Annotated in this window: 41 protein-coding genes and 1 tRNA gene (1 of these 42 running past the window's edge); 24 read left to right on the plus strand and 18 right to left on the minus strand. The window is 35.5% G+C overall.

Features of this window, described 5'->3' with window-relative positions; translation table 11 throughout:
• From BUA03_RS09740 to BUA03_RS09750, 3 genes are all read left to right on the plus strand, one after another.
• A protein-coding gene (locus tag BUA03_RS09740) for a DEAD/DEAH box helicase (RefSeq protein ID WP_066081118.1) crosses the window boundary here: on the plus strand, positions 1 to 3,227 show its 3' portion. Its footprint begins 442 nt before the window's first position; 3,227 of the gene's 3,669 nt are visible here — the last part of the coding sequence; its start codon lies beyond the left edge, outside the window; its stop codon occupies positions 3,225 to 3,227.
• Between the two features lie 269 nt (positions 3,228 to 3,496).
• Entirely contained in the window at positions 3,497 to 4,204 is a 708-nt protein-coding gene (locus tag BUA03_RS09745; RefSeq protein WP_066081121.1) for a YqjF family protein, read from the plus strand.
• Positions 4,205 to 4,209: 5 nt separating this feature from the next.
• On the plus strand, positions 4,210 to 4,662 hold the full coding sequence (locus BUA03_RS09750) for an SRPBCC family protein (RefSeq protein ID WP_066081124.1): 453 nt from the start codon (positions 4,210 to 4,212) through the stop codon (positions 4,660 to 4,662).
• A gap of 104 nt (positions 4,663 to 4,766) precedes the next feature.
• Here the strand turns inward: BUA03_RS09750 and BUA03_RS09755 are convergent, their stop codons facing one another.
• Positions 4,767 to 5,579 carry a hypothetical protein gene (locus BUA03_RS09755; protein WP_066081127.1) on the minus strand — a complete coding sequence of 271 codons (813 nt, stop codon included), beginning with the start codon at positions 5,577 to 5,579 and terminating at the stop codon, positions 4,767 to 4,769.
• A 147-nt stretch (positions 5,580 to 5,726) separates the two neighbouring features.
• On the opposite strand from BUA03_RS09755, the gene gcvP reads away from it, so the two are divergent.
• The 6 genes from gcvP to BUA03_RS09785 all read left to right on the plus strand — a co-directional run bounded on the left by gcvP (position 5,727) and on the right by BUA03_RS09785 (position 13,205).
• Positions 5,727 to 8,576, plus strand: coding sequence for an aminomethyl-transferring glycine dehydrogenase (gene gcvP / locus BUA03_RS09760; RefSeq protein WP_066081131.1), 2,850 nt, complete (start codon positions 5,727 to 5,729; stop codon positions 8,574 to 8,576).
• Positions 8,577 to 8,858: 282 nt separating this feature from the next.
• Entirely contained in the window at positions 8,859 to 9,917 is a 1,059-nt protein-coding gene (locus BUA03_RS09765; protein ID WP_066081136.1) for a 3-oxoacyl-ACP synthase III family protein, read from the plus strand.
• A 231-nt stretch (positions 9,918 to 10,148) separates the two neighbouring features.
• Positions 10,149 to 10,691: a methyltransferase gene (locus BUA03_RS09770; RefSeq protein WP_066081138.1), complete on the plus strand. Its 543-nt coding sequence runs from the start codon at positions 10,149 to 10,151 to the stop codon at positions 10,689 to 10,691.
• 26 nt (positions 10,692 to 10,717) lie between these two features.
• On the plus strand, positions 10,718 to 11,617 hold the full coding sequence (locus tag BUA03_RS09775; protein WP_066081141.1) for a glycosyltransferase family 2 protein: 900 nt from the start codon (positions 10,718 to 10,720) through the stop codon (positions 11,615 to 11,617).
• 80 nt (positions 11,618 to 11,697) lie between these two features.
• Positions 11,698 to 12,447 (plus strand): MlaE family ABC transporter permease, encoded by a 750-nt coding sequence (locus BUA03_RS09780; protein WP_066081144.1) that lies wholly within the window; start codon positions 11,698 to 11,700, stop codon positions 12,445 to 12,447.
• Positions 12,444 to 13,205: an ABC transporter ATP-binding protein gene (locus tag BUA03_RS09785; RefSeq protein WP_066081148.1), complete on the plus strand. Its 762-nt coding sequence runs from the start codon at positions 12,444 to 12,446 to the stop codon at positions 13,203 to 13,205. Before BUA03_RS09780 ends, BUA03_RS09785 begins: the two co-directional genes overlap by 4 nt.
• Positions 13,206 to 13,209: 4 nt before the next feature.
• Here BUA03_RS09785 and BUA03_RS09790 read toward each other — a convergent pair whose 3' ends face one another.
• The 3 genes from BUA03_RS09790 to BUA03_RS09800 all read right to left on the minus strand — a co-directional run bounded on the left by BUA03_RS09790 (position 13,210) and on the right by BUA03_RS09800 (position 14,899).
• Entirely contained in the window at positions 13,210 to 13,812 is a 603-nt protein-coding gene (locus tag BUA03_RS09790; RefSeq protein WP_066081151.1) for a SprT-like domain-containing protein, read from the minus strand.
• Positions 13,813 to 13,871: 59 nt separating this feature from the next.
• Positions 13,872 to 14,096, minus strand: a complete 225-nt coding sequence (locus tag BUA03_RS09795; RefSeq protein WP_066081154.1) for a four helix bundle protein — start codon at positions 14,094 to 14,096, stop codon at positions 13,872 to 13,874.
• 125 nt (positions 14,097 to 14,221) lie between these two features.
• Positions 14,222 to 14,899 carry an SDR family NAD(P)-dependent oxidoreductase gene (locus BUA03_RS09800; RefSeq protein ID WP_066081157.1) on the minus strand — a complete coding sequence of 226 codons (678 nt, stop codon included), beginning with the start codon at positions 14,897 to 14,899 and terminating at the stop codon, positions 14,222 to 14,224.
• A 130-nt stretch (positions 14,900 to 15,029) separates the two neighbouring features.
• On the opposite strand from BUA03_RS09800, the gene BUA03_RS09805 reads away from it, so the two are divergent.
• On the plus strand, positions 15,030 to 15,608 hold the full coding sequence (locus BUA03_RS09805; protein WP_066081159.1) for a GNAT family acetyltransferase: 579 nt from the start codon (positions 15,030 to 15,032) through the stop codon (positions 15,606 to 15,608).
• On the opposite strand, the gene BUA03_RS09810 is transcribed toward BUA03_RS09805, so the two are convergent.
• From BUA03_RS09810 to BUA03_RS09835, 6 genes are all read right to left on the minus strand, one after another.
• Positions 15,601 to 16,572, minus strand: a complete 972-nt coding sequence (locus BUA03_RS09810; protein WP_066081163.1) for a M20/M25/M40 family metallo-hydrolase — start codon at positions 16,570 to 16,572, stop codon at positions 15,601 to 15,603. The genes BUA03_RS09805 and BUA03_RS09810 overlap by 8 nt on opposite strands.
• 52 nt (positions 16,573 to 16,624) lie before the next feature.
• Complete coding sequence (locus tag BUA03_RS09815) at positions 16,625 to 17,278, minus strand: LysE family transporter (protein WP_066081165.1); 654 nt, start codon at positions 17,276 to 17,278, stop codon at positions 16,625 to 16,627.
• 4 nt (positions 17,279 to 17,282) lie between these two features.
• On the minus strand, positions 17,283 to 18,317 hold the full coding sequence (locus BUA03_RS09820) for an ATP-grasp domain-containing protein (protein ID WP_066081168.1): 1,035 nt from the start codon (positions 18,315 to 18,317) through the stop codon (positions 17,283 to 17,285).
• Positions 18,318 to 18,327: 10 nt separating this feature from the next.
• Complete coding sequence (locus BUA03_RS09825) at positions 18,328 to 19,038, minus strand: NRDE family protein (RefSeq protein ID WP_066081170.1); 711 nt, start codon at positions 19,036 to 19,038, stop codon at positions 18,328 to 18,330.
• Positions 19,026 to 19,514 carry a hypothetical protein gene (locus tag BUA03_RS09830; RefSeq protein ID WP_066081173.1) on the minus strand — a complete coding sequence of 163 codons (489 nt, stop codon included), beginning with the start codon at positions 19,512 to 19,514 and terminating at the stop codon, positions 19,026 to 19,028. Before BUA03_RS09830 ends, BUA03_RS09825 begins: the two co-directional genes overlap by 13 nt.
• A gap of 480 nt (positions 19,515 to 19,994) precedes the next feature.
• Positions 19,995 to 21,131 carry an acyl-CoA dehydrogenase family protein gene (locus BUA03_RS09835; protein ID WP_066081176.1) on the minus strand — a complete coding sequence of 379 codons (1,137 nt, stop codon included), beginning with the start codon at positions 21,129 to 21,131 and terminating at the stop codon, positions 19,995 to 19,997.
• Positions 21,132 to 21,219: 88 nt separating this feature from the next.
• Between BUA03_RS09835 and BUA03_RS09840 the strand changes: the two genes are divergently transcribed.
• From BUA03_RS09840 to BUA03_RS09870, 7 genes are all read left to right on the plus strand, one after another.
• Positions 21,220 to 22,290, plus strand: a complete 1,071-nt coding sequence (locus BUA03_RS09840; protein WP_066081179.1) for an anhydro-N-acetylmuramic acid kinase — start codon at positions 21,220 to 21,222, stop codon at positions 22,288 to 22,290.
• A gap of 67 nt (positions 22,291 to 22,357) precedes the next feature.
• A complete protein-coding gene (locus BUA03_RS09845; protein WP_066081182.1) occupies positions 22,358 to 23,584 on the plus strand; it encodes a Glu/Leu/Phe/Val dehydrogenase dimerization domain-containing protein in 1,227 nt (408 codons plus the stop codon).
• Between the two features lie 228 nt (positions 23,585 to 23,812).
• Positions 23,813 to 24,517, plus strand: a complete 705-nt coding sequence (locus BUA03_RS09850) for a MotA/TolQ/ExbB proton channel family protein (RefSeq protein ID WP_066081185.1) — start codon at positions 23,813 to 23,815, stop codon at positions 24,515 to 24,517.
• 2 nt (positions 24,518 to 24,519) lie between these two features.
• Complete coding sequence (locus BUA03_RS09855) at positions 24,520 to 24,912, plus strand: ExbD/TolR family protein (RefSeq protein WP_066081188.1); 393 nt, start codon at positions 24,520 to 24,522, stop codon at positions 24,910 to 24,912.
• 35 nt (positions 24,913 to 24,947) lie between these two features.
• Entirely contained in the window at positions 24,948 to 25,745 is a 798-nt protein-coding gene (locus BUA03_RS09860; RefSeq protein ID WP_066081191.1) for an energy transducer TonB, read from the plus strand.
• 59 nt (positions 25,746 to 25,804) lie between these two features.
• A complete protein-coding gene (locus BUA03_RS09865; protein ID WP_066081193.1) occupies positions 25,805 to 27,025 on the plus strand; it encodes a bifunctional folylpolyglutamate synthase/dihydrofolate synthase in 1,221 nt (406 codons plus the stop codon).
• A gap of 85 nt (positions 27,026 to 27,110) precedes the next feature.
• Positions 27,111 to 27,185: transfer RNA gene (locus tag BUA03_RS09870), tRNA-Val, on the plus strand.
• A gap of 272 nt (positions 27,186 to 27,457) precedes the next feature.
• Here BUA03_RS09870 and BUA03_RS09875 read toward each other — a convergent pair.
• The 4 genes from BUA03_RS09875 to gldJ form a co-directional block, all read right to left on the minus strand.
• Complete coding sequence (locus BUA03_RS09875) at positions 27,458 to 28,213, minus strand: NUDIX hydrolase (RefSeq protein ID WP_066081197.1); 756 nt, start codon at positions 28,211 to 28,213, stop codon at positions 27,458 to 27,460.
• Between the two features lie 304 nt (positions 28,214 to 28,517).
• Complete coding sequence (locus BUA03_RS16690; RefSeq protein ID WP_157492204.1) at positions 28,518 to 28,655, minus strand: hypothetical protein; 138 nt, start codon at positions 28,653 to 28,655, stop codon at positions 28,518 to 28,520.
• 25 nt (positions 28,656 to 28,680) lie between these two features.
• On the minus strand, positions 28,681 to 29,964 hold the full coding sequence (locus BUA03_RS09880) for a UDP-N-acetylmuramoyl-tripeptide--D-alanyl-D-alanine ligase (RefSeq protein WP_066081200.1): 1,284 nt from the start codon (positions 29,962 to 29,964) through the stop codon (positions 28,681 to 28,683).
• A gap of 69 nt (positions 29,965 to 30,033) precedes the next feature.
• Positions 30,034 to 31,719 (minus strand): gliding motility lipoprotein GldJ, encoded by a 1,686-nt coding sequence (gene gldJ / locus BUA03_RS09885; protein WP_066081203.1) that lies wholly within the window; start codon positions 31,717 to 31,719, stop codon positions 30,034 to 30,036.
• A gap of 208 nt (positions 31,720 to 31,927) precedes the next feature.
• On the opposite strand from gldJ, the gene porU reads away from it, so the two are divergent.
• The 6 genes from porU (at position 31,928) to BUA03_RS09915 (ending at position 41,363) form a co-directional block, all read left to right on the plus strand.
• Positions 31,928 to 35,758 (plus strand): type IX secretion system sortase PorU, encoded by a 3,831-nt coding sequence (gene porU / locus BUA03_RS09890; protein ID WP_066081206.1) that lies wholly within the window; start codon positions 31,928 to 31,930, stop codon positions 35,756 to 35,758.
• 38 nt (positions 35,759 to 35,796) lie between these two features.
• The gene (porV, locus tag BUA03_RS09895; protein WP_066081211.1) at positions 35,797 to 36,966 is read left to right on the plus strand and encodes a type IX secretion system outer membrane channel protein PorV; all 1,170 of its coding nucleotides are present in this window, start codon (positions 35,797 to 35,799) and stop codon (positions 36,964 to 36,966) included.
• An 83-nt stretch (positions 36,967 to 37,049) separates the two neighbouring features.
• Positions 37,050 to 37,532: a cytidine deaminase gene (cdd, locus tag BUA03_RS09900; RefSeq protein WP_066081214.1), complete on the plus strand. Its 483-nt coding sequence runs from the start codon at positions 37,050 to 37,052 to the stop codon at positions 37,530 to 37,532.
• A 156-nt stretch (positions 37,533 to 37,688) separates the two neighbouring features.
• Positions 37,689 to 38,687 (plus strand): pyruvate dehydrogenase (acetyl-transferring) E1 component subunit alpha, encoded by a 999-nt coding sequence (gene pdhA, locus BUA03_RS09905; protein ID WP_066081217.1) that lies wholly within the window; start codon positions 37,689 to 37,691, stop codon positions 38,685 to 38,687.
• Between the two features lie 7 nt (positions 38,688 to 38,694).
• Positions 38,695 to 40,371, plus strand: coding sequence for a pyruvate dehydrogenase complex dihydrolipoamide acetyltransferase (locus tag BUA03_RS09910; protein ID WP_066081220.1), 1,677 nt, complete (start codon positions 38,695 to 38,697; stop codon positions 40,369 to 40,371).
• Between the two features lie 620 nt (positions 40,372 to 40,991).
• Positions 40,992 to 41,363, plus strand: coding sequence for a RidA family protein (locus BUA03_RS09915; RefSeq protein WP_066081223.1), 372 nt, complete (start codon positions 40,992 to 40,994; stop codon positions 41,361 to 41,363).
• 64 nt (positions 41,364 to 41,427) lie between these two features.
• On the opposite strand, the gene BUA03_RS09920 is transcribed toward BUA03_RS09915, so the two are convergent.
• Entirely contained in the window at positions 41,428 to 42,663 is a 1,236-nt protein-coding gene (locus BUA03_RS09920; RefSeq protein ID WP_245792605.1) for a glycosyltransferase, read from the minus strand.
• Positions 42,664 to 43,009: 346 nt separating this feature from the next.
• Here BUA03_RS09920 and miaE point away from each other — a divergent pair, with 346 nt between their 5' ends.
• Positions 43,010 to 43,591, plus strand: a complete 582-nt coding sequence (gene miaE / locus BUA03_RS09925; RefSeq protein WP_066081228.1) for a MiaE family protein — start codon at positions 43,010 to 43,012, stop codon at positions 43,589 to 43,591.
• Positions 43,592 to 43,684: 93 nt separating this feature from the next.
• Here the strand turns inward: miaE and BUA03_RS09930 are convergent, their stop codons facing one another.
• The 3 genes from BUA03_RS09930 to BUA03_RS09940 form a co-directional block, all read right to left on the minus strand.
• Positions 43,685 to 45,547, minus strand: a complete 1,863-nt coding sequence (locus tag BUA03_RS09930; RefSeq protein ID WP_066081230.1) for an OmpA family protein — start codon at positions 45,545 to 45,547, stop codon at positions 43,685 to 43,687.
• A 19-nt stretch (positions 45,548 to 45,566) separates the two neighbouring features.
• Positions 45,567 to 46,484: a PorP/SprF family type IX secretion system membrane protein gene (locus BUA03_RS09935; RefSeq protein ID WP_066081233.1), complete on the minus strand. Its 918-nt coding sequence runs from the start codon at positions 46,482 to 46,484 to the stop codon at positions 45,567 to 45,569.
• Between the two features lie 60 nt (positions 46,485 to 46,544).
• On the minus strand, positions 46,545 to 48,642 hold a 2,098-nt coding region (locus tag BUA03_RS09940), incomplete at its 5' end, for a T9SS type B sorting domain-containing protein (protein WP_139255645.1).

The following is a 48,642-nucleotide window of genomic DNA, read 5'->3' on the forward strand; positions in this document are numbered from 1 at the left end:
ATGCGTCACAATCGGAGGTAAAAACACTGTTTTTAGATTGGGGAAACCATGAACAAACCATAAGCTATGATAGCGAAACTAAAAATTTAAAAACGCGTTGTACTTGTTCTAAAGCAGAAAAACCATGCGATCACATTGGTATTAGTTTGCGGATTATAAAAAATAAATTGGGCGAAAATTTTTTTAGTATAAGTTATTTACCGCAAAAAATTGAAGCATTTTTAAAACCATATCAGATAACCGATAATGCGGAAATTGGAAAAATATTCGATTTTCAAATTACAAAAAAAGGATTTGAAGCAACTTCAAAATATAAAAATATCCAACAAGGATTTCAAGATCTTTCTAATATTTACGCGAATGAAGCGGTTGAGCTAAGCGCTAAATTACCCATGCCAGATCATTTTGATCATGATTTTGGACTGGGAATATATTTTAGATTTAGAGCAAAAAAATTTCATGGCATCTTTCCTTTTCAGGCAAAGTACAACAAGGCTAAAACCGATTTTGCATCGAGCATTTCCGACCTTAACTATTACAGTATCGGAGAATCTATGCACTTATTTCTTAATGAAAATAATGATGCGGTAATCATAAAATCGCTACAGCTAAACGATCTAATTTCCAGCTATGAATCAAAAAGAGAAATTGGTTACTTAACAAAAGCATTTGAACATTTAGAACTTTTATTACCATTATGGAAAACGCTCTTGATATATAAACATGAAGACAAAGCCAGTCTGACAAGGAAAAATCTGGTGTCCACAAAAATAGAGGATATCAAAATAAGATTGTTTTTTACTCTTAGCGAAAATGAATATTTTTACACACTAAAAGCAAAAATAGCAATTGGAGATAAAGATTTTAACCTCAACAGTACAGCAATAATTGTGAGTTCGTTGTTTGTATTTTTTCAGGGTAATGCTTATCCCATTCCAAATGCCAATGTTTCTGCACATTTAAATAGTTTTGCTAATCATTCTGAAATTAATTACTTCAAAAAAGATGTGCCCAATTTTATTGAAAAAGTAATTTTACCGTTATCTAAAAAATTTGAAATTCAAACTACCATTTTCAAGAAATCTAAAGCCAAAATAGAAAATGAAAGTATTGAAAAACAAATCTACATGTCGGATTTAGAAGGACATTATATTGTTTTTAAGCCTGTAATTCAGTATAGCAAAACGCTCGTACCAGTATTTTCAAACGAACTGTTATTAGAAGCCACCGAAGATTCAAAAATCACATATCAAGACCGTAATCAGTCTTTTGAGGATAATTTTATAGAAGAATTCAGAAGTCTGCATCCAAAGTTTGAAACTCAAGAAAGTATGTTTTTCCTCACACCCGAAGAACTTTTCGAGAATTACTGGATGTTACACGCCACAGAAAGAATGAAGCAATTAGGCATCACTGTTTTTGGAGCCAATGAATTGAAATCATTCAAATTTAATTTGAACAAACCCGTAATCCGCGTCAATTTAAAATCGGATATTGATTGGTTTGATATTGAAATCGACATTAGTTTTGGCAATCAAAAAGTAAACATTAAGGAGTTACAGAAGGCCTTTTTGAAAAAATCAAATTATGTTGCGCTTGGTGATGGAACACTAGGAATTCTTCCAGAGGAATGGATGAAAAAATTTGCTAACTATTTCAAGACTGGTGAAGTCAAGAAAAACGGCATACAAATGTCGAATTATCAGTTCGGAATCATTGAAGAACTGTATGAGGAAATGGATACCAAACCTGCATTTCTTGAAGAGCTGTATAACAAGAAAATGCGTTTACAAAACATTTCTGAAATTGAAACTATTCCAATTCCAAAAGGGATAAAAGCAAAACTCCGAGATTACCAACACCACGGACTAAACTGGCTCGCTTTTTTAGATAAAAACCAATTGGGCGGTTGCTTGGCAGACGATATGGGATTAGGGAAGACCTTGCAAACTATTGCATTTTTACAACATTTGAAAGTGACAAATCCTAAGAATCAACCTTCGTTGATTATTGCACCAACCTCACTAATTTTTAACTGGAGAAATGAAATAGAAAAGTTTTGCCCAACCCTGAAGATGCTTACTTTTACGGGTGGAAACAGACTTGAAAATAAAGATAATTTCAACAAGTACGATTTAATTATTTCCACTTATGGCTCTTTGCTGAACGACATTGCGTTTTTGAAAGATTTTAAATTTAATTATATTGTTTTAGACGAAAGTCAGGCGATAAAAAACCCAAATTCAAAGCGTTATAAAGCCGTTCGATTGTTGAATTCGTATAACAGAATTGCACTTACGGGAACACCTATAGAAAATAACACTTTTGATTTGTATGCACAACTTAACTTTTTAAATCCTGGATTACTGGGTAATATGACGCATTTTAAAAATAATTTTTCGGATGCCATAGACAAAGAAAAAGATGTTGACGCTTCGCAAATTTTGAGTAAAATTATCACGCCTTTTATGTTGCGAAGAACCAAAGAACAAGTTGCCACCGAATTGCCAGAAAAAACAGAAAGCATCATTTTTTGTGAAATGGAAAAGGAGCAACGTGCGGTTTATAACACCTTCAAAAATAAATACCGTGATTATTTAATGAATAAAATTGATGAAAATGGCGTCGAAAAATCACAAATGTACATCTTAGAAGGTTTAACTAAACTGCGACAAATTTGCAATTCGACCGCGCTAATTCCGACTGACGAGGACTTTGGAAATTATTCGGTAAAGCTCGAGGCATTAATGGAAAACATCAAAGAAAAGACGGGAAATCATAAAATTTTAGTTTTTTCGCAGTTTGTCAAAATGCTTCAAATCGTAAAAACGAGACTAGAAGAAGACCACATTCATTATGAATATTTAGACGGAAAAACGTCCAACAGACAAGAGCGAGTCGAGAATTTTCAAAATAATGCCGATGTTCGGGTCTTTCTGATTAGCCTTAAAGCTGGTGGAACCGGACTAAATCTAACCGAAGCAGATTATGTTTTCATTATAGATCCTTGGTGGAATCCTGCTGTCGAAAACCAAGCCATTGATCGCTGTTATCGCATTGGACAAACCAAAAAAGTAATGGCATACCGCATGATTTGTAAAGATACAATCGAAGAAAAAATTGTTTCGTTGCAACAAAAAAAGAAAAATGTAGCTTCGAGTATTATTTCGATCGACGACGAGAAAAAATCGTTTGATATTAATGAGGTAAAGGAATTGTTTCGGTAGTTCCGATTCCTAAAATACTTTGCTTATTTTTCGAAAAAAGGTACTTATAATAAAGAAGTAACACTAAAAGTAACGAAATGTACTTTTCTAAGCGAAAATAAAATTGACGATAGGGCTGTACGAACCCTTTAAAGAACAAAAACCAAAACTGGAAGCTTTATTGAAAAAAGTGAAAGTGTTTTAATCATAAATTTCTGAAAACCAAAGTACAATGGTTCGGATTCTTTGATAAATTTTAGAATAATTAAAAAAATAAAACCTACAATAAAATGAGTTTTTTAAAAGCAGAGTGGAATAATTTAGCCATGATTAATTATGAGGTTGATCCTCAAATTTTACAAAAATATGTCCCAAAAGGAACCGAACTCGATTTTTGGAACGGCAAATGCTACGTCAGTTTTATTGGGTTTCTTTTTGAAAAGGTGCGTGTTCTAGGAATCAAAATCCCCTTCCATAGTGATTTTGAGGAAGTCAATCTTCGGTTTTATGTGAGGCGTTTTGAAAATGGAGTATGGAAAAGAGGGGCCGTTTTTATAAGCGAAATTGTTCCGAAATACGCCATTTCATTTATTGCCAATACGTTTTATAATGAGCACTACAGCACGTTACCCATGAAACACACTTTAACAGTCAATGAAAAGTCAAGAGAATTTATATACCAATGGAAAGTAAATAACAATTGGAATACCATTCATGTGACAACTGACAAGACTCCCATTGCAATTGAACCGGATTCAGAGGCTGAATTTATTACCGAACACTATTTTGGTTATACCAAAATCAATGAAAATGAAACTTTTGAGTACCAAGTCACGCATCCAAGATGGCAACAATTTGAAGTAACCAAGAACAACTCTAAAATAGATTTTGAAGGTGTATACGGCAAAGAATTTGCGTTTATTGCCAATTTAGAACCAACTTCCGTATTTCTAGCTATTGGCTCTAAAATCACAATTGAAGACAAACGAAAATTATAATTTTAATGACCAGAATAAAAATTAGGACTAAAATAAATGCCCCGATACAAATTGTTTTTGATATTTCCAGAGACATCGATGTGCATCAAAAATCTGCCAGTCCTACAAAGGAAATAGCAATAGACGGCATCACTTCTGGCTTGATCAACTATAACGAAACGGTGACTTGGCGTGGAAAACATTTTGGTTTTTACCTGACTCACAAAAGCCGAATAACCGCCATGAACTTATACGATTATTTTGTAGATGAGATGGAGGACGGGAAATTCAAATCATTCCGACATGAACATCTTTTTACAGAGAAGAATGGACTGACAGTAATGAAAGATAAAATACACTATGAAGTTCCTTATGGTGCCCTCGGCGAATTATTCGATTTTTTGTTTCTAAAAAACCACCTGATCAATTTCGTATTGGCAAGGAACAAGGTGCTGAAGCAATTAGCCGAAAGTACCTAATTTACCAAAAGTGCAGTGTAAAAACAACTTAGCGTACTAGAGAAAAGATCCTATTCCCCAATTTTATAGTGCTGTTGATGAACGAATTCACCAATAGTAACTTTTTATATTATAAGCAGCAACAACCACCAGACGAGTGGAATACTTTCTACCCAAAAAGAGGTGTAATATTTCGATCGTTTTTCATTCGCAAAAAGTAGAAATAATGAAATCATAATAACTAGCAGCAAGTTGACTACTAATTGGCTTTCATCAAAATTACTTTTTAAAAATTCCAAAAGATAAAAAGGAAGCAAAAGCAATAATCCCAGTAGCTTGGTTCGCCTCACACCTATTTGCTGCGGAACCGTTTTTAAATGCGGATCATCGTTTGCCAAATCAATGATTTCAAAAACAAGCACTAAAACAAAAACAAGAAGGAACCTTTGTAAACATTTTAAATAAAAATCTGCTATTATTGGTATCTCCGCATTTAATACGGGCAAACCTAAAGTAACTCCCACCCAACACAAAGCCACAATATAAATTTTTACCCCAGCCCAATTTCTAGCATTCCTTTTATTAGGAAAAAAAGGAAGTGTATATAGTAATGTGATACTTAAAAAAGCAACAGCTACAATTTGAGTAACTCGTTGCAATTGAAAAAAATAATAACCGACTAGAATAAAACAACAGAAACTAAACACTGCAATTGCTTTTAGTTCCTTCCGCATTTGAATTTTCTTTGCTCGGGCTAATGCATCGTATTTAACAAAATTGTATCCAACGATAGTACCAAAAAAAGCGAAGTGTGCAAGGGAGTCCTCATAAGAAATGTGGAACATGTGTTGGGTCATTCTAACTAAGGCATAGCACGATAAACCCACGTGAATACTGCCCTTAATATAAAAATCGACTATTAGTTTAAAAACCCTCATTAGACAAAATTAATCAAAGTGTTAATAAGAACGGCTTTTAGTTGAAAAATTCACAGAAAATCACATTAAAAAAGGCTATTAATAGCATATTAATATTTAATTTTACAGCCTTTTAAAACAAGAAACACACAACACATTTTATATACAATGAAAACAGACGCTTTTGCATTAAGACACATTGGCCCAAGAGAAAATGATTTAGAACACATGTTGAAGACAATTGGCGCAGCAACTCTGAATCAATTAATTGATGAAACTATCCCAAGTGACATTCGTTTAAAATCGGATTTAGATTTAGAACCGGCAATGACCGAATATGAGTTTGCAAATCACATTCAAAAATTAGGAAATAAAAATAAAGTTTTTCAATCTTACATAGGCTTAGGATACAACGCAGCAATTATTCCTGCAGTAATCCAAAGAAATGTTTTTGAAAACCCAGGTTGGTACACTGCTTACACACCGTATCAAGCAGAAATAGCCCAAGGTCGTCTCGAAGCGATTTTGAATTTTCAAACCATGGTTATCGAATTAACTGGAATGGAAATTGCTAACGCTTCTTTATTAGACGAGGGAACTGCTGCTGCTGAAGCTATGGCGCTCCTTTTTGATGTGCGTTCACGTGATCAAAAGAAAAACAAAACGAATAAATTCTTCGTTTCCGAAGAAATATTGCCTCAAACTTTATCGGTTTTACAAACGCGTTCCACTCCAATTGGCGTTGAATTAGTAATTGGAAACCATGAAGAATTTGATTTTTCATCGGAATATTTTGGAGCAATCCTTCAATATCCTGGAAAATTTGGACAAGTTAACGACTACACCGCTTTTATCGCAAAAGCTGCTGAAAACGAAATTAAAGTAGCCGTTGCCGCTGATATTTTGAGTTTAGTAAAATTAACTCCTCCGGGAGAAATGGGCGCTGCAGTAGTTCTTGGAACGACACAACGTTTCGGAATTCCATTAGGATACGGCGGTCCACACGCTGCTTTTTTTGCTACAAAAGCGGAATATAAAAGAAGTATGCCTGGAAGAATCATCGGTGTTACGGTAGATACGGATGGAAATCGTGCCTTACGTATGGCGTTACAAACCCGTGAACAACATATTAAGCGTGATAAAGCCACTTCAAATATTTGTACAGCCCAAGTCTTATTATCCGTTATGGCTGGAATGTATTCCGTGTATCACGGACCAAAAGGATTGCAGTATATTGCCGATAAAGTACATGCATCTGCAGCAACTTTAGCAAATGCATTAGAGCAATCAGGTTATCAACAAACGAATACCGCTTTCTTTGATACCATTGTTATTAAGGCTGATGCTAAAAAAGTTAAGTCGATTGCCGAAGAAAACGAAATTAATTTCTATTACATCGACGAAAATACGATTTCAATTTCTTTGAATGAAACGACAAGCATCACTGATTTAAATAAAATAGTCGCTATTTTCGCTGCCGCGAATGATAAACAAGCAATTACAATTGAAAATTTATCAGAAACGAATCATTTTCCAGAAAACGTAAACAGAACATCTACTTTTTTAACGCACGATGTTTTCAACAAATACCATTCTGAAACCGCTTTGATGCGCTACATCAAAATGTTAGAAAGAAAAGATTTAGCCTTGAATCACTCCATGATTTCTTTGGGTTCATGTACCATGAAACTGAATGCAGCTTCAGAAATGTTGCCTTTAAGTATGCCGCAATGGAATAACATTCATCCATTTGCACCACTGGATCAAGCACAAGGATATCAAGAAATGTTAGCTAAACTAGAACAACAGTTAAATGTAATTACTGGTTTTGCTGGAACAACATTACAACCTAACTCAGGTGCGCAAGGAGAATATGCCGGATTAATGGTGATTCGTGCGTACCACCTTTCAAGAGGAGACCATCATAGAAACATTGCTTTAATCCCATCATCGGCGCACGGAACAAATCCTGCATCTGCAACTATGGCTGGAATGAAAGTGGTCGTGACTAAAACATTAGAAAACGGAAACATCGACGTAGAGGATTTACGTGAAAAAGCTCTTTTACATAAGGACAACCTCGCATGTTTAATGGTAACCTATCCTTCGACTCACGGTGTTTTTGAAAGTGCCATTAGAGAAATTACACAATTAATTCACGATAACGGTGGACAAGTCTATATGGATGGCGCTAATATGAATGCCCAAGTTGGATTAACAAATCCTGCAACGATAGGTGCTGACGTATGTCACTTGAATTTACATAAAACATTTGCTATTCCTCATGGCGGTGGCGGACCAGGCGTAGGTCCTATATGTGTTGCACCACAATTAGTTCCTTTCTTACCTACAAATCCAGTGATACCAACAGGCGGAGAAAATGCAATTACTGCAATATCTGCTGCTCCTTGGGGTTCTGCATTAGTTTGTCTGATATCTTATGGTTACATCTGTATGTTAGGAGCCGAAGGTTTGAGACAATCTACGGAATATGCGATTTTAAATGCAAACTATATTAAGGAAAAATTAAACGGTCACTATGACACGTTATATTCAGGAGAAATGGGTCGCGCAGCACATGAAATGATTATTGAATGCCGTCCATTTAAAGAAAAAGGAATTGAAGTAACTGATATTGCGAAACGTTTGATGGATTATGGTTTCCATGCGCCTACCGTTTCCTTTCCTGTTGCTGGAACAATGATGATTGAACCAACAGAGAGTGAAAACTTAGAAGAATTAGACCGTTTTTGTGACGCGATGATTGCCATAAGAAAAGAAATTGAAGTCGCTACTTTAGACAATCCAAACAATATCTTAAAAAATGCACCGCACACTTTAACGATGGCAACAACGGACAACTGGATTTTTCCTTACAGTCGTGAAGCCGCAGCCTTCCCATTAGAATACATTGCCGAAAATAAATTCTGGCCTACCGTCCGTAGAGTCGACGAAGCGTATGGAGATAGAAATTTAAATTGTTCCTGTGCGCCAATTGAAGCGTATATAGAAAGTTAAATTACAATTTAAAATGTCTCGAGAAATCGGGACATTTTTTTTGACTTTAAAAAATAACTGAATTGAAATACTTTTAATTCAGAATTCAAAAAAAAATCACTTTTTTTTCGATTAAAAGATATAAGAAATAAATATCACACAAAAACTTTGATTTAATAATAAAATAATAAAATTTTTTGCCAATAAATTGTTATTTCGTAATTATATGCATGCATAGTAAATTTTGTGGCTGTAATTATTTATTAATGATTAAATTAGCCTAAAATTTGGAAAATTAACGCAATGAAAATAAAAATAGCTGGAATAGGAAGCTATATTCCTGAGAAAAAAGTAAGCAATACAGATTTTAGCGAACATGTTTTTTTAAACGAGGATGGAACGGCTTTTGGCTATCCAAATGAAATAGTCATAAATAAATTTAAAGGCATAACCGGAATCGAGCATAGGCGCTATGCTGAAGATCATTTAAACTCCTCTGATCTAGCTTTTTTAGCTTCTCAAAAAGCAATTGAAAATGCTGGAATTGATCCCGAAACAATCGATTATATCATCTTCGCTCATAACTTTGGTGATGTAAAATACGGCACAACCCAATCGGATATGCTTCCAAGTTTGGCTACCCGCGTTAAAAATAAATTACAAATAAAAAATCCAAAATGCGTCGCGTATGACATTCTTTTTGGATGTCCAGGATGGATTGAAGGCGTACTTCAGGCCAATGCATTCATTAAATCTGGAATGGCAAAGCGCTGTTTAGTTATAGGCTCAGAAACGTTATCCAGAGTAGTTGATGCTCATGATAGAGACTCCATGATCTATTCTGATGGTGCAGGAGCATCTATCATCGAAGCTTCAGATGACGAAACTGGATTATTGGCCTATGAAAGTGCCACCTACGCAAACGACGAAGCTGGCTATTTGTTTTTTGGCAAGTCTTACAATCCTGATTTAGACCCAGACACCCGCTATATAAAAATGTACGGTCGCAAAATATATGAATTCGCTTTAAATAATGTTCCTGCCGCTATGAAAAGCTGTTTAGACAAAAGCGGATTAGGCATTGACGATGTGAAAAAAATTCTCATTCACCAAGCCAATGAAAAAATGGACGAAGCCATAATCCACCGTTTTTACAAACTTTACGACAAGACGGTTCCTAAAGACATTATGCCTATGAGCATTCATGAACTCGGAAATAGCAGTGTGGCCACCGTCCCTACTCTTTTTGATTTGCTTATTCGCGGCGAAATCCAGAATCAAGAAATACACAAAGGGGATGTTATGATTTTTGCCTCTGTTGGCGCAGGAATGAACATCAACGCATTTATTTATAGATACTAAATTGTAATTGGAGCTATTCCTACTGTGCATTACAATTCCTCACTACAAAACTTGTTTTTCTAAGGTGCAAGAAAGCTTCTTTTAGTCGCTTTTTGCACCCTGAAAAACTACCTGTTGCAGCTCCGGGATTTTCATTTCCATCAGGGCTAAAAAACAATACCAAAAAACACTTTTATTACTATATTTGTGGCTTCGTTCCCGAGACTTGGGGATTGCGCAAAATAAAAAAACATGTACGAGAAAACGTTTCCCAACAAAAGGTTCAAACATACTTTAGAATTTCTAAAAAAACACGTATCAACTTCAGATACCATATTAGATTTAGGTGTTGAAAACCCTTTTTCTAAAATCATGAAGGCAGAAGGTTTCAATGTTAAAAACACAACTGGTGAAGATTTAGACCTAGATCAATCCGTATTCCACTCTGAAGAAACGGCTGTTGTAACGGCTTTCGAGATCTTTGAACACCTTTTAAATCCTTTCACTATTTTAAAAGAAATAAAATCCGATAAACTATTTATATCCATCCCCATGCGTCTTTGGTTTTCCCCAGCCTATAAAAGCAAAACAGATTTATGGGACAGACATTATCATGAATTTGAAGATTGGCAACTCGATTGGCTTTTGGAAAAAACCGGTTGGAAAATAATAGATCGAGAAAAATGGACAAATCCGGTAAAGAAATTTGGTCTACGTCCTTTATTGAGAAACTTTACCAACCGCTACTATATTGTTTACGCTGAAAAAATTCCCCTAACCGCAAAGGGAGAATAGAATAATTGTGAAAAAAGTAATTTAAAATGAATACTTCTAAATTAGAAAACGCATTAAACCCCTCCATCGGGGATTGGGGGACTTATTACATTGTTATACCAGCTCATAACGAAGAAGCGTTTATCGCATTAACGCTGCAATCCTTGCTTGCCCAAACTGTATTACCAAAAAAAGTAGTTGTTGTCAATGATAATTCCACGGATAAAACTGCTGAAATTGTAACAGCCTTAGCTAAAAACCATCCCTTTATTACATTGGTCAATAAAACTTCTGAAGCGCTACATTTGCCAGGAAGCAAAGTCATTCAGGCTTTCCAAAAAGGTTTTGAAACATTGGATGCGCATTACGATGTCATTGTAAAACTAGATGCCGACTTAATTCTACCCAACAATTATTTTGAAACTATTTTAAACACTTTCGCAAAAGATCCCACAATAGGAATGGCTGGCGGATTTGCGTATATTGAGAAAAATGGCTCTTGGATTTTAGAAAATCTAACTGATAAAGATCACATTCGCGGCGCTTTCAAGGCCTACAGAAAAGAATGTTTTATACAAATAGGCAATTTAAAGCCAGCAATGGGCTGGGATACCGTCGATGAATTACTCTCGAAATTTTATGGATGGAAAGTAGTTACCAACCCATCACTTATCGTAAAACACCTAAAACCAACAGGTGCAAACTACAACAAAACAGCCCGATACAAACAAGGCGAAGCATTTTACACTTTAGGATACGGATTTTTAATTACTTCTATCGCTTCAGCAAAACTAGCGATACTGAAGAAAAAGCCGCTACTTTTCATCGATTACATTAATGGTTTCTGGAAAGCTAAAGCGGCCAAAACTCCTTTATTAGTAACAACAGAACAAGCAAAATTCATTCGGAAATATCGCTTAAAGAAAATGCAACAAAAGCTTTTTTAGCCAACAAAATCAAAAAACTGCTAAACCAAAAGAGATAACTCCTAACATTTTTTGTAATTTAGCCCATATTCGCAAAACTTATGATGCTCATTCGCTATATAACGCAAATAGGAAGATACTTCTTAATGCTGAAAGAAATTTTCAATAAACAAACCAAATGGTCTGTGATGAAAAATCTGATTTTCAAGGAAATTGATGACTTAATTATCGATTCTCTTGGTATTGTTGCTTTCATTTCTTTCTTCGTAGGAGGAGTTGTTGCCATTCAAACAGCATTAAATTTAACGAATCCTTTGATTCCTAAATACCTTATTGGCTTTGCAACCCGACAATCCGTAATATTAGAGTTTGCTCCCACTTTTATTTCCGTTATTATGGCTGGGAAAATGGGTTCCTTTATCACTTCAAGCATAGGAACGATGAGGGTTACGGAACAAATTGATGCCTTAGAAGTAATGGGGGTAAACTCCTTAAATTATCTTGTATTCCCAAAAATAATAGCCTTATTGTTATATCCATTTCTTATTGGAATCGCTATGTTTCTAGGCGTTCTCGGTGGATGGATGGCGGGTGTTTATGGCGGCTTTATCTCAAGCGCTGAATTTATAAATGGAACTCAAATGGACTTTATTCCGTTTCATATTGTTTATGCCTTCATAAAAACATTAATTTTTGCCATGCTATTAGCAACCATACCTTCATTTCACGGCTATTACATGAAAGGTGGCGCACTTGAAGTAGGGAAAGCGAGCACCGTTTCCTTTGTTTGGACATCCGTTTCCATTATACTTTTTAATTACATATTAACACAACTATTACTAGGCTCATGATAGAAATTAAAAATATAGAAAAATCATTTAACGGAAACAAAATTCTTAAAGGCATTTCGACCGTATTTGAAACTGGAAAAACCAATTTAATTATTGGACAAAGTGGCTCTGGAAAAACAGTTTTATTAAAAAGTCTTTTGGGTATTCACACACCTGAATCAGGTCAAATATGTTTTGATGGAAGAATTTACTCCGAATTAGATCCTAATGAAAAGAGAGAGCTTAGAACGGAAATTGGAATGGTATTTCAAGGAAGTGCTCTGTTTGACTCGATGACTGTAGCTGAAAATGTTGGATTCCCATTACGAATGTTTACCAAAGACAACAAAGCTAAAATAAAAGAACGTGTTGATTTTGTGCTAGAAAGAGTAGCATTAACAGACGCACATGGAAAATTACCTTCTCAAATTTCTGGAGGGATGCAAAAACGTGTTGCTATTGCTCGTGCCATCGTAAACAAACCTAAATACTTATTTTGCGACGAACCTAACTCTGGTTTAGATCCCAATACAGCAATTTTGATTGATAATTTGATCAAAGAAATCACGGAAGAGTACAACATCACAACAGTCATAAACACCCATGATATGAACTCTTTGATGGAAATTGGAGAGCGAATCTTATTCCTTAAAGACGGTTTAAAAGCTTGGGAAGGAACTAAAGAAGAAATCTTTAAAACAGATAATCAATCGGTTGTTGATTTTGTTTATTCTTCTAATTTATTCAAAAAAGTAAGAGAAGCGTATTTGAAAGAGTAAAAACCTAGCTTGATTTCAACAACTCCACCTCAGCATTGGGATTGAATAAATACGTTTTTCCAGAACTCATTTCAAGGCATTCAAAACGTTTGGTTCTAACGGCTATTTTCTTGAAAATCTTTCCATTTTGGATTCGGAAAACACTGCCGTAAGGAATTTCAAAAACGTAATTTTTATCATTTTGCTGATCAAATTGCTTCAGTGCCAAAGCCAAATTAGCATCTGTATCGCTGCTGGCTGTTGGATTTTTGAAATGTCTCGCCAGTAAAGGCAATAAATGATTAGGAAAAATCTCCGGACGAATGTATGGAATCATTAACCTTTGGAAAGAATATTTCCATTCATTTCCATGCGGCTTAATGTTTCGCCCAAATTTCTCAAAGGCCACCAAATGCGCAATCTCATGAATCAAGGTGATCAAAAACTTGTATTTATTCAGGTTTGAGTTTACCGTAATTTCATGCTTTCCATTCAGTCCTTTTCGATAATCTCCATGACGCGTCTGGCGCTCGTTGACAATCTTAAGATGCACTTGATTGGCAACAATAAGTTCGAAAACGGGTTTTACCGCATGCTCGGGAATGTATCTGGCTAGTGTTTCGCTCAATATAATTATAAATTATGAGTTATGAGTTATGAATTTTTCTTAGAGGTTAATATAATACTTCAAATAATTTTCAAAACTTCATTGTTCTGTTGGTAAATCGATTCAAATTCAATCTCGGAAATATAATTGGTTTCTTTTAAAAGTTCTAACCAATAAAGAGATTCATCACATTCTTTCTGAGCTATTGACAACTTATGAATAAAGTCCGGTCTACTTTGCGCATTTACAGCTTCACGAACATTTGCTCCCACAGAAGTTATTGAGCGCAAAAACTGTTTACTCATACTATATTCTTTCTTTCAGAAATCAAGTATTTGTACAAATTAACCCCTCTTATTGCTAACTCAAAACTTTCTGTTTTCACACTACTTTCACTCATAATTCATAACTAAAAATTTATAATTATATTTTAAGGATTCGTAGAAGAGACTTGCAATACTTTTCCGTTGAAATATTTATTTCCAGTCACGGTAAAATCATAGATGTAATTTGCCATTTCAGATGCTGATATAGGCGCTTGATAACCTGGAAAAGCTTCAGCTAACATCTCTGTTTGTACAGAGCCTAACGCTAAAACGTTGAAAGCGATTCCGCGATCTTTGTATTCTTCGGCTAATAATTCTGATAAGGTAATCACGGCGCCTTTACTAGAGCTGTATGCTGCTAAGCCCGCAAACTTTAAACTGCCTTGAATCCCTCCCATAGAACTGATTGTAACTACGTGACTTCCTTTTTGCAAGTATGGCAAACAAACACGCGTTAAATTAGCCACTCCAAAAACATTGACTTTGTAGATATTTTCGAAATCTTCCTGAGTCGTTTCTAAAAAAGGTTTCAACAATAAACTTCCTGCGTTATGAATGACGGCATCTACTTGTTTCCAAGACTTAGAAAGAAAACTACTTACTTTATCTAATTCCGATTCATTGGATAAATCAACCGAAAGACAAGTAATATTTTCGTTCCCCAATAACGCCTGAGGAATTTTTCTAGAAATCGCAAGAACTTGATGTCCTGCATTTGCAAATTGCAAGGCCAATTCAAAGCCTATTCCCCTGCTCGTTCCTGTAATGATAATATTTTTCATGAAGCAAAAATAAGCAAAAACAATAAAAAAGTAATGCTTTGCGCCAAGATTGTTACGGCAATGAAATTAAAATTTTATTATAAAATTCATTATTTTTGATTCAGAATCCTAACCATTGAATTATCAGAAAATGACAGAAATTATCACATTCGAAATTGCAAAAATAAGTGACATTGAAGGCGTTCTGGCTTTACAAGATTTATACCTTGTCACTAATTTATCAGAAGAAGAAAAAGCTTTTGGATTTGTTACCACGCCATTTACGGTACAACAACTTACCGAAGTTATCCAAAAACAAGAATTATTTCTTGCTAAAAATTCTAACAAAATCATTGGGTATATTTTTACAGGAAGTTGGGACTTTTTCAAACAATGGCCTATTTTTGATTATATGACTCAACTAATTCCTAAACTGAACTTTTTAGATTTTGACATCACTACTGAAAATAGTTTTCAATATGGCCCCATTTGCATCCATAAGGACTACCGCGGGAAGGGATTAATAACAACTCTTTTTGAGTTAATGCGAATAAATCTGTCGCAAAAATACCCTTTGAGTTTGACCTTCATTAACAAAATTAATATCCCTTCTACAAAAGCACACACTGAAAAGCTAAAATGGACTATTATTGGCGATTTTCAGTTCAACAATAATGACTATTATATTTTGGCTTATGACATGAAGCAATCCGTTTCTTATCCTATTTAAGCATTATTATTTCTTGACTAGGCGTATTTGCCATTTGTGCTACAGCAGGCAATAATTCTTGTATAAAAGAAGTGATGTGGGGAATATCCATCGCTTTAAAATCATCAGAAACATGATGGTAGAATTCAAAATTCTCGAAATCAAAAGTACTAACCGATTGGCAAGGCACTTTGAAAACATCATAGAAAGAGAAGTTATCTGATCTGTAAAAGAGTTGAAATTCGGCTTCCTTTGGAAGAAAACCAATCGTGTTTTTGCCAGTATATTCGTTTATTTTTCCAGCCATATTAGACTTATCAAAACCGGTAATATAAGCTAAATAATCTCTTTTCATTGGGACACCAATCATTTCAATATTGAACTGCGCATAGAGTTTAAAATCCTGTGCTTTCAATTTCTTGGCTAGATGTTTAGAACCTAATAATCCCTTTTCTTCTCCTGCAAAAAACACAAAAAGAATGCTTCGTTTGTTATTTTTGGCATTACTGAAATACTTTGCCATTTCAGCAACTGCGGTTGTTCCTGAGGCATCATCATTGGCACCATTATTAATAAAATCCCCATTCACCCCTTTTTTATCTATTCCAATATGATCATAATGCGCACTTAGAATTATAAATTCATTTTTTAGAACAGCATCAGTACCTTCAACATAACCAACTATATTAAACGCAGTACCCTTGAAAGTTGAAAGTGTATCCCGATACGATTTGAAATAGGGCTTTACCTTATTATCTTTAAAAAATTGCTCTAAATAATCCGCCGCTTTTACCATACCTACTTGTCCAGTTTCCCTTCCTTCCAACTCATCTGAAGCTAAATATTGTAACGTTTTAGCAACATCCTTCTGCTGCACCGTATACGCGAGATGCGATGGAACACTATTTGCGGTATCCTTTACAACTACAGAAGACGGTTTGCAACACAAGAAAAGAAATGGGAGTAACAGAAAAAAATTTTTCATAATTGATAAGGATTAGTATTAATAAAGACAGCTGTGAATTAGCATTAAACTTTTATGATTCCGTTTTATTTTGATAGTACTTTTTATAAACTTTGACCATTTGAACAACGGCCAAAACAACAAAAAACAACGGAATTACAACTGGAATTACATACTTAGAAAAGCTGCTCGTATTTTGGGCTAAAGTGTTTAAGATCAAAACCAAACAGAGCATCCCCATAAATGTACCTACCAAAGTTCCTGCAATGTAATACACTTTGTGCTTATTTGCAATTGAAATATAATTCCCATTCATCAAATAGAGATTCCATCCGGTCCAAAATGGTATTTGAAGAAAATTAATAGCACTTAAAAAAACACCAATTAAAAAAGGAGAATACGTCGCATATTTTTCTACTACGCCTTGTTGTTCTATTGGTTGATTAGCGCTTTCAAAAAAAGAATACCCTAAAATTAAGAGAAAGAAAATAGCAAAAAAATCAATAATCTTCATTAATTTCTGATTACTTACCAATTGCCTTGCAAATAGTAACGTAAGATAAATCACGAACATCTCCACAAAAATGACTCCTACTAAAAACAAAAACAAGCTACTAATCCCAAGTTTGACATATATTTCGAAACCGATAACATTCAAATATCCTAACGGTATCGAACCAATAAAGCTCACTAAAAAACCAACAAAAATGTTCTTTAATGCCTTCATTACTTTAAAAATTTACAATTTTATTGCTTTGTTCCAAGTGCATTTTATATTCTTTCATACCTTCCTTATGCAGTAGATAGGCAACACCCTTTTTATGGTTGGCAACGCTTATTTCATACATATACGTAATATGCCGTGCGAGTTCTTTCCAAGCAAAAAACAAAGAATGCTTTGGGTCGTATATGTGAGTGGGTTCACTCCCAGCGCCATTTAATTCTACGACTGAAAAATTAAGTCCTTGCTCTAATTCTTCGATAGTATGGTACATTACATCCAATCTACCAAAATAGAAACCCGGAATCTGCAAACACATTTCGTTTATGGTTTGTGTTAATTTTGGTGATATCCAATGACTTCCGTCAATGAATTTTGCGCCTCGAGCATGATTCCCATAAGGCACTAAATTCAATTTCTCCCCTTCAGGTAAAATATCGAGTAATTTTCGACCGTATTCCTGCTTTAAAACGGGCAGTTGTAATTCATATCGTGGATTTTCTTTAATCAATTCTTCTACAGTTGAAAAGCCGTTACCAGTAACAATCAAAAATTCCTTTGCTACGATTCCTGTAATTCTACCCGTTTTTTCATGAGGATAGCGCACATAGAAAATTCCAATTTCATTACTGTACGGAATTAAATCCTGGACCACATAATCGAAATTTGCTTTTTGCGAATATCCTTCTAAATCGGCTATCGAATTGATTTTTTTTACTGCAGAACCGCGCAGACCAACATCGGGTTTTGCAATCAAAGGGTATTTTATTTTTGCTTTTGTAATAGCATTTAAAACGTTTTGAAGATCAGTTCCCTCTTTTATTAATTCCGTTTTCGGGAAATACTGTTGTGGAATCAAATCGTAAATTTCTTTCTTGGATTCCATCATAAAACCTCCATTCTTGATGGTTGGATTACAGGCATTGAAGAAAAAAATTGACTTTGCCTTGATGGAATAATAGGACCATAAAAAATAAATAGGAATATATACAATCTGGAAAGGCCAGTATTCCCAATGCAAAATTTTATGAAAAAATAGTTTCAAAATATAGTTATTAAACGGTGATAAATGACGAAGAATACTCCTGTTGGGCAATCAAATCATAGTGAAAGATACTGACCTTATTATTTTCCAGGACGGTTTGCGTGATGCTTAGCGTTTTCAACTCGTCATTCCTATTAATCACAAGGCCGTTTTCATTATTTCCAGACTCCGTATGGCGATGAAAACCATACATTGTTGATACTGAAATCTCCGAATTCTGATCCACAAAAGTATGAAACCAATTCGAGCGTTTTTCTCGAATGGCCGACGGATATAAAGTAGATGATGACCAAATGTGATTTTTTTGAATATCCAAAGGCGTAGTTTCTTTCCCCTTTCCGTTCCATCGCAATTGAAAAAGCATCTTATTTTGAAATAAAACTAAAGTAAAAGGTTCTATGTTTTCTAAATCAATTTCGGTCCAGAAATCCTTTGGAGAATCGTCGCTGATCATATCTAAAACAATCAAACCCCTACTTTTTCGATACGGAAGGTGTACTTTATGCTTTTCATCGGCTCCATTCAACAACACTAGAATCGTTCCGTCTGCTTTAGCAACAAACCAAGTTCCACCTGCTAACGGATCCTTTGGAAAAATAAGATCCTTCCCGTTTATTGTATAGAGTCTAGGCGGAATAGCACTAGGTCGTACTATTTTTTCATCCCGATTTGAAGTAATGATAATTTTATCATTTGTGGTTACAAAACTTACTGTGCACATTGCTTTCTATATTCTATTGTAGAGCGAGCAACACCAAAATCAGGATTAACAGTAACTGTTTCGCATTGCAAAATAGCTACTTTTATCAATGCTTGATGATGAATACAATGTTCTAAATTATAAAGTAACTCCCTGAAATAATTGCTTTCAATCCTAATTTCTTCGCCATCAACAACTTGTAACAGCTCAATATTCTTATTTTTTTTATCCAAATTTTGTTGAATCATCACAATATTTTCGATGGCAAAAGCAGTATCCGTTTGGATGCGACTATTCCGTTCTCTATTATCATAATTAACAACACCACAATCATATCGATTTTCTAAGCACTGGAACATCTCAATAATATGTCTGGTGTGTTCTCCAATGGTTGCATTACTTAATTCCGCGCAAGAATTGGAATATTCTTTTTGGGACAATTGGTTCAGCAAATCAATTAGTTCATTTAAGCTATTATTAATAGAGGGTATTAGCATATTTATATTTTAAATCAACAAATTTAAGCCAATAGTTTTGTCCTTAAGACCAAGGCATTACAACAAAGAAAGGGAATTACTGCCAAAATAAAAAGTACATTCTCATCATTTTAACTTCTATTTAAGCACGTGCAGCGGTACAAAAATCGCACCAATACTAAAACCGTAGTCATTTTAGTTCCTCTCGTCTCCATTTTAAGTACTAAGAGCCAAATCCCAAACATCTAAAAAGCAATACGAGTATTCCTATAAAATTCAATTTTTAAAGTCTAAACGAATACAAAAAGACTACTCGCATGATTTACTTTTAAACTTTAAAGTCGCTTTAAACCGCTCTTTTCAGACAATCGTACCATTGCTTAAGGCAAAGCTATTTTCCAATTTGAGACTAATCCCAATATTTAAAAATTGGCTTAATGAACAAAACCCTTCCCAACCGAAATTGAAAAGGGTTTTTTAATAATTATAATTTGTTTCTTACTATACTAATCCTCTTGAGATTACGATTCGCTGTATTTCAGAAGTTCCTTCGTAAATTTGTGTAATTTTAGAATCCCGCATCATACGTTCCACATGATATTCAGCAACATATCCATTCCCACCATGAATTTGAACTGCTTCATTAGCCACTTCTAAAGCTATTTCTGACGCATATAATTTTGCCATAGCACCAGAATGTGCAATATCTTTACCTTCATCTTTTTCACAAGCTGCTTTCATCACTAATAGTCTTGCAGCAGTTACTTTCACATACATATCGGCAAGTTTAAAAGCAATCGCTTGATGATTAAAAATTTCTTTACCAAATGCTTTTCTTTCATGAGAATATTTTAAAGCAATTTCGTACGCTCCAGTCGCAATTCCTAAAGCTTGAGATGCAATACCTATTCTTCCACCATTTAAAACATTCATTGCAAAGGCAAATCCAAATCCATCATCACCAATTCTATTTTCTTTAGGAACCTTTACGTCAGAAAAAAGTAACGAATGCGTATCACTTCCACGGATTCCCATTTTTCTTTCTTTTGGTCCAATATCAAATCCAGCCCAACCTTTCTCCACTATAAAAGCGTTGATTCCTTTATGCCCTTTTTCAACATCAGTTTGAGCAATAACAATATATGTAGAAGCGGTTGAACCATTTGTGATCCAGTTTTTTGTTCCATTTAACAAATAATGATCTCCTTTGTCTATTGCTGTTGTTTTTTGTGAAGTCGCATCACTTCCTGCCTCAGGCTCTGATAAACAGAAAGCACCGATTACCGCTCCTTTTGCCAAAGGAACTAAATATTTTATTTTTTGTTCTTCATTGCAATATTTCTCTATACCCGCACAAACTAGCGAATTATTTACGGACATAATCACAGCAGCGGAGGCATCAACTTTCGCAATTTCTGTCATTGCCAGAACATAAGAAATACTATCTAAACCCGAACCTCCATATTTAGGATCAACCATCATTCCCATAAACCCTAAATCAGCCATCATTTTCAACTGCTCGGTTGGAAATTTTGAATGTTCATCCCGTTCAATAACGCCTGGTAACAATTCTGCAATTGCAAAATCTTTAGCAGCTTGTTGAATCATTAAATGCTCTTCGGTTAGATTAAAATCCATATTTTTATTATAAATTAAATGTTCTTAAATTTGTGGACAAAAGTAATTATTAAATATCAGATTTCAAACGTTTTCGTAAATTTAGCCAATGTTTAAAGAAAAATATAATGTAGTAGGTGTCATGTCCGGAACTTCGCTAGACGGGATAGATTTGGCACATATTGTCTTTACTGTAGAAAACAATATTTGGGAATTTGAAATACTAGCTTCTGAAACTGTTTCTTACACAAGTGATTGGTTAAACAAATTAAAAATTGCCATATCCTTCTCTGCGGTGGCTCTAGAAATACTGAATCAGGAATACACCTCGCTACTAGCTGTTATTATTGGTGATTTCATCAAAAAAAAGGATATCAAGAATCTTGATGCCGTTTGTTCCCATGGTCATACAATAGTACATCAACCGCAAAACGGAATTACACTTCAAATAGGTAATTTGCCCCAGATTTCATCCTTGATCCACCAAACTGTAGTTTGTGATTTTAGAGTTCAAGATGTGCAACTTGGAGGTCAAGGTGCTCCTTTGGTTCCTATTGGGGATCAAATATTATTTCCTGAATATGATTACTGCATGAATTTAGGTGGTTTTTCGAATGTTTCCTTTGAACAAAATAAAAAAAGAATTGCATTCGATATTTCGCCTGTAAATACTGTTTTGAATTTTTATGCCAATGAATTAGGACTGGATTATGATGATAAAGGCAGTATTTCCAGAACTGGAATATGCAACCAGCATTTATTGAATGAATTAAATGCTTTGAAATTCTATCAAAAAACACCTCCTAAATCGTTGGGCTTTGAATTCGTAAAAGAAACTACCTTACCTGTTATCAACAGCTATTCTATTCCTATTGAAGACAAATTACGCACTTTCACAGAACATGTGGCGTTTCAAATTGCTTTGGCTTTGCCAAATAAAAACGGCAGTATTTTTATAACTGGCGGCGGTGCTTATAATGTTTTTCTCATTCAGCGCATACAATTCTATTTACCGCAAATGAAATTAATAATTCCAACAGCTAAAATTTTAGAATTTAAAGAGGCGTTGATTTTTGCATTGCTCGGCGTTTTAAAATTACGAGGAGAAATCAATGTTCTAAGTAGCGTAACAGGAGCGAAAAAAGATCATACTTCTGGAATTATTTATTCTCCAAAATAAAATTAAAAATACATATTTCACATTATTCTATTTTTTATATTTGCAAAAATTAAACATATCGCAACAAATGAAAGATTTATTAAAGAAATTCGAAAATAAAGAACCTGAGATAGTTTTCCATTGGAAAGATGCGGAAACGGGAGCTGAAGGATGGACAGTTATCAATTCACTACGAGGTGGTGCTGCCGGTGGTGGAACGCGCATGAGAAAAGGATTAGATATGAATGAAGTTTTGTCTTTAGCAAAAACCATGGAAGTAAAATTTTCAGTTTCTGGGCCAGCTATAGGTGGTGCTAAATCTGGAATTAATTTTGACCCAAATGACCCAAGAAAAAAAGGCGTTTTACAACGCTGGTATAAAGCCGTATCTCCATTATTAAAAAGTTATTACGGAACAGGCGGCGATTTAAATGTAGATGAAATTCACGAAGTAATCCCAATGACGGAAGAATGTGGTGTTTGGCATCCGCAAGAAGGGGTGTTTAACGGGCACTTTAAACCAACTGAAGCAGACAAAATAAACAGAATTGGACAATTACGTCAAGGTGTGGTCAAAGTCATAGAAAACCCAAGATTTTCCCCAGATGTTTCCAAGAAATATACTGTGGCTGATATGATTACCGGTTTTGGCGTGGCTGAAGCCGTTCGTAATTATTACGCTATTTATGGCGGTGAAGTAAAAGGAAAAAAAGCTATCGTACAAGGTTTTGGAAATGTAGGTTCAGCTGCCGCATTTTATCTTGCTGAGATGGGCGTTAAAGTGATTGGTATTATCGACAGAGATGGTGGGTTAATCAATGAAGAAGGGTTTTCATTTGAAGAAATAAGAGCCTTATTTATTGCTAAAGACGGAAACAAACTAGTTGCTAAAAACATGATTCCTTTTGATGAAATCAATGAAAAAATATGGACAATTGGAGCCGAAATATTCACTCCATGTGCCGCTTCCAGATTAGTAACTCAATCCCAAATTGATAGTTTGATTGGCAATGGCCTAGAAGTAATTTCCTGCGGTGCAAATGTTCCTTTTGCAGACGCGGCAATCTTTTTTGGTCCAATAATGGAAGATGTAGATCACAAAGTAAGTTTAATTCCAGACTTTATTTCTAATTGTGGTATGGCTCGTGTTTTTGCTTATTTCATGGAAAAGAAAGTACAAATGACGGACGAGGCTATTTTTCAAGACACTTCAGAAACTATTAGAAAAGCAATTGAAAAAGCACATGCCTTAAACAGTTCAAAAACTAACATTAGCGCTACAGCTTTTGAAATAGCTTTAAAGCAACTTGTGTAATTAACAGCGCTGGTCATTATTGAGCAGATGAATTTAAAGACTTATTACGATTTCCCTTAAATCAGTTTGATAAAAATACGTCCCTGTAAATTTATCAAACTGTTTTTTTATATCCGCTCCGGAATTTGAAAGATTGTGCGATCTAAAATCCCGTTTCTTTCCAATTTAAATCCTAAAAAGTAACAATTTTTATAATATATTAGCGTTTCAATAACAAAGAAAAATTATATGAGCATATTGTTACAAGCAGACACCCTATCTGTTGCAAGTGAAAGTTTAGCAGAAGTGGTTCCAGTTGAAAAAACGTTATCTATCATTGAATTATTAACTAGCGGAGGATTAGCGGGTCAAATAATTATGACTGCCTTATTCATTATGTTTTTTGTAGCGCTATATCTTTATTTTGAACGCCTGATGGCGATCAATGCAGCGTCAAAAATCGACGTGAATTTCATGGGACAAATAAGAGAAAACATTAGAAATGGTCGCATTGATAACGCAAAAATCGCTTGTGCTCACTCTAAATCTCCCGTCGCAAGATTGATTGAGAAAGGAATTTCAAGAATTGGAAAGCCTCTAGACGATATCAATACAGCAATTGAAAATGCTGGAAAATTAGAAATATACAAACTTGAAAAAAATGTAAGCATGTTAGCCACTATTTCAGGAGCTGGTCCTATGACTGGTTTTTTAGGAACGGTAGTAGGAATGATTCAAGCATTTCACAAGATGGCAAGTTCTGGCGGACAAATCGAAGTTGGAGCACTATCTGAAGGTATTTATACCGCAATGACAACAACTGTTGTTGGTTTAGTGGTTGGAATTATAGCCTATGTTGGATACAATCATTTGGTGGTGAAAACAGATAAAATTGTTCACCAAATGGAGGCCAATGCAGTTGACTTTTTAGACTTATTAAACGACCCAGCATAATTATGAATTTAAGAGGAAGAAATAAAGTTAGTGCAGAATTCAATATGTCGTCTATGACAGATATTGTATTCCTATTGCTGATATTCTTTATGCTAACATCAACCATGGTAACCACTAATGCCTTAGACTTGGTGCTACCAAAAGCAAAAGGAAAAACGGACAGTAATAAAAACATTGCCGTCAGTATAAATAAAAAACTGGAATTTTTCATCGATAAAGAACCTGTTTTAGAAAATGATTTAGAATCTAAATTACTGTCGCTTTTTACTGCCGATCAAACTAAAGCGATTATTTTGAGAGCTGAAGAAGGGGTGCCGATTGAAAAAGCAGTCAATGTTTTGGATATTGCAAACCGAAACCAAATCAAAGTTGTTTTAGCTGTAAGGCCCAAATAACGAAACTTGTCCTTCAAAAAAAAGAGTTAATCTACATGAAATATTTAGAAACAGAAGAAGAAAAAAAATCATTTGCTATCACAACAATCCTATTTGTGATTCTATTTGTTTTGTTCTTTTATTTAGGATTAACTTCTTTAGATCCACCTCCTGAAAATGGTATTGCAATAAACTTTGGAACAACTGAATATGGCTCTGGAGACGTTCAACCAACAGAACCAATTCAATCTGCTCCAATAGCAACCGCAGCGAAGCAAGCAGCATCTAGCGATGATGATATTCTTTCACAAGATATAGAAGAGGCTGTAGTCATGAAGCAAACTAAAAAAATACAACCTTCAAAAGAAACAGCAAAAGAAGAGGTTAAACCAAAACCGAAAGAAAACCCACAACCTTCAAAAAGCACTTCTGATGCATTGTCAAGTATACTCAACGGACCCAAATCAGATGGAAAAGCTAAAGGCGGACAAGGAGATGACAACGTTGCTGGAGACAAAGGAAGTTTAAATGGCGACCCTTATGCCAACAGTTATTATGGCTCTGGAGGGGGTACTGGAAATGGAAGCGGATGGGGATTAAACGGCCGAAGTATCAGCTCAAGAGGGAAAGAAGTACAGAAATGTAATGAATTCGGCACTGTAGTGGTCCAAATAACAGTAAATAGAAGCGGAAACGTTATTGCTGCCAAATATACCAAAGGGACAACAAATACGAATCCCTGCTTAGTAGAACCAGCATTGGCAACAGCTAGAAAATACAGATGGCAACCGGATGCCAATGCGCCTGCAACACAAATTGGTTTTATTACAGTTAACTTCAAATTAGGGGAATAATTATTTTGGATAAATTTCCAAAGGCTTAAGGAACAAAAAATCAATTCACAATAAACAACATGAATTATAAAGAAACTACGGAATGGATGTTTAACCAACTCCCTATGTATCAACTTCAGGGTGCTTCAGCCTATAAGAAGGATTTAACCAACGCCTATTTACTTATAAATCATCTAGAAAATCCCCAAGAAAAATTAAAATGCATCCATGTTGCAGGGACTAACGGTAAAGGTTCTACCTCTCACATGTTAGCATCTATACTTCAAGAAGCTGGGTACAAAGTTGGATTGTATACCTCTCCACATTTAAAAGATTTCCGAGAGCGCATCAAAATAAACGGAATTGATATTCCAGAAGCCTTCGTTATAGATTTTATTACCAAGCATAAACATTTTTTCGAGGCAAATGACCTGAGCTTCTTCGAAATGACTGTAGGCTTGGCTTTCGATTATTTTGCAAAAGAAAAAGTTGATATTGCCGTAATTGAAGTAGGAATGGGTGGTCGACTGGACGCAACGAACATCATTACTCCTATAGTGTCGGTGATTACAAATATTGGATTGGATCACACTTCATTTTTGGGCAACACCCTTGACGCAATCGCTTTTGAAAAAGCAGGCATTATAAAATCAAATATTCCAGTAATCATTGGAGAATATACCCCGGAAACGCAGCCTGTATTTTTAGCTAAAGCCAAAGAATTCAGTTCAGAACTCTTTTTTGCTGCTGATTTGATATTTGAAAACTATACTTCTGATTTAATTGGAGATTATCAAATACACAATAAAAAAACCGTTTTACAAACCATCGCAATTTTAAATACCCAAACAGACTTTAAAATTACTCCCGACGATACCAAATCTGGTTTATTAAACGTAGTCAAAAATACAGGTCTTCAAGGGAGATGGCAACAATTAAGTCAATTTCCCAAGGTCATTTGTGATACAGCACATAACAAGAATGGGCTAGAAATTGTATTGAATCAAGTAAAAAAAGAACGTTTTGACAGTTTACATATCGTTTTAGGAGTTGTAAATGACAAAGATTTAGAGGAATTTTTACCTTTATTCCCTAAAAAGGCAAATTATTATTTCTGCAAACCCAATATTCCTCGAGGATTAGATCCTCAAATTTTAAAACAAAAAGCAACTCATTTTGACTTAAAAGGTGAAGTATACATTTCTGTTTCAGAAGCTTATCAAAAAGCGATTGAAAACGCAACAAAATCTGATTTTATATATATTGGTGGAAGCACATTTGTGGTAGCAGAAATTTTATAATTTTTTTATTTTCTACTTGCATATCTAGAAAAGTGATGTATATTTGCACACGCAAGAACGGTAACGAAAGAAACCACATTGTTTAGGGCGATTAGCTCAGCTGGTTCAGAGCACCTCGTTTACACCGAGGGGGTCGGGGGTTCGAACCCCTCATCGCCCACAAGACAGACTCCATTAGAAATAATGGAGTTTTTTTATGCTGTTTTTTAAATAGAATTGCTCAAATCGCAACATCAAGAATAAAACGGATCTAGTAATAGCAATAAGAGCCATACAATAACTGCGGTAAATTCCGAGCCCACATAATATTTATTGGAATTCTAATCTCAACGTTTGCTACTTAAGCCTGTCAACTTGAATATCAGAAATAAGGAAAATACCTCAAGCTTCATTATTCCTCACAAACAAATTGAATTGAATTGCTTTTTAAGATTACCAACCTTGCGTTAATCCGTTCTTCACAACTTCTTCATATTTTTCTTTATCAAAACTATATAAGTTAGGCGCTTTGTGGGCTACATTACTTTTCTTTTCGTTCAGTTTTGTTAAAATCCCAATTGCTGTAATTTTACGTAAAAAATTTCTACGGTCCAGCTTTCTGCCCAATATGGTTTCATATAACTTTTGTAATTCGGGGATTGTAAATTTCTCTGGCAGTAGATTATAACCTACCGGCATCAAATTCAACTCCATCCGCAAGGTCTTTAAAGCCGTATTTAAAATTTCTCTGTGGTCTAGAATTAGTTCTGGCACATCATTATGATCAATCCATTCTATAATGTCATTTTTACCCTCCTGCGGTGGAATTGCTTGTAAAAAATCGACCAATGCGTAATACCCAACGGTGACAAAACGGCTTGCAAACCACGTGCCTTCCGCTAAAGGTATCCCGTAGAAATCTAAAATACTATTGCTAAAATCAACATTACACCTACTCGCACTACCAAATGTAGAAAACTGCCTTAGAAAGATCCCTTTCAATCCTGTTCTACCATACAAAACGGTGACTGCAGCCTGATCAATATCTTCAGCAATTGATACAAAACCTCCTGGTAAAGCCCATTGATCACCATACCTAGTTTTTATCAATAGCACTTTAAGCTGATTGTTATGAAATCCAAAAATCACACAATCTATCGACAAACCTGGCTGGTAAAACTCCTTGTTAGCTAAAACATCTTTTAACATCTATTTTATCCTTGTAATTAGTACGCTCTTTAAAAGATGCAATTTAGCTTATTTTTGATAAGAAAATAAAGGAACATCCAATTTTGAAAACTCAGCAAATTTGCTTTCGGTTTATATTAAAAAAATCATTTGGGCAAACTAAAAAATCCCTTCCAAAAGAAACAGCATTTAAACAAAAAAAACAGCTACAGAAAACCAAGGAAAAAAAATGAACTTACAAAACAACTGCCCTTTGAATTCATATTCATAATTATTTGAAGATAACAGTTCTTCATAGCAACACCTTAACTTCAAGAAAGTTAAACTACCAGAATAAACCTACTCCAATTGTGATTTTAATCATTCGAATACCTGCTAAAAATTCTATGACAGCAGAAATGATCATCATTTCATAACGAAACAGTATTAACCTAAAAATGCCATCCTGTTTATGTGATGGCATTAAAATTAATTAATAATCATGTACGTTATAGTAGTTCCAGAGTCCGCTCTAATGCCATTCCTCTTGAGCCCTTTATTAAAATTGTGCTATTAACAAATCCGGCGAGCGGCAAATCATTCGAAAATTTTTCAAATGATTCATAGAAATAAAAATTACTCTGTTGTGTTCTATTTTCATAAAAAGCCGAACCAATAAAATAGCATTTCACTTTTTTTTCATTTTCCAATAGCATCACAATCCCTTTATGTTCTTGTGCACTTTCCTGTCCCAACTCAAACATATCGCCTAAAACCATAATTTTATTTGGATTTTCTAATTGCAAAAAGTTCTCTATTGCGACCGTCATGCTACTTGGGTTTGCATTATAAGCATCAAGAATAATTTGATTCGTCCCTTTTGAGACTAATTGAGATCTATTATTTTCAGGAATGTAACCCTCCAAGGCCTCCTTAATATCGCTGTCAGGAACTCCAAAATAGTTGCCAATAGCCAAAGCTGCATTGATGTTATTTGCATTGTACAAACCTATTAAATGAGATTTTATTACTAGATCAGAATAACTAATTTCAACAAAAGGACTGGCTTTTACATTTGTTATATTTACAGCTGCCTCTACTTTATTAATCCCAAACGTATACGTGTTTAAACTTTTTGACTTTTCAACTTGAATAGCGTCTTCCAAGTTTATAAAAACAGTCTTGTCTCTACTTGAAAGATAATGATACATTTCACTTTTTCCTTGAATAACGCCTTCCACACCTCCAAATCCCTCTAAATGCGCTTTGCCAAAATTAGTAATATAACCATAATCGGGCTTTGCTAATTCGCATAGAAATTCAATTTCTTTTTTGTGATTTGCGCCCATTTCGACAATCCCTATTTCCGTTTCTGAAGTAAACGAAAGCAATGTCAAAGGAACTCCAATGTGATTATTTAGATTTCCTTCAGTTGCTTTTGCTTTCATCTTTTTTGAAAGAACAACAAGAATGAGTTCTTTGGTGGTTGTTTTTCCATTGCTTCCTGTAAGCGCAATTATAGGTAGTTTTAGATACTCCCGATGAAATTTTGCTAATTCCTGCAGCGCAACTAAACAGTCTTCCACTAAGATGGTCCTCTGATCGATAAAATAAGACTCGTCATCAATTACTACATAAGATGCTCCTTTTTCCAATGCTGACTCGGCAAATGTATTAGCATCAAAGCGATCCCCTTTTATGGCAATAAACAAGGAATTTGGCTTAATATTTCGTGTATCTATTGAAACTGAGTTGCATTTTAAAAACAAACTATGAATGTACTTAATATCCATTTGAAACGATTTAAAAAAAGAAAAGCCCTAATCAAAGGGCTTTTCTTTTTATTTTATTTAATTATAAATTTAATTTCTTGCTGATCTCTTCTTATCTGCTTTTGGCCCTACTCTAGACATTGCGCATCTAAAACCAATGTAGTCTGTTGCCATATCTTGTGGAAAATACCTTCTTTGTGCGGGATCTAACCAGTAGGCTCTATCTCTCCAAGATCCACCTTTATAAACTCTGGATTCATCATTGATTAAGGTCGTTCTTGTACTAGATTTGTCATATTTTCTAACCATTTTTCCTAAACTGTCCGTTGTAACATTATGTCTAGGAGAGTTGTACATCACTTTATCTGATTTTGATTTTTCGTCATCAGACTCTGAATTGCCAAAATTATAATAGCGGGTTGATTGTTTATCCCCATCTCTATAGTTAGTATTATCGCTTTTGTCAAAGTTCTGTCTCAAATAAGTTTCTTGTTCGTCAACTGGTACTTGAGCAATCTGACCTGGAAAGTTTCTGGCTATTATTCTACCATTACTTAAGGTATCATACTTCATATTGTCTTTGGTAACAATCTCCACTTTACCGTCAGCACCAATTTTATTCTTAGTATATTGATTTCCTCTAAAGTAGTTAAAATCATTTGCTTCGTTATCAATAATAGGTCTATATACATCTTGTACCCACTCCGCTACATTTCCGGCCATATCATATAGTCCAAAATCATTAGCAGGATATTTTTTTACTTCATTTGTGATGTCAGCTCCATCATCAGACCAACCTGCAATCCCTCCATAATCTCCATTTCCTTGCTTGAAGTTGGCTAATTGATCGCCTTTACTTTGTCGCTTTCCTGAGCGAGTGTACCCACCTGACCAAGGATATTTTTTCTGACCTTTATAAATATTGTATTCTCTTTGACCTACATCTGCAGCAGCTGCATACTCCCATTCCGCCTCAGTAGGCAAACGGTATTCCGGCAAAAGTATTCCTGAAGAACGTTGAGCATAAACATTTTTTGGTTCAACCACTGCTCCATTTTTCCCTGCTTTGGGTGTTTTTCTTGCTCCCTTTCCTCCTTTTAAAACAATTTCTTCATTTCCTCCATAAGCTGAAGTAGGGGAATTTAAATACGTTTCTGTATCAAAATTACTTTCCGCTGTCACATCTAGCGTTTTTGCATTCTTTTTAAGATATCCACTTTTTTCGAGAAGAGCTTCGTTTACACGTTGCGTTCTCCAATTACTGAATTCAGTTGCTTGAATCCAATTTACTCCAACAACGGGATAATCGGCATAAGAAGGATGTCTTAAATAATTATTAGTCATCGTTTCATTATAACCCAATCTATTTCTCCAAACCAAAGTATCTGGCGAAGCTCCTTCGTATATGTTTTTGTATATTTCTTCCGTTGGCGGATACACATTTTTTAACCAATCTAAGTAGTCCAAATACATGGAATTTGTCACTTCAGTTTCATCCATATAAAAGGACTGCACGTGCTGTTGTGTTGGTGAATTATTCCAATCGTGCATCACATCATCCTGCACTTTACCCATCGTAAAGGTACCGCCTTCAACAAAGACCAAACCAGGCCCTGCCTCTTGTTTTTTCTTACTAGAACCTTTTCTACTATCCATATTCCAACCCGTAGCTCTCGAAGTGTTCTTTGAATTGGATTTTTTACTGCAACTGGAGAAACCAACAATCAAAACGATTGATAGCAACAACTGTAAGCCCATAATTCTGTTTGCTTTCATACTCTTTAGTAGGTAATAATTTTAGTGACGCAATATAATAATTAACAATTAACAAGCATCTAACTTTTTTAATAAATCTGGAAATCTAAGTTTTACGTTAAATTATCTAGTATAACGCAAATTTATAATATTTATTATTTACAATAACATGAAATGATTTATTTTTACTAATTAATAATAACCCGCTATTAATCCCGTTAAAAAAGCAATGAGAAAAATACTTTTGGCCATAATAGTCTTGCTTCCGTTTGTTTCTTTTGCTCAAATTAAAGGTGCCATTACCATCGAATGGCTAGAAAAAAAAGAAATGTCCTATGGGGATTCTAAAGTTGTTATTCCTCATTTTACGGGCAATAGCTTTCATTACGATGCTTCCAATAAAACTTTACTTTTTACTCTAAAAATAAAAGATCCCGTCTCTTTTGAAGAAGTAAAAGTACAAATCACTACTATAAATTACGAATCAATTTCAGTGGATCAGCTTGGCGACTTAGCCTCTGAAAACATTCCCATAACAACCAACGCATCACTAGTTGTCTCGAATTCAAGAGATTTCAAAGAAGCATTTATTAATATTTCGCCCATCATAAAGGATGATTTTGGATTCAAGCGAATCAAATCCTTTTCTTATGAAATAGAAAACAACAATGCTAAAACAACGCAATCCACAAAAAGAGTGAACACAATTTCTAATGCTGTTTTAGCAAGTGGCAACTGGTTTCAATTTTATGTAGAAAAATCGGGCGTATATAAGCTATCTAAAAACTTTCTACAGCAACTGGGACTTGATATTACTGCAATTAACCCTCGAAAAATAAAAATTTACGGTAATGGCGGCCGCATGCTACCGCTGTCAAACAGTATTTATTATCCTAATGATTTAATAGAAAATGCAATTCAGATTAACGGCGAAAGTGACGGCGTTTTTAACAACGAGGATTATATCCTTTTTTATGCCGAAGGAGTAGACACTTGGAATCAGGAAAGTAGAACGCACCTTAATTTATATGATAACAAATCCTATTACTATATTACCGTCCATGGCGCTGACGGAAAGAGAATTTCTCCTATGGAGCAACCTACAGGAAGTAGCACGATGAATTTAACGTCTTTTGATGATCATCAATACCACGAACAAGATCTTGTGAACATTGCCCGTTTGGGTCGACAATGGTTTGGCGAGTCATTTGACGTAAAAAATGAACAGGAATTTGACTTTATTTTTCCAAATATTGACTCCTCCGTTCCTGTAAAAATAATGCTAACAGCAGCCTCTGCAGCTTTTACACCCACCTCCTTTAGCGTAACTGCAAACGGCAATGCAGCGGGTACCATTTCCTTTCCTGCACTTAGCAGCAATTCTGGAACCGAATTTATCTTAGGTTCGCTTCCCAGTAACTCCAATTTTAATGGCGCAGAAAACACAAAAATAAAATTAAAATACAACAATAACGGCATACCCGGCTCCAAAGGCTTCCTAGATAACATTAGGCTGATCGCCAAAAGAAATCTTCAAGGCTACGGAAAACAATTTCATTTTCAGTACGATCAGTCCGGCTCCAATTTAGGCATTGTAAATTATGAACTTTCAAATGCCACTGGAATTAATCAGATTTGGGACGTTACTGATCCTTACACCGTTTCCAAAATCGAAAACACAAATCAGCCTACATTCAGTTTCAAAGCCAATTTAGGCGAACTACGAAAGTACATAGCAGTAGATGCCACCGATTATTACACTCCTTTAAGAGATAGTAAATCAAAAGTTGCCAATCAAAATCTAAAAGGAACTTTATTTAAAAATAGTCAAGGTCAATTTCAGGATATAGATTACGTCATTATTTCGCCCTCTTCTTTAATTTCACAAGCAGAGAAATTAGCTAATTTCCATCGCAACTATTCTAATTTAAATGTCAAAGTAATTCCTTTAGAATTAATATATCAAGAATTTTCTTCGGGAAAACAGGATATTGCTGCGATAAGAAACTGTATAAAATACATTTATGAAAATGCTTCAACGAGCACTAAAAGAGTAAAATATATTAATCTTTTTGGTGATGCATCTTATGATTTCAAAAATAGGATCGTAAACAATACGAATGTCGTGCCTATTTATCATTCTTTAAATAGTAGCACAACAGGAGAATCCTCTTTTGCCTCGGATGATTTTTTTGGATTAATGGATCCCTCCGAAGGAAATATTGTCTCCTTCTTTGGAGGAATCGACATTGCAGTGGGCAGAATGTTGGTAAATGACACAAAACAGGCTGATGAGATGGTGAATAAAGTAGTTGAATACCATGATGTAAAATCGTACGGAAGCTGGAGAAACAACTTTGTTTTGGTTTCTGATGACTCCGATATACCGTCAGATGCCAGTTTACAAAACAGACAAAATGGGCTTGCAAATACGATTTCTTTGGAAAAGCCATTTTTGAATGTAACTAAAATTTTATTAGATTCCTATGCGCAAGAAGCCTCTGCTGGTGGTTCCAGATATCCAAAAGCAAGAACTGATTTTTTTAATGCTTTCGAAAAAGGAGCTTTGGTGTTCAATTACTTAGGCCATGGTGGTGAAGATGGTTTGTCAGCAGAACGCATTTGGGAAAAATCAGACGGGCAGAACTTAAGTAATCAATACAAATATCCATTGTTCATAACGATTACTTGTGAATTTTCTCGTTTTGACAATCCGTTTAGACCAACGGCTGGAGAATACACGTACTGGAACCCAAAAGGAGGAGCAATTGCAATGATTACTACCATACGCTCTATTGGTCAATTTAGTGCCGAAAACTTTAATGATGGACTAACCAAAAACCTATTATCCTATGGATCAAATCAGTACCAATCTATAGCAGAAGCATTGCGGATCTCTAAAAATAGTAACCCAAATTCAGCTACCAATGTTGTTTTTTATATTGGCGATCCTGCCATCATGCTGGCGGTGGCCAGACCAAAAATCAGGTTGACAAAAGTGAATGACATTCCGGTAACTCAAAGTATCGACGACTTCAAGTCATTATCAAAAATAAAACTAACAGGAGAAGTTACCGATGAAAACAACAATCCGTTGACCACATATAATGGTGAAGTCGCTACCACTATTTTTGACAAGGCGGTCAGCAGAACAACCTATAACAATGACGGAAATAGCCCTCCAATTAACTTTACTGTATTAGGAGAAACAATATTTAGGGGAAATGCAACGGTTACTAATGGTCAATTTGAATTTAGTTTTGTCGTGCCTCGAGACATCAGAGTCCCACTAGCCAATGGAAGGATTAGCTTTTATTCCAAAAAAAACCAGCTTCTACAAAACGAAACTGGGTACGATTCCACTATCAAAATAGGTGGGATAAACCAAAATGCTATTGCAGACAATATTAGCCCAAGAGTGAGGTTATATATGAATGATGAAACATTTGTTTCTGGAGGCACAACAAACGAATCTCCTTTTCTTGTTGCGAATCTTGAAGACGAAAATGGGATAAATACAGCAAGTGGAATAGGACATGACATTGTTGCCGTATTAGATGGAGATGTCAGCAATGCTTTTGTTTTAAACGATTATTATCAAACTACACTAGACGATTTTACTAGTGGAACACTTCGGTTTCCATTACGGAATTTAGCTCCAGGATTACACACCATTACATTCAAAGCCTGGGATGTATACAACAACCCAATCACCGCTGAGATTCAATTTATTGTAGTAGGCGATGAAACAATAACATTGACGCATGTATTAAATTATCCGAACCCATTTATCAGTTACACAGAGTTTTGGTTTACACACAATAGACCTTATGAACCATTAGAAGTTCAGGTCCAAGTAATGACAATAACAGGGAAAATAGTTTGGACAAAAAATCAAATTATTACAACAGAAGGTTTTTTATCAAAAGAAGTAACTTGGGACGGTAAAGATGATTTTGGCGACCGATTAGGAAAAGGGGTTTACGTATACAAGCTAACCGTAAAATCAACCTTGACCAATATGAAAAGTGAAAAATTTGAAAAACTTGTAATACTTTAATAATATACTATATTTGTTTAATAAATAGTACCACTAGAATGAAAAAAACCGTATTCCTTTTAATTTGTCTCTTACTTGTATCCTTTGCAAAAGCACAGGAACGCGTTATAGTACCCGGCGTTCAATTTTTACTTGTAGCTGCTGATGCAAGAGCAGCGGGTATGGGTGACATAGGAGTTGCGACCTCTGCCGATGCTTTTTCGCAGCAATGGAACCCAGCTAAATATGCGTTTTCAACAGACGCACAAGGATTTTCGCTCAGTTATACACCGTATCTCACTGATTTAGTAAATGATATTTCATTAGGACAGTTGACCTACTATCAAAAATTGAATGAACGTAGCGCATTTGCTGGAAGCATTCGCTATTTTGGTCTAGGAGACATTGAACTAAGACAAACCGGAGAACAAAACGAAGATTTCCCCATAGTCTCTCCAAACGAATTTGCAATTGATGGATCTTATTCCTTAAAACTAAGTGAAAAATTCTCAATGGCTATTGCTGGACGATTTATTAATTCGAATTTAAAAGTAGCTTCAGACAGTAATGATGCCTCCTCCGCTAGTTCTTTTGCAGTTGATGTTGCTGGTTTTTATCAATCTGAAGAAATAGCTTACAGTGAATTCAACGGAAGATGGAGGGCTGGTTTTAATATTCAAAATTTAGGTCCAAAAATCAGTTATGACAATGATGAATTCAACAACAACTTCTTGCCTGCTAATTTAAAAATCGGAACTGGTTTTGATTTTATATTAGACGAGTATAATAAAGTTGCAGTAAATGTTGAACTAAATAAGTTACTTGTTCCAACACCTCAGAATCCTGATTTAAATGGAGACGGCACGGTAACACCTGAAGAAAGAAATCAAAATAATGATAATTACCGATCGATAGGATGGACCTCTGGCGTTTTTAAATCTTTTGGAGATGCTCCTGATGGTCTTAGTGAAGAAATCAAAGAATTTACTTATGCGCTTGGCGCGGAATATTTATACCAAGATTCTTTTGCGATGCGTTTGGGTTACTTTCACGAAAGTCCGTTAAAAGGTGCTAGACAATTTTTCTCTCTTGGAGCAGGTTTCAAATACAATGTCGTTAAGGTGGATGTCTCCTATTTATTTTCATCATCAAAAGTTAAAAACCCACTAGAGAACACACTTCGTTTTTCACTCACCTTCAATTTTGGGGATAAATACGACGAATATTAAACTAAAATAAAACAATAATTAACAATCCAAATTTCAACTCAAAACATCGAGATGAAATTTGGATTTTTTTTCCCTAAAAAAGCATGAAAGAAATAACAATTACAACACAATTTAAAGTATTTGATTCAACTACTGATTTACCATTTGATGTTCAGAACTTAATGGACCAAGCAGCGGCAGTAAGAAAAACTGCTTATGCACCTTACTCAAAATTCAGAGTTGGAGTCGCCCTAATTTTAGATAATGGCCAGGTCATTTTGGGTTCAAATCAAGAAAACGCAGCTTATCCCTCTGGACTTTGTGCAGAACGCGTCGCTATATTTTACGCAGGAGCAAAATATCCTGAAGCTAAAGTTTTAAAAATGGCCATTACCGCTGCATCGGACACAAACGAAACTACAACACCAATTCCACCTTGCGGATCCTGTAGACAAGCAATAGCAGAATACGAAATCAAGCAGGATACACCAATAGAAATCTATTTCATGGGAGAAATTGGCACAATTTACAAATCTGAATCCCTAAAAAATTTACTCCCATTTATGTTCGTTAAAAAGTTCTTGTAAAAACTCTAAAAATTGTCTATTAAATTTTAGTTCTTAGATGGAATGTCTTATTTTTGCATCCCGACGCTTCGGGGCGCAAATTTGTGGGAGGAAACTGTTTTGCGTTATAGGTACAAATTGATAATACAATAACACTTTAGCAAAAGAAAAGATCAGATGAAAGAAGTAACAAAAGAAGTATATTTAAAGTGGTATGAGGACATGCTGCTTTGGAGAAAGTTTGAGGACAAACTTGCCGCATTATACATCCAACAAAAAGTTAGAGGTTTTCTACATTTATACAACGGTCAAGAAGCAGTTTTAGCTGGTGCATTACACGCTATGGACTTGACTAAAGACAAAATGATTACTGCATACAGAAATCACGTTCAACCAATAGGGATGGGAGTTGATCCTAGACGCGTAATGGCAGAACTTTTAGGAAAAGTAACTGGAACTTCAAAAGGTATGGGAGGTTCTATGCATATTTTTTCGAAAGAACACCGTTTTTATGGTGGCCACGGAATTGTAGGAGGACAAATTCCAGTAGGTGCAGGATTAGCTTTTGCAGATAAATATTTTGAGACTGGTGGTGTAACTATGACCTATTTTGGTGATGGAGCAGCACGTCAAGGATCTTTGCACGAAGCTTTTAACATGGCTATGCTATGGAAACTTCCGGTGGTATTTATCGTTGAAAATAATGGGTATGCCATGGGAACTTCTGTAGAAAGAACAGCCAATCATACTGATATTTGGAAATTAGGTTTAGGCTACGAGATGCCTTGCGGACCTGTAGACGGAATGAATCCTGTAAAAGTGGCTGAAGCGATGACGGAAGCAATTGACAGAGCACGTCGCGGAGACGGACCCACTTTCCTAGAAATGAAAACATACCGTTATAGAGGCCACTCTATGTCGGATGCTCAACTTTACCGTTCAAAAGACGAAGTAGAGGAATACAAGAAAATCGATCCAATTACACAAGTTTTAGATGTAATTAAAGATCAAAAGTATGCTACAGAAGAAGAAATCAAAGTAATTGACCAAAGAGTAAAAGATCTGGTGGAAGAATGTGTAACATTTGCCGAAGAATCTGAATACCCACCAATTCAACAACTTTACGACGTAGTATACGAACAAGAAAACTATCCATTTATTCCTCATAAACTATAAATCAATTATGGCAACAATAATTACAATGCCTCGTTTGAGCGATACGATGACGGAAGGAACGGTAGCGACTTGGCTAAAAAAAGTAGGTGACAAAATCAACGAAGGGGATATCCTTGCAGAAATCGAAACTGACAAAGCAACAATGGAATTTGAGTCTTTCAACGAAGGCACTCTTTTACATATAGGAATACCCGCAGGTGAAACTGCACCGGTAGATTCTTTATTAGCAATTATAGGAAAAGAAGGCGAAGATATTTCAGCATTACTAGCAGAAAAACCAGCTGATGCAGCTCCAGCTAATGAGGAAACAAAAACTGCTGAAGAAATAAAAGGTACTGAAGAAACAGCAGCTCAAGCTGAAACTACTAAAACGACAGCAACTTCAACCGCCTCTCTGCCAAAAGGAGTTGTGGTTATCACAATGCCTCGTTTAAGCGATACCATGACAGAAGGAACAGTAGCAACATGGTTAAAAAAAGTAGGAGACGCTGTGGCTGAAGGAGATATTCTTGCTGAAATCGAAACCGACAAAGCAACAATGGAATTCGAGTCTTTCAACGAAGGAACTTTGTTGTACATAGGAATCGAAGAAGGAAACACTGCTCCTGTTGATAGTCTTTTGGCAATTATAGGACCAGCTGGCACCGATATTAGCGGAATAGCTAATAATTATAAAACTGGTGGAACTTCAAAAGATGCTCCTGCTGCAGCAGAAGAAAAAGAAACCGCTGCAACAGAAAAAGAGAAAGAACCAATTGTACAAGAAGCTTCCACAGACGGACAACGCATTTTAGCGTCACCATTAGCAAAGAAAATTGCAAGTGACAAAGGAATCCAACTAACACAAGTAAAAGGGTCAGGTGAAAACGGTCGTATCGTAAAAAGCGATATTGAAAACTTTACACCAGCTGTTGTAGCACCACAAACCGCTGCTGCACCTGCTGCAAAAGCAGAAACTGCCGCTGCACCTGTCGCTCCAAAAGTTTTTGTTCCAGCCGGAGAAGTGTTTACGGAGGAAATTAAGAACTCGCAAATGCGCAAAATTATTGCGAAACGCTTGGCTGAATCGCTATTTACAGCGCCACATTATAACTTAGTTATCGAAGTGGCGATGGATGATGCAATGGCTTCCAGAGTAGTAATTAATAGCGTTCCAGATACCAAAGTTTCGTTTAACGATATGATTATTAAAGCTTGCGCGATGGCTTTAAAGAAACATCCAAAAATCAATTCTCAGTGGAAAGAAGATGCCATTACAATAAATCACCATGTGAATATTGGAGTAGCTGTAGCTGTTGAAGATGGATTAGTGGTTCCTGTATTGAAATTTACTGATGCCATGAGTTTATCTCAAATAGGCGGAAGCGTAAGAGATCTTGCTGGAAGAGCTAAAAACAAAAAATTACTGCCTACAGAAATGGAAGGAAGTACGTTTACGGTTTCTAACTTAGGAATGTTTGGTATCGTTGAATTCAATTCAATTATCAACCAACCTAATTCTGCCATCCTATCCGTAGGAGCAATTGTAGAGAAACCAGTAGTTAAAAATGGCCAAATCCTAGTAGGAAACACCATGATGCTATCTCTTGCTTGCGACCACCGCACAATCGACGGAGCAACTGGAGCACAGTTCTTACAAACCTTAAAACAATACATTGAAAACCCAGTGACCATGCTTGCATAACCACTGCTTCAATATAAATTTAAACCCGTCTCTTTTTAATAAGGAGACGGGTTTTTTGTTTTGGGCATGTCCTCACTTCCACTAGCGTTGCAGTGAGGTCGGGCTATTCGCTGTATCTTTTATCCCTCTCGTTAAAAAACGAGAGAGATAAAAGGATGCCGCTACTATCCCTCATGCGAAAACGACCAAATGACCTATAAAACAAGCCAATTTAATCGCAGAAATACCCGATAATGACATAAATTATATTTTCACATGACTAGATCATGTAGTCTTTCACATTGAAATCGTCCCAAGATATACGAACTACTCCGTTGACACACTCGCAGCATAACAAAGAGCACGAAGGAACTGGCAACTAAAAATAATCGAAATACAAACTAAGACAAATTGCCTTTAATTTTTAAACTTCTTTTCAATCCGCTCGGTTTTATAAGTGGTTTTAAAATTGCAACTATGCTATAATTGATTTGCTGTTTCCGATGCAGAATGGAATTTTAGATTATAATAAAATAGTTAGATATGTTTAATGTCATCAAAATACTATTACTTAAGAGTTAGTTTAAAATCATTTTCAGCAAATAACTATTAATTTTACGAGATATTTAATTTATTTCAAAATGATCGAAAAACACTATATCGAACCAAATGAAGGCTTTTCTCAAGCGGTTATTGTACAAACTGGAAATTTTAAAACCATTTATATTTCAGGACAAATTGGAATAGGTGCTAATTTAGAGTCACAAACAATTACAACTTTTGAGAATTTAGAAAAACAACTACTAAATTGCAACGCTACTTTTAAAGATGTGGTAAAAATGAACACCTACATTGTAAATTTTAATCCAGAGTTTGATTTGCCTATTTTTAGAAAAATTAGAAATAAATTTCTAGGAAATGCTGGCTTTCCAGCAAGCACCTTGGTAGGAGTTCCCGTTTTAGGAAATAAAAACTGGCTCATCGAAATCGAAGCGATTGCTATTGTTGAATAAAGTAATGCGTTGAATGTAGTTTTCCAATTTGAATAACTTTCCATGCTTCAAAAGTTTATCACTACTAACTTTTATTCTTCTCTTCAATCCATTTCGACATGTACTTCGTGCTTTTTAGAGTATGATGTTGTAGTAATGCACCCATAAAATTATTCAAACGATGTTGTGGCAGATTGCCTTGCAAAGTTTGTATTTGCGCTTTAAACTCGGTTTCAAATAACGTTGTCATATACCGTTGCTTGATGATATCGAATCCGTTTTGTTGGGCTTCAAGCCAAATTTTTTCATCTTGATATAATGTGACGGCTTTACTGGCAAAAAGTTCAGGATTGTCCTCGACAAAACCATTCCAAGGTAACTGGCCTTGCATCGATTCGGCGCCAATGGCAGTGGTAACGCTTGGTGTTCCGCATTGCATGGCTTCGAGTAATTTGCCTTTTATGCCGGCGCCAAAACGCAAAGGTGCCAGAACAACTCGGGACTGCTTAACTACTTCCTGCGCATCAACTGCGCGGCCACGTATCAAAAAACCATCTTTTACATTATTTAACTGCAATACTTTTTGCGAAGGGTAGGCGCCGTAAACATTTAAAACAGCTTCAGGTACTTGTTTTTTAATCAGTGGCCAAATCGTTTCTTTGAGATATTGCACCGCATTCCAGTTGGGTTCATGAAGAAAATTACCAATAAAAATAAAATCCTTTCTATTGTCAAATAATGGTGCAGTATCTAAATTTAAAAAGGCATGCGGTTCTAATAAAAGTGGCAAATACAACAATAGCGAGGTATCGATTTTGAATGTGGTGGTTAGCAAATCTATTTCAACCTCGGAAATCATCAACGATACATCACAACGTAAAATACTAGCTATTTCTCGTTTGGCAACCTCTTCAATAAGCAAGTCTGTTGTTTTAAAGTCACGCTTTTCCTTGAATGCTTTTTGTCTGGCAAGACGTAAAGAATGTAAATCTTCGGTATCTAAAATTCGAAGTGCGTTTGGACATTTTTCAGCCACGCGCCAACCAAACTGTTCTTCCATCATAAAGCGATCAAAGAGAACTACTGATGGATTAAGTTCTTGCACAAACGTGTCAAAACTTTGTGAGTTGAGCAAAATTCCTTTTTTGTCAGCTTGAAACGCTTGCAAGTCAATCATAAAGTCAGTGTCCTGAGCCGGAGAAGCAAAGGTAATTGTGAATCCTTGTTTTTGAAACAACGAAATCAATTGCATCATTCGTCCACCTGCAGCAGAAGAGTTGGGCTCAGGCCAAACAAAACCAATAATTAAGAGTGATTGCACTTTTTGTGTATTGTAAATTAGTACTGCAAAATACTACTTTAAAGTCGGAATGTAACTTTACAGGAATGTAAATTCTATTGAAAATGGCTAACTATACTTTGCATTAGACCGCGTGAGGGATAATAGTGAAAAGCCCGGAATTGTGTTGCAGCGCAGCGAAAGCACAATGAGGACTTGCAGCGGATAGCCCGACAGCAAAAAAATGGCTAGGCGGAATGTAGCTTTTGCCATTTTTTTTGGTGGCACGCCCCACTTATTTTGACAGCGAAACCACAAAGCATTTTGGTTATCGCGGTATAAATCAGGAAGAAAACACTAATTTTGTACCCACATAAATTCCATTGAAATGTTAGGATTAAAATTAGTTACAGACCCAAGATGGGTTAATATAGTAGAATCAAATATTGAAGAAATTTTGACAGACCACGCCTGGTGTGAGCAAAAAGCAGCTTCGAATGCCATCAGTTTGATCACGCAGAACTCAGAAAAGGAAGAATTAGTGACAGAATTAATGATTATTGCGAGAGAAGAATTAGAACATTTGCAAATGGTACACGACTTAATAAAAAGTAAAGGCTTGACGCTGGGACGCGAGCGCAAGGATCATTATGTGAATGAATTATTCAAGTTTATGAAAAAAGACGGGAGTCGCAATGATGCTTTGTGTGAGCGATTGTTGTTTTCGGCGATGATTGAAGCAAGAAGTTGTGAGCGTTTTAAAGTACTTTCTGAAAACATTGCAGATGCGGCATTAGCTACCTTTTATCGTGATTTAATGATAAGTGAAGCGGGACACTATACCACATTTTTAGGTTTTGCACGGAAATATGCAGACCACGTTAATGTGGACAAACGCTGGAAGGAGTGGATTGATTTTGAAACATCCATCATCAGTAATTATGGCAAACAAGAAACGATTCATGGTTAATAATTGAATAACAAAGCTTACTTTTAATAAATAAATTGTACAAAAAAAGGATACTTTATAGTATCCTCTTCTTGTATTTTAAAACTAATTCATTTATTTTCTTATCATAAATTCCGAACGTCTATTTAGTGCAAATTCTAGTTCCGTACAGTTATTTTGGCAATCAATTTTAGGTATAGATTCCCCAAATCCTTTCCCAGAAATTCTTTCTGAACTGATTCCTTTTGATATAATATACGCAACAGTTGATTGTGCTCTTCTTTCAGATAAATCTAAATTATAAGAGTCAGAGCCTCTAGAATCCGTGTGAGACTTAACATCGATTTGTAAATTACTGTTTTGTGCCAGTACATAAACCAATTTATCAAGCTCTACTGCACCACGCTCCGTTATATCACTCTTATTAGAATAAAAGTAAATGGGATTCAAAAGGATTTCTGTTTCTGTTACAACAACATCAATCGGTTCTAGTGCAACTTCCATAGTAATTACCCCTTGTTTACCGCTTGCTGGAAAAGATTTTGTAACATAACCATCTTTGAAAACTTGTATCGTGTATGACTTTAGGCAGGATAGATCATAGAGCACTTCGCCATCCTTACTAGACAGCTGAGTATCTACAATAGCAGTGACAGCATCCAAAATTACCACTCTAGAATTAGCCAAAAGCACTCCTGTTTTTGCATTTTTAACCACAATAAAAATCTGGGCTTTACAAATTGGAATCGCACTGTAAATATGATCTTTACCAAAACGGTTACTGGACACATATCCTATATTTTTATCTTTGTTGAAGCTAAAAGCAAAATCATCTTTCTCCGTATTTATAGGTTTACCCATATTTTGCGGTTCTCCATCAGTATTTAAATCAACTGAGAAAACGTCTAAACTTCCAAAACCAGTCAGACCATTTGATGAAAAATACAAAATGGAATCATCCCCCATAAACGGAAAATTCTCATCACTAACGGTATTGATCTTTGTTCCTAAATTTTCTGGAGCACCAAAAGATCCATCGCTATTCACCTTTACTTTCCAAATATCAGTTCCTCCAACGGAACCAGGCATATTAGAGGCAAAATATAGCGTTTTCCCATCTTTATCTAAAGACGGATTGCCCGCAGAATAACTCTTACTATTAAATGGCAACGCAGTTATGTTGCTCCATTTTCCATTTTCTTTAGTCGCTTTATAAAGATTTACTTGACCAAATTTGAATTTGTGTGTTTTATCCTTATCAAATAATTTATCTTTAAAACTCTCGCTGGAAAAATAAACAACAGAGCCCTCCTTATTCATTGTAACAGGTCCTTCATGAAACCTACTATTTAATTCATTAACAGCAATTGGTTCAGAATACTTCCCATCAGCAGTGTAAGTAGACTGAAAAACATCTAAATAGGGTTCATCATTCCACCCATAAGTTTTGTTACTTTCATTTCTTGCACTAGCAAAATAAAGGATATCTCCATAAAGAATAGCACCAAAATCAGAGCGTTCTGAATTTACTGGAATTGCGTTTACCTCAAAATGATTTTCTAAGGCATTTAATTTTGTCAAATAATTAGGATCAGTATTGAAAATAATGGCTCGTTGATCATTGGGCATGCGATCAGCAAATAGTGCCATTTGAATATTTGATTCTGCATATTTGCCATTTGACTTTAGCATTTGTGCATATCTAAAATAGGTTTCCGCATCTTGATGAGATTGCGTTGCTTTAGCATACCATTTTTCAGATTCTATTGTATTAAACATATAGTAATAGCAGTCACCGAGTTGTTTACTTACATAGGGATCCGTATTGCCTTTAGCAACCAAATTTAAATATCCTTGAACGGCTTTAACATAATCATAGCTTTCAACCAATATATCAGCACTTTTAGTCTCTTTATTTTGTGCCGTAAGCGAAAGACTTGCAAGCACAAAAAATAATAAAATTGTATTTTTTTTCATTACGTGGAGTAATTAAATATTAGAAAAATCTTGGGGAGCGGGATACTTTTTTAGATTCAAATAGATCATATAACAATATGAACTCATGTGAAGAAGGAGCGGTTACTCTTAAGTCGGAAACGATGTGATCATAAGCATATCCTATTCGTAACTCAGGTGTAACAGCAAAGTTAATCATTCCCCCAAAACTATCTTGTAACCTGTAAGTTGCTCCAATTTCGAATTTTTCCTGATATAAAAAATTAGCAGACAGGTCTAAAGATGGAGTTACATTAAAAGCTGATTTCAACATGAATGAAGGCTTGAATTTTAATTCGTAATTAACGTCAAAAACATAACCAGCGGTTAAAAAATAGTGTGATACATCTGAGCCATATTGACGCCCATTATAATCTAAGTGTGCGGCTTTAACCATATTGGGAAGAGAGAGTGCAACATAGTATTTATCGGTATAATAAAACAAACCGGTACCTAAATTCAATGATGTGTCGTTAATATCCTCTCCAAAAATACCCTCTGAAGGATCTGGCAAACTAGATTGAATATCTCTAAGACCTACTTTATGGAATGAAACCCCCGCTTTTACACCAAATGCCAATCGTTGAGTATCCCCTAATTTCAATGTGTATGAGAAATCTCCAAACACATTTTGCTCTGTTACGGGACCAATTTTATCTGACACAAAAGAGATACCTACTCCAACATTCCTGCCTGCCGGGGCATGACCTGAGAAAGAAAAAGAAGCAGGAGAATCTTCAATATTAACCCACTGTTTTCTGTATAAAAGACCTAAAGAAAGACTTTCTTTAGAGCCGGCATAGGCTGGATTGATAACATTCATATTATACATATACTGTGTATAATGTGGATCTTGTTGCGCTTTTGCATCTAAACATGCGTAGAGCACTACAAGAGACATCAATATAATTTTGTTCATATCTATATATTTTTCGTTTTAGAAGTCAGTTAAAAATAGCTGTGACTAATAAATTATTATTTATTGTTTTTCTCTGATTAGATAAATCCATCCTGTTTTAGGCTGACCGGTATTGAATTCAATTACGTAATAATAAGTAGCACTTGGAAGATCTTCTCCTTTATTTGATTGGCCATTCCATTGATCAGTATAATTCATCTGACTGTAAACTTTAATACCATATCTATTAAATATTTCCAATTTTTTGACATCCATCAAACTTAAATCGAAGAAATCATTTGAACCATTTCCATCAGGAGAAATTCCTTTTTGGATGTTGCAATAAATTGATTTTACTGTTACATTAGAGGTTGTCTCACATCCTGTACTCATGGAGGTAACAGTAAGAGAATATACCGTCGGAAATACTATCGGCACACCCGGAGTTGAAGAAATTACATCAGTAAGATTTAATACATTAGAATTGGTTCCTACAAGATTCCCCTCCTTATCTTTCCATTGATACGAAACCTCATTTGGATTATAAGAGCCAGCTAGCGGATTTGCGGTTAATGTATACTCTCTGTTTTCACAATCTCCGATGGTTTCAAATTGAATTTGTGAAGGAATACCATTTATCGTAATTTCAGAACCTAAAGTTACACATGCAATACTGTTTGCGAAGCGCACACTAATTATGTACTTTCCAGGAGTCAAATTATTAAAGATAGGGCTATTTTGATACCCATTACCTACACTATACTGGACGTCCACTTGTGTGTTAATTGCAATACTTCCAGCTGGCATCAAACATGTAGGTTGTACGACTTGCATTAGGGTTGGAATTGCCGGTAATAAAGGAAGTGGACTAATAGTTATACTTGTAAGGCTTTGATTGGAACAAGTAGTATCAGCATTATTTCTCACGTAAACTATATAATTATTTGGAGCTAATCCTGTAAAAATATTTGACGTTTGATACGATGTACCATTCAAACTATATGATACTCCTGCTTGCGGCGCCACCGTAATTGTTCCCGATGGTGTCGAACAAGTTGGCTGAACCACAGCTGAGACAACAGGAACAGCTGGAGCAATTGGAATTGCATTTATAGTAATCGCAGATAAAGATGACTGCGAACAAGTGTTATCTGTTGCACTTCTTACGTATAACGTATAAGTATTTGGAAGTAATCCTGAAAATGAATTAGATGATTGATATGTCGCTCCATTTAAGCTATATTCCACTCCTACTTGTGCTGTGATTGCAATACTTCCTGACGGAGCTCCACAAGTTGGTTGTACTACACTTGATGTGGTAGGGACTTGAATTACTTGTATCGCATTTACCGTTATAACAGACAATGACGGAGTTACACAAGTATTATCCGACGCATTTCGTACGTATAAAGTATAAGTATTTGGAGCCAATGCTGTAAATACATTCGAGGATTGATACATTATTCCATCCAAACTGTAGGCTATTCCTGCTTGTGTTGTGATTGCAATACTTCCGGATGGAGTTCCACAAGTAGGTTGCACCACACTAGCAGTGGTTGGTTCAGTTGGCGGTATTGGAATAGCATTGATCGTTATAGCAGACGATGACGGAGTTACACATGTGTTATCCGCTGTATTTCGTACATATAAAGTGTAAGTATTTGGAGCCAATGCTGTAAATACATTCGAGCTCTGATACGTTATTCCATCCAAACTGTAGGCTACTCCTGCTTGTGTTGTGATTGCAATACTTCCGGATCGAGTTCCACAAGTAGGTTGCACCACACTAACCGTGGTTGGTTCAGTTGGCGGTGTTGGAATAGCATTGATCGTTATAGCAGATGATGACGGAGTTACACAAGTATTATCCGCTGTATTTCGAACGTATAAAGTATAAGTATTTGGAGCCAATGCTGTAAATACATTCGAGCTCTGATACGTTATTCCATCCAAACTGTAGGCTACTCCTGCTTGTGTTGTGATTGTAATACTTCCGGATGGAGTTCCACAAGTAGGTTGCACCACACTAACCGTGGTTGGTTCAGTTGGCGGTGTTGGAATAGCATTTATCGTTATAGCAGACAATGACGGAGTTACACAAGTATTATCCAATGTATTTCGTACGTATAAAGTATAAGTATTTGGAGCCAATGCTGTAAATACATTCGAGCTCTGATAC

The sequence above is a fragment of the Flavobacterium fryxellicola genome, from assembly GCF_900143245.1.
Classification (GTDB): Bacteria; Bacteroidota; Bacteroidia; order Flavobacteriales; family Flavobacteriaceae; genus Flavobacterium; species Flavobacterium fryxellicola.

Bases quoted from the DNA above. Each gene is read 5' to 3' on its own strand.
- BUA03_RS09855 (WP_066081188.1), top strand. From the start codon at position 24,520: ATGAATTTAAGAGGAAGAAATAAAGTTAGTGCAGAATTCAATATGTCG.
- BUA03_RS09785 (WP_066081148.1), top strand. From the start codon at position 12,444: ATGATAGAAATTAAAAATATAGAAAAATCATTTAACGGAAACAAAATT.
- BUA03_RS09930 (WP_066081230.1), bottom strand. From the start codon at position 45,547: ATGAAAAAAAATACAATTTTATTATTTTTTGTGCTTGCAAGTCTTTCG.
- BUA03_RS09875 (WP_066081197.1), bottom strand. From the start codon at position 28,213: ATGTTAAAAGATGTTTTAGCTAACAAGGAGTTTTACCAGCCAGGTTTG.
- BUA03_RS16690 (WP_157492204.1), bottom strand. From the start codon at position 28,655: ATGCCATCACATAAACAGGATGGCATTTTTAGGTTAATACTGTTTCGT.
- BUA03_RS09865 (WP_066081193.1), top strand. From the start codon at position 25,805: ATGAATTATAAAGAAACTACGGAATGGATGTTTAACCAACTCCCTATG.
- BUA03_RS09915 (WP_066081223.1), top strand. From the start codon at position 40,992: ATGATCGAAAAACACTATATCGAACCAAATGAAGGCTTTTCTCAAGCG.
- BUA03_RS09840 (WP_066081179.1), top strand. From the start codon at position 21,220: ATGTTTAAAGAAAAATATAATGTAGTAGGTGTCATGTCCGGAACTTCG.
- BUA03_RS09810 (WP_066081163.1), bottom strand. From the start codon at position 16,572: ATGAAAAATTTTTTTCTGTTACTCCCATTTCTTTTCTTGTGTTGCAAA.
- BUA03_RS09850 (WP_066081185.1), top strand. From the start codon at position 23,813: ATGAGCATATTGTTACAAGCAGACACCCTATCTGTTGCAAGTGAAAGT.
- miaE (WP_066081228.1), top strand. From the start codon at position 43,010: ATGTTAGGATTAAAATTAGTTACAGACCCAAGATGGGTTAATATAGTA.
- BUA03_RS09750 (WP_066081124.1), top strand. From the start codon at position 4,210: ATGACCAGAATAAAAATTAGGACTAAAATAAATGCCCCGATACAAATT.
- BUA03_RS09745 (WP_066081121.1), top strand. From the start codon at position 3,497: ATGAGTTTTTTAAAAGCAGAGTGGAATAATTTAGCCATGATTAATTAT.
- cdd (WP_066081214.1), top strand. From the start codon at position 37,050: ATGAAAGAAATAACAATTACAACACAATTTAAAGTATTTGATTCAACT.
- BUA03_RS09775 (WP_066081141.1), top strand. From the start codon at position 10,718: ATGAATACTTCTAAATTAGAAAACGCATTAAACCCCTCCATCGGGGAT.
- pdhA (WP_066081217.1), top strand. From the start codon at position 37,689: ATGAAAGAAGTAACAAAAGAAGTATATTTAAAGTGGTATGAGGACATG.
- porV (WP_066081211.1), top strand. From the start codon at position 35,797: ATGAAAAAAACCGTATTCCTTTTAATTTGTCTCTTACTTGTATCCTTT.
- BUA03_RS09825 (WP_066081170.1), bottom strand. From the start codon at position 19,038: ATGTGCACAGTAAGTTTTGTAACCACAAATGATAAAATTATCATTACT.
- BUA03_RS09815 (WP_066081165.1), bottom strand. From the start codon at position 17,278: ATGAAGGCATTAAAGAACATTTTTGTTGGTTTTTTAGTGAGCTTTATT.
- BUA03_RS09770 (WP_066081138.1), top strand. From the start codon at position 10,149: ATGTACGAGAAAACGTTTCCCAACAAAAGGTTCAAACATACTTTAGAA.
- BUA03_RS09935 (WP_066081233.1), bottom strand. From the start codon at position 46,484: ATGAACAAAATTATATTGATGTCTCTTGTAGTGCTCTACGCATGTTTA.
- BUA03_RS09800 (WP_066081157.1), bottom strand. From the start codon at position 14,899: ATGAAAAATATTATCATTACAGGAACGAGCAGGGGAATAGGCTTTGAA.
- BUA03_RS09830 (WP_066081173.1), bottom strand. From the start codon at position 19,514: ATGCTAATACCCTCTATTAATAATAGCTTAAATGAACTAATTGATTTG.
- BUA03_RS09910 (WP_066081220.1), top strand. From the start codon at position 38,695: ATGGCAACAATAATTACAATGCCTCGTTTGAGCGATACGATGACGGAA.
- BUA03_RS09845 (WP_066081182.1), top strand. From the start codon at position 22,358: ATGAAAGATTTATTAAAGAAATTCGAAAATAAAGAACCTGAGATAGTT.
- BUA03_RS09860 (WP_066081191.1), top strand. From the start codon at position 24,948: ATGAAATATTTAGAAACAGAAGAAGAAAAAAAATCATTTGCTATCACA.
- BUA03_RS09835 (WP_066081176.1), bottom strand. From the start codon at position 21,131: ATGGATTTTAATCTAACCGAAGAGCATTTAATGATTCAACAAGCTGCT.
- gldJ (WP_066081203.1), bottom strand. From the start codon at position 31,719: ATGAAAGCAAACAGAATTATGGGCTTACAGTTGTTGCTATCAATCGTT.
- BUA03_RS09805 (WP_066081159.1), top strand. From the start codon at position 15,030: ATGACAGAAATTATCACATTCGAAATTGCAAAAATAAGTGACATTGAA.
- BUA03_RS09780 (WP_066081144.1), top strand. From the start codon at position 11,698: ATGATGCTCATTCGCTATATAACGCAAATAGGAAGATACTTCTTAATG.
- BUA03_RS09880 (WP_066081200.1), bottom strand. From the start codon at position 29,964: ATGGATATTAAGTACATTCATAGTTTGTTTTTAAAATGCAACTCAGTT.
- porU (WP_066081206.1), top strand. From the start codon at position 31,928: ATGAGAAAAATACTTTTGGCCATAATAGTCTTGCTTCCGTTTGTTTCT.
- gcvP (WP_066081131.1), top strand. From the start codon at position 5,727: ATGAAAACAGACGCTTTTGCATTAAGACACATTGGCCCAAGAGAAAAT.
- BUA03_RS09755 (WP_066081127.1), bottom strand. From the start codon at position 5,579: ATGAGGGTTTTTAAACTAATAGTCGATTTTTATATTAAGGGCAGTATT.
- BUA03_RS09765 (WP_066081136.1), top strand. From the start codon at position 8,859: ATGAAAATAAAAATAGCTGGAATAGGAAGCTATATTCCTGAGAAAAAA.
- BUA03_RS09795 (WP_066081154.1), bottom strand. From the start codon at position 14,096: ATGAGTAAACAGTTTTTGCGCTCAATAACTTCTGTGGGAGCAAATGTT.